The following is a 57,671-nucleotide window of genomic DNA, read 5'->3' on the forward strand; positions in this document are numbered from 1 at the left end:
CGCACCCCCGCGACGATGTCGTCGAGGACTGTCACCTCGGGCGGCTCCCTAGAACGACCGGGCGGCCCTGCTGGCCGGCTGGTGCGGGCAACGACGGCGGGCTCCTCGCGGCCTCGGCCGGGTCGGGCTTCCTCGCCTACGGCCAGGGTAGACCGGGGGGCTGACGCTGCCTCCCGGGGCCCCCCGGACGAGTGACGCGGACGGGTGACGCGGACGGGTGGCGCTGGTCCTGGCGGAGGACCGGCTCGGGCCGGCGCCTCACGGCCCGAGGGGCAGCCCCAGCGGCAGGTCGCGCACGACCGCGAAGAGCACGCCCGCCCCGAGCACGGCCCAGGCGACGGCGGCCGGCAGGGCCGGAGCCGGGGCGTACGGGTCGCGCCAGCGCCGCACCGCCCACGTCGCCCAGAGCAGGACCGCGAGCGGCAGCACGACGAGCACGACGTAGCCGTTGCTCGCGAGGGCGTCACCGGCGTGCCCGCGCGCCAGGTCGTCGACCGCACGCAGGCCGCCGCAGAAGGGGCAGGACAGGCCGGTCAGCCGGCGCAGCGGGCACCAGCCCCACGACCCGGGCACGTGCGGGTCGCGGAGGACGAGCGCGCCGACCGCAGCGCCCGCCGCCAGGGCCGCGGACGCAGGAGCGGCCAGCCCCCGCGCTCGGGGGGTCGGCCGCTGCTGGGTGGTGCTGGACGTGGTGCTCGTGGTCAGACCGGGATCACGACGGACTGGAGGATCTTGTCCGCGAACGTCTGGCGCTTCGGGTCCCAGAGCGGCCAGAGGTAGCCGACGTAGCAGGGGATGCTGTCGAGGAAGTGGGCGATCTGCCGCACGAAGCTCATGCCCGGGCCGAGCACCTGGCCGTCGACCTCGCGGACCAGCTTGATCTTGGCGACGCCCTTCCCGATCGACTGGCCGGTCGTGCCCTGCTTCCAGACCGTGTTCCAGATCGCGAGCGCCAGCACCGCCAGGAAGCCGAGGAAGAAGAGCAGGCCGCCGAGCACGCCGCTGACGTGGCCGATGATGCCGGCGACGACGAACACCACGATGTAGCCGCCGATGACCAGGCCGGCGTCGACCAGCGTGCCGAGGGCCCGCTGGCCCCAGCTCGCGTAGGCACCCGGGTAGCCGTAGGCGGGCTGGCCGTACTGCGGCTGGCCGTACTGCGGCTGGCCGTACTGCGGCTGGCCGTACTGCGGCTGGCCGTACTGCGGCTGCCCGTACTGCGGCTGCCCGTACTGCGGCTGCTCGGCGGGCGCGCCGTACGACGGGGCCTCCGCCGGCTTCTCGAACGACGGGCCGGACGGCGCTCCGTAGGACGGCGCAGCGGGCGGCTCCGAGCTGGGCTTCTCGAACGACGGGCCGCCGTACGACGGGGCCGAGGGGGGCTGCTCGCCCTCGCCGGGCGCGCTCGGCGGGGGGTACTCGCTGCTCATCGGGGATCGTCCTTCCATCGGGTCCCGGGTCCGGGCGTGCGCCGCACCCTAGCGCTCCGGACCACGCGGAGGGCCTCAACGACTCACAGGGTGGGATCGTCCCCGCGGGAGAGCGCCTGCCAGGCGTCCACGTCCTGCCCGGAAGGGCGCGCTGGGGAGTCGTAGCGCCGCCCCAGCGAGCTCCACCGGCCGGAGCGGGCGAGCGCCCAGGCGCCACCCGCGAGGGCCAGCGCGGCGCCGGCCAGCGCGACGGCGGGCCAGCCGCTGGTGGCGGCCGTGGCCCCGGTGGGCGAGCCGAGCCGGTCCCCCGCCGCCGAGACGGCCGTCGCGCGGCGGTGCGGCCCGTACGCCGCGGCGACGGTGAGCTCCGCGGCGAGGAGGGCGGCGAGGACCGCGACGGCACCCACCGCCCGCCGGGCCGGGCCCCGCACGGCGAGCACCCCGGCGGCGGCCGCGAGGAGGAGCAGCCCGAGGGCCGGCACCCCGGCGGAGAGCGCGCGGCCCGACAGGCGCACCGGCGGGAGCGCGACGGCCGCGGCCGGGCGGAGCCGCACCCACGTACGGCCGGCGGCGACGAGCACGACGAGGCCGCCGAGGGCGATCAGCAGGACGGCGGTGGCGCGCTCGCGGGCGGCGCTCACCGGGTCACGCGCCAGCCGGGCGCAGGGTGCCCGCGGCAGCCACGGCGCGGAGCACGGCCGCGGCCTTGTGGCGGCACTCCGCGTCCTCGGTCGCGGGGTCGGAGTCGGCGACGATGCCGGCGCCCGCGCTGACGTACGCCGTGCCGTCGCGCAGCACCGCCGTCCGGATCGCGATGGCCGTGTCGGCGTCGCCGGCGAAGTCGAGGTAGCCGACGATGCCGCCGTAGACGCCGCGGCGGGTGGGCTCGAGCGACTCGATGATCTCCATCGCGCGCGGCTTCGGCGCCCCGGACAGCGTCCCGGCGGGGAAGCACGCCGTCAGCGCGTCGAACGCGGTGCGCCCCGGCGCCAGCCGGCCGACGACGGTCGAGACGATGTGCATGACGTGGCTGTAGCGCTCCACCGACATGAAGTCGACGACCTCGACGGTGCCGGGCGCGCTGACCCGGCCCAGGTCGTTGCGCCCGAGGTCGACGAGCATGAGGTGCTCGGCGCGCTCCTTGGGGTCCGCGAGCAGCTCGACGCCGAGCGCGGCGTCCTCCTCCGGCGTGCTGCCGCGCGGCCGGGTCCCCGCGATCGGGTGGAGCATGGCGCGCCCGCCCGTCACCTTGACCAGCGCCTCCGGGCTCGAGCCGACGATGTCGAAGCCCTGCGGGAGGCGCAGGAGGTACATGTACGGGCTCGGGTTGGTGACGCGCAGGACCCGGTAGACGTCGAGGGCGCTCGCCGACGTCCGCGCCTCGAAGCGCTGCCCGACGACGATCTGGAACGCCTCGCCGGCGCGGATCGCCTCCTTCGCCTCCTCCACCGCGGCCTCGTACGCCGGCTGCGCGGTCCGCCGGTCGTAGTCCGGGTCGCGCCGGTCGAGCACCGCCACCGTCGGGGGCGCCGGCGTGGCGAGCTCCCCCGTCATCCGGTCGAGCCGGGAGACGGCGTCGGCGTACGCGTCGTCGACCCGCTCGTCGCTGTCGTCCCAGTTGACGGCATTGGCGATGAGCACGACGGTGCCGTCGGCGTGGTCGAGCACGGCGAGGTCCGTCGCGAGCAGGAGCGCGAGCTCCGGCAGCCGCAGGTCGTCCTCGGCGAGGCTGGGGAGGCGCTCGAGCCGCCGCACCGCGTCGTACCCGACGTAGCCGACGAGCCCCCCGGTCAGCGGCGGGAGCCCGCGGTCGGGGTCGGGCTCGGTGTGCAGCGCGGCGAGGGTGCCGCGCACCGCCTCGAGCGGGTCGCCCCCGGTGGGCAGGCCGACGGGCGGCGTCCCCAGCCAGACGGCCTCCCCGTCCTGCTCGGTGAGCGTCGCCGCGCTGGCCGCGCCCACGATCGAGTAGCGCGACCACACCCCGCCGTGCTCGGCGGACTCGAGCAGGAAGGTGCCCGGCCGCTCCTGCGCCAGCTTGCGGTAGACGCCCACCGGCGTCTCGCCGTCGGCGAGCAGCCGCCGGACGACGGGGATGACCCGACGGTCCTTCGCGAGCGTGCGGAACTCCTCGAGCGAGGGCTCCACCCCGCCGTACGCCGGGCTCACTCCCCCACCACCACGGGCAGCGCGACGGCGTCGAAGCACGTGCGGTCCCCGGTGTGGCAGGCCGCGCCGACCTGGTCGACCTCGAGCAGCAGCGCGTCGCCGTCGCAGTCGAGCCGGACGCCCTTGACGTGCTGGACGTGGCCCGAGGTGCCGCCCTTGACCCAGTACTCCTGCCGGCTGCGGCTCCAGTAGGTCGCCCGGCCCGAGGTCAGCGTGCGGTGCAGCGCCTCGTCGTCCATCCAGCCGACCATGAGCACCTCGCGGGTGTCCCACTGCTGCACGACGGCGGCGACGAGGCCGTCGGCGTCGCGCTTGAGGCGGGCGGCGACGTCGGGGGCGAGGGCGGAGTCGGTGACGCGGCTGGGCACCCGGTCATCTTGCCGCACGACTGGAGGCGGCGCGGGCGGGCAGGCTGGCCCCTCGTGACCACCTCGTACGCGCCGGCTGAGCGCGCCGCCCTCGCCGACACCCTCGCCGGGCTCGACCCCGCGGCCCCGACCCTCTGCCCGCCGTGGCGCGCCCGCGACCTCGCCGCGCACGTCGTCCTGCGCGAGCACCGCCCCGACGCCGCCCTCGGGATCGCCGTGCGGCCGCTCGCGGGCCACACCCAGCGGGTGCAGGACGGCATCGCCGCGGGCGACTACGCCGCCCTCGTGGACCGGGTGCGCCGTGGTCCTGCTCCCTGGTGGCCGACGCGCATCCCGCAGCTGCGCGAGGCGGCCGACCTCGTCGAGCTCGTCATCCATCACGAGGACCTGCGCCGCGCGCAGCCGGGGTGGGAGCCGCGCGAGCTGCCCGCGGGGGTGGAGGACGCGCTGTGGGCCCGGGTGCCGGGCCTGGCGAAGCGGCTCGGCCGCCGTGCCCCGGCGACCGTCGCGCTGCGCCGCAGCGGGAGCCCGGACGTCGTCGAGGTGGGGTCCGGCGAGCGCCGGGTCGTCGTCGAGGCCGCGCCCGTCGAGCTGCTGCTGCTGGCGTTCGGACGCGGCCGGGCCGCCCGGCTCGTCGTGGAGCCGGCCGACACGCCGGTCGCGGAGTGGTTCTCCGGCCCCTGACCCCTCCCCGTGATCATGCACATCCGGGCCCCCGACTGGCCGCGATCATGCACATCCTGGGCCCACCCCCCTGGCCGTGATCATGCACATCCTGGGCCCACCTCCCTGGCCGTGATCATGCCCATCCTGGAGGTGCCACCCGGCCAAGATCTGCATGATCACCGCGGGAGGGGCGGAGACCCCGCCAGGATCTGCATGATCACCGCGGAGGCGCGGGTCAGCGGACCGGCAGCCCCGCGTCGGCCAGGGAGCGCTTGACCTCGCCGATCCGCAGCTCGCCGAAGTGGAACACGGACGCCGCGAGCACGGCGTCGGCCCCGGCCTCGACCGCCGGGGCGAAGTCGCCGAGCGCGCCCGCGCCGCCCGAGGCGATGACGGGGACGCCGACGGCGGCCCGGACCGCGCGCACCATCTCCAGGTCGTAGCCGTCCTTGGTGCCGTCGCCGTCGATGCTGTTGAGCAGGATCTCCCCCGCCCCCAGCTCGGCAGCGCGCGCGGCCCAGGCGACCGCGTCGGTGCCCGTGCCGCGGCGCCCGCCGTGCGTGGTCACCTCGAAGCCGCTCTCGGTCTCCGTGCCCGCCGGGCAGCGGCGCGCGTCGATCGAGAGCACGAGCACCTGCGAGCCGAATCGCGTGCTGATCTCCGCGACGAGCTCCGGGCGCGCCACGGCGGCGGTGTTGACGCCCACCTTGTCCGCGCCGGCCCGGAGCAGGCGGTCGACGTCCTCGACGCTGCGCACCCCGCCCCCGACGGTGAGCGGGATGAAGACCTGCTCGGCGGTGCGGCGCACCACGTCGTACGTCGTGTCGCGCTCACCGCTGCTCGCCGTGATGTCGAGGAAGACGAGCTCGTCGGCCCCCTCGGCGTCGTAGGCCTTGGCCATCTCCACCGGGTCACCCGCGTCGCGGATCGCGGTGAAGTTGACGCCCTTGACCACCCGGCCGGCGTCGACGTCGAGGCAGGGGATGACGCGGACGGCGAGGGTCACGGGATCCGGCTGAACGTGGACTCGTAGGCCACGCTCGTCCCCTGCCACGTCGTGGCGGTGACCTCGCAGGTGAGGTAGTTCCCCGTGTCCGGCGCGCCGTTGGTCGTCGTGTAGCTCGGGCCCGTCTGCCCCGCGATGACCGCCGCCGTCGCCGGGAGCGGCCCGCTGCCGACGAGGAAGCCCGCCGAGCGCGCCCAGCGGTAGGACACGACCGCGGTCGCGTCCGAGGGGGTGGCCGCGCAGGTCAGGGGCGAGTTCCGCGCCACCGTGCCGTTGACCGCCAGCCCGGAGAGGTACGGCGCCCGCAGGCTCGGGATGTACGAGCCGGTCGTGGCCTGCGACGAGCCCATGCCGTTCGAGCCCGTGGCCCGGCAGACCAGCTCGCGGCCGGCCGCGGCCTTGAGCACGTCGGTCGTCAGCGTCAGCGACGCCGCCCCGGTCGCGAGCGGCGTGGCGCCGGTGAGGTCGACCGAGCTGCTGGACGCGAACCAGTCGTAGCCGACGCTCACGCCCGGCACGGTGAAGGTCGCCGCGCAGGTCGCGACCGTCCCGGGCACCGGCATCGAGCCGTCGCCCGCGAGGCCGCTGATCACCGGCGTGACGTAGGCGTCAGGCGCGGCCGGGAAGGTGAACGCCGCGCTCGTCACGGACGTGCTGCCGACGCTGGAGTGCAGCGTGACGACGCAGGCGAGCTGCGCGTCGGCGTCTGCGGCCTCGACCACGTGCACACCGCCCGCCGCGGCCGGGACCTGGGTGCTGCCGTTGCGCAGGAACGAGACACCGGCCACGGTGGCGTTCTCCGTCAGCTGCGCGCCGGTCGGCGCGTTGCAGGTGATCGGCTGGCCGAGCGCGGCGACCGGGGCTCCCCCGTTGGTGGACAGCGTCGGGGCGGTGAGGGCGTACGGCAGGGCGCGGTTGGCGGTCTTCGCCAGCGCGGGCAGCGACTTGCGCGCCTGCGCGGCCCAGGCGCTGAACGCCCCGACGCTCGTGAAGACGCTCGGTCCCATGTCGCAGCCGGCCTTGAGCCCGTAGCTCGTCACGCCGACGACGTAGGACGCGCGGCCGACCTTGACGACGAGCGGGCCGCCGCTGTCGCCCTGGCAGGTGCCGGCGTAGCGCCCGTTGCGCAGGCGCGAGCCGACGGCGATCTGCGTGTGCGGGTCGAAGCCGCTGCCGAACAGCTTCGTCGCGGTCGAGTCCAGCTGGTGCACCGCGACCGTGCGCAGGAAGCCGTCCGGGTCGGTGGTGTTGGCCGGCTTGCCCCACCCGTAGATCCGCAGCGCCGGCGGACGCGCCGAGGTGACCTTGCGGGCGAGCGAGGCGGTGCCGATCTTCGCGTACGACGGCAGGCCCAGCGGGACCAGCGTGCGCAGCACCGCGATGTCGTTGCGGATCCGGGTCGAGCTGTAGCGCGAGTTGTAGCGGACGACCTCGACGGGCACGGCGTGGCCGCTCGTCATCCGGCTCCCGCCGACCATGACGTAGTAGAGGCCCGGCTCGACGACGCAGTGCGCCGCGGTGATGATCTCCCGGTCGGAGATCGCCGAGGAGCTGCACGAGGCGTCGTACGCCTGCGGAACGGGGTCGGCCGCCAGGGACTTGTCGACGTGGAGGAGCGGCAGCACCCAGGGGGCGGCGGTCTGCGGGTTGCGGATGACGGTGCCGTGCGTGATGTCGCGGGTCACCGGCAGGGGGGCGGTACGCGGCGTCCGGGGCGTCGCCAGGTGGACCGTCGCCGCTCCTGCGGCGGGGGCGGCGAGTCCGGTGAGCGCCGCGGCGACCGCGACGACCCCCGGGACGATCCGCGCGGGGCGGAGGGCGGACGATCGCGGTCTGGGCACCATGGGGCTCCTCTTCTGCACCAGGAGACTGTAGGGGTCAGGACGGCCACGGCGGCGCGGCCGCGCGCGGGCGTGCTCCGTTCGGGCGTCGCCCGCTCGGCCGCTCACCGGCCGGCGACGTCGAGCGCGTCCTCGAGGGTGAAGGCCCCGGCGTACAGCGCCTTGCCGACGATGGCGCCCTCGACGCCCACGGGCACCAGGGTGCGCAGCGCCTCGAGGTCGGCCAGCGTGGAGACCCCGCCGCTCGCGACCACGGGCCGGTCTGTCGCGGCGCACACGCGCCGGAGCAGCTCGAGGTTCGGCCCGGTGAGGGTGCCGTCCTTCGCGACGTCGGTGACGACGTAGCGCGCGCAGCCGTCGGCGTCGAGGCGGGCGAGCACGTCGAACAGCTCGCCGCCCTCCTGGGTCCAGCCGCGAGCGGCGAGCGTGGTGCCGCGCACGTCGAGCCCGACGGCGATGCGGTCGCCGTGCCGGGCGATGGCCCCGCGCACCCAGTCCGGCGACTCGAGGGCGGCGGTGCCGAGGTTGACGCGCGCGCACCCCGTCGCGAGCGCGGCCTCGAGCGAGGCGTCGTCGCGGATGCCGCCGGAGAGCTCTACCTGCACGTCCACGCGCCCGGTCACCTCGGCGAGCAGCTCGCGGTTGCTGCCGCGCCCGAAGGCCGCGTCGAGGTCCACCAGGTGGATCCACTCGGCACCCGCCGACTGCCAGGCGAGGGCGGCGTCGAGGGGGTCGCCGTACGACGTCTCCGAGCCGGCCGCGCCCTGGACGAGGCGGACGGCCTGGCCGCCCGCGACGTCGACGGCGGGGAGCAGGACGAGGGGGGCGGGGGCGTCGGTCATGCGGGGGCGCTCCGGGGGTGGTGGGGGCGGTCGGTGCGGGCGGTCGTGCGGGTGGTCGGTGTGCGCGGTCAGGGGGTCACGAGGACGAGCAGGACGGGCAGCGCGACGAGGGCGACGACGACCGCTGCGACACGGCCGAGCGGCGTCTCGAGCGCCGGCCAGGCCAGCATGAGCACCACCACCTCGAGCGCGACGACCGCCGTGCGCCGGGCCCTGCGCCGCCGGCCCAGCACGCCGTCGGTGCGCCGCCGCCGCGGCAGCAGCGCGCGCACCCGCTGGAGGAGCAGCGCGCGGGACCGGCGCCGGTCGCGCCGCCCGGCCTCGCGCTCAGCGGCGGCGGCGCGCTCCCGCTCGAGCTCGGCGCGCCGTCGCGCCCGCTCGCCCTTCGCGCTCACTGCAGGGTCTTGAGCCAGTTGCGCAGCAGCTCGGCGCCCGGGTCGCCGGACTTCTCCGGGTGGAACTGCGTCGCCGAGAGGGCGCCGTTCTCGACCGCCGCGACGAAGGGCTGGCCGTGCGTGGCCCAGGTGACGAGCGGGGCGCGGTAGCGCTCGCCGCTCACGAGGTCGAAGCGGCGCACGCCGTAGGAGTGGACGAAGTAGAACCGCTCGTCGCGCACGCCGGCGAACAGCGCGCTGTCCTCGGGCGCGTCGACGGTGTTCCAGCCCATGTGCGGCAGGACCGGGGCCTCCAGCCGGTCGACCGTGCCCGGCCACTCGCCGCAGCCCTCGGCCTCGACGCCGTGCTCGACGCCCCGCTCGAACAGCACCTGCATGCCGACGCAGATGCCGAGCACGGGTCGGCCGCCCGCGAGGCGCCGGCCGATGATCTCCGGGCCGCGGACTGCGCGCAGCCCGACCATGCACGCGGCGTACGCGCCGACCCCCGGCACGACGAGGCCGTCGGCCTCCTCCGCGGTGGTGCGGTCGCTGGTGAGCACGACCTCGGCGCCGACGCGCTCCAGCGCGCGGACGGCCGAGCGCAGGTTGCCGGAGCCGTAGTCGAGGACGGTGACGGTGGGCGCCACCTAGAGCGACCCCTTCGTCGAGGGCACGCCGACGACGCGCGGGTCCCAGGCGACGGCGTCGCGCAGCGCACGGCCCAGCGCCTTGAACTGCGCCTCGACGATGTGGTGCGGGTCGCGGCCGGCGAGGACGCGCACGTGCAGGGCGATCGCCGCGTTGGAGGCGATGCTCTCGACGGCGTGCCGAGTGAGCGAGCCGACGTAGTCCCCGCCGATGACGACGTAGGCCTGGCCCTCGGGCTCGCCGGTGTGCACGCAGTACGGCCGGCCGGCCAGGTCGACCGCGACCTGGACGAGGGTCTCGTCGAGCGGGACGAGCGCGTCGCCGAAGCGGCGGATCCCCGCCTTGTCGCCGAGCGCCTGGCGCAGCGCCTCGCCGAGCGCGATGGCGGTGTCCTCGACGGTGTGGTGCGCGTCGATGTGGACGTCGCCCTCGGTCTTGACGGTGAGGTCGAGCAGCCCGTGCTTGCCGAGCTGGGCGAGCATGTGGTCGTAGAACCCGACGCCCGTGCTGATGTCGACGGTGCCGGTGCCGTCGAGGTCGACCTCGACGAGCACCGAGGACTCCTTCGTCACCCGCTCGACGCGGCCGGTGCGGGACGGGCGGGTCTGCTCGCTCACGCGGTCTCCCCCAGGAGGTCGAGCGCTGCGGCGAGCGCGTCGAGGAACGTCGTGGTCTCGTCAGTGGTGCCGGCGGTGACGCGCAGCCAGCCGGGCAGGCCGACGTCCCGGACGAGGACACCGCGGTCGAGCAGTGCCTGCCACACCTTGCCGGAGTCGGCGAAGCGGCCGAACAGCACGAAGTTGGAGTCCGAGTCGACCGCGTCGAGGCCGCGGGCGCGCAGCACCTCGACGATCCGCTCGCGCTGCTCGCGCACGGCCGCCACGGAGGCGAGGGTCTCGTCGGCGTGGCGCAGCGCCGCGCGCGCGGCCTCCTGGGCGACGACGGAGAGGTGGTAGGGCAGCCGCACGAGCTGCAGCGCGTCGACGACCTCCGGCGCTGCGGCGAGGTAGCCCAGCCGGCCGCCGGCGAACGCGAACGCCTTCGACATCGTGCGGCAGACGACGAGCCGCGGGCGCCCCTCGAGCAGGACGGCCGCGGAGGTCGCGCCGCCGAACTCGGCGTAGGCCTCGTCGACGACGAGGATCCCGCGGGTCGCGGCGTAGAGCCGCTCGACGGCGTCCGGCGGGACCGCGGTGCCGGTCGGGTTGTTGGGCGAGCAGAGGAAGACGACGTCGGGGTCCGCCTCCTGCACGGCGGCGACTGCACGGTCGACGTCGAGCCCGAACCGCTCGTCGCGGACGTCGGCGTCGACCCAGCCGGTGCCCGTCCCGACGCAGTAGAGGGGGTACATCGAGTACGTCGGGCCGAAGCCCAGCGCCGTGCGCCCCGGCCCGCCGAACGCCTGCAGCAGCTGCTGGATGACCTCGTTGGAGCCGTTGGCCGCCCACACCCGGCTGGCGTCGAGCGGGACGCCCGTCGCCGAGGAGAGGTACGCCGCGAGCTCCCCCCGCAGCGCGACCGCGTCGCGGTCGGGGTAGCGGTTGAGCTGCTCGGCCGCGGCCGCGACCGAGGCCGCGAGGTCCGCCACCAGCGCCGCGGAAGGCGGGTGGGGGTTCTCGTTGGTGTTGAGGCGGACCGGCACGTCGATCTGGGGTGCGCCGTACGCCGTGCGCCCGCGCAGGTCGGGCCGGAGCAGGTCCTGGAGCTCGCTCACGCGCCGGCCTCCTCGGCGGGCACGCGCACCCGCACGGCCGCCACGTGCGCCACCAGGTCCTCGGCGCCGCCGAGCGCGTCGATGTGGTGCGCGACCGCGGCGAGCGCGTCGCGCGAGTAGTCGACGACGTGGATGCCGCGCAGGAACGTCTGCACCGACAGGCCGGGGTTGAACTTCGCCGTGCCGCCGGTCGGGAGCACGTGGTTGGAGCCGGCGAGGTAGTCGCCGAGGCTGACCGGCGACCAGGGACCGACGAAGACGGCGCCGGCGTTGGTGACGCGGGCGGCGACCGCTGCGGCGTCGCGGGTGATGACCTCGAGGTGCTCCGCCGCCCACTCGTCGACCAGGGCGAGCCCGGCGTCGATGTCGTCGACGAGCACGGCGGCGCTCTGCGAGCGCAGCGCAGGGCCCACGCGGTCGACGTGCTTGGTGAGCGCGAACTGCCGCTCGACCTCGGCCGCGACCGCGTCGAGGAGCTCCTCGCTCGGGCTGACGAGCAGGCAGGAGGCGTTGGGGTCGTGCTCGGCCTGGCTCAGCAGGTCGGCGGCGACGAAGACCGGGTCGGCGGTCTCGTCGGCGAGGATGCCGATCTCGGTCGGGCCGGCCTCGCTGTCGATGCCGACCGCGCCGCGCACGAGCCGCTTGGCGGCCGCGACGTAGACGTTGCCCGGACCGGTGACCATGTCGACCTTGCGGCACTGCTCGGTGCCGTAGGCCAGCATCGCCACCGCCTGCGCACCGCCGACGGCGTGGACCTCCTCGACGCCGAGCAGCGCGCAGGCCGCGAGGACCACGGGGTGCGGCAGGCCGCCGTGCTCGCGCTGCGGCGGGCTGACGACGGCGAGCGAGCGCACCCCCGCGACCTGGGCGGGGACGACGTTCATGACGACGGAGGACGGCAGGGGGCAGAGCCCGCCGGGGACGTAGAGCCCGACGCGGCGCACCGGCACCCAGCGCTCGGTGACCGTCCCGCCGGGCGCGACCTCGACCACCTCGTCGGGCCGGCGCTGCGCCTCGTGCACCAGCCGCGCCCGCCGGATGCTCTCCTCGAGCGCCGCGCGCACGGCCGGGTCGAGGTCCGCGAGCGCCGCGGCCAGGGCCTCGGCGGGGACGCGGGTGGTCCCGGCGTCGATCCCGTCGATGCGCGCCGTCGCCTCGCGGACCGCCGCGGCACCGCGGGCGCGGACGTCCTCGACGATGGGGCGCACGAGCTCGACCGCTGCGCTGACGTCGAGCGCAGCGCGCGGCAGCACGCTGGCGACGAGCTCCTCGTCATGGGTCCGGCCCCGCAGGTCGACGCGCGGGAGCAGCTGCTCCTGCTCGCGGGGTGCCGGCGCAGCGGCGGTCGCGGAGGCGTCGAGGGCGGTCACCCGGCCAGTCTACGGAGGCCGCGTGCGGCACGGATGCGTACGCTCACAGGGTGGACCCCGCCGACGAGCACGACGAGCAGGCCGAGCACGTCGGGCACGACGAGCAGCTCGCGCTCTTCCCCCTCGGGGTCCCGCTGCTGCCCGGTGCCGAGCTGGGCCTGCGCGTCTTCGAGCCGCGCTACCGCCGGATGCTCGCCACGCTGCTCGCCCGGCCGCCCGAGCAGCGCCTGCTCGGCGTGGTCGCGCTGCGCGGGGCGCGCGAGGTCGGCGACGACGTGGCCGAGGACGCCAGCGCCCTGCACGGGGTCGGCACCGTGGCCCGCATCACGACCGTGAGCGCCGACGACGACGGCACCCTCGAGCTCACCGCGGTGGGCGAGCGCCGGTTCCGGCTGCTCGGCGTCGGGCCCGGCCCCGGTGAGCCCGACGGCGAGGGCCCGCGGTGGGCGCTCGGGCGCGTCCAGCCCCTCGACGAGCACACCGGCGGGCACGCCGACGAGCTCGCGGTGAGCGTGGCCGAGCTGCTCCTGCGCTACGTCACCTCGCTGCCGGACCCCGTCGCCGCCGACCTCGACCTGCCCGACGGCGGCGGGCAGCCGGACGCGCTGTCGGTGTCGTGGTCGGTCGCGCGTGCCATGGTCCTCTCGGCCGCCGACCGGCAGGCCCTGCTCGAGGCGCCCACCACCGAGGCCCGGCTGCAGCTGGGGCGCCGGCTGCTGCGCCGCGAGACGGTGCTCATGCAGGCGCTGCCCAGCCTGCCCATCGCCCGGGCCGATGCGCTGCGCGACACGGCGAGCGCGAACTAGCCGCTCGCTAGGCTGCGCCCGTGGCCAAGCGCTCCGCCCCTGCCGGACACGGCGGCACTCCCGCGACCGCGGCGCTGACGAGGGCGGGCATCGCGTTCACCGCCCACCCGTACGACCACGACCCGGCGGCGCCGTCCTACGGGCTGGAGGCCGCCGAGGTCCTCGGCGTCGAGCCGCAGCGCGTGCTCAAGACGCTCGTCGCCGACGTCGACGGGCGGCTCGTCGTCGGCGTGGTGCCGGTCGACCGCCAGCTCGACCTCAAGGCGCTGGCGGCGGCGGTCGGGGGCAAGCGCGCCGCGATGGCCGACCCCGCTGCCGCGGAGCGCTCCAGCGGCTACGTCGTGGGCGGCATCAGCCCCGTCGGCCAGCGCAAGCCGCTCCCCACCGTCGTCGACGCCTCGGCGCTCGCGCACGAGACGGTCTACGTCAGCGGGGGCCGGCGGGGGCTCGACCTCGAGCTCGCGCCGCAGGACCTGCTGCGCGCCACGGGCGCGAGCGCGGCGGCCGTCGCACGCTGAGCGGCCGGGGGGGGGTGCCTGGCTCGGGCGGCTAGGCCGCGGTCGGGCTGGACTCCTCGTCGGGGGCGGCCTCGAGCCGCGGCTCGCCCGCCCCGAAGCCCGCCGTCAGCGCGAAGTGGACGACGGTGGCGGCGAGCGGCCAGGCCACGAGCACGCCGTACGCGTGGCGCACCTGCTCGCGTCCGCCGGGACCGGCGACCCGGAACTGCTCCGGGGACAGCCAGCGCCCGACCTCCCAGGCCAGGCCGGCGGCGGCAGCGCCGCCGACGACCAGCCCCAGCAGCACCGCGAGGCTGCTGCCCGAGCGCGTCCCGAGCACGACGAAGGCGACCAGGGCGCAGAGGATGCCCGCGACGAGCGTCGTGCCCGCGAACCACGCGTCCCGCCCGAAGTACGCCGGCACCGCCCCGCCCGCGGCCGCGTCGGCGGCGGAGACGTGCGGCGCGAGCCGGTCCCACACGAGCCCGGCGCCCAGGCCGAGCACCGCGGACGCGGCGGCCACGGCCGCGCCGAGCCCGAGGTCGCCGCGGCGGACCTCGAGCGGGCGGCGCGCGAGCCGGGCGGAGGGGAGCACGGGCCGGGACGAGGGGTACGGCACGGGGGCGTCTGCCACGTCGTCCAGGTTACGACGAGATCACGGCCGCGCCAGCCACCCGACGGCGCGGCGGCGCCTGGGCCGGGGGACGTCCCCCGGCTAGCCCAGGCAGCTGGGGCCCAGCAGCGCCTTGAGGTCGCCGAACAGCGCCGGCGACGGGGTCACGCGCAGCCCGTCGTCGAGGCGCAGCACGGTCGTGCGGTTGCCGCCCTGCAGCGCGAGCTGGACCTCGGTGACCCCCGGGTGCGAGGTGAGCACCTCGCGCAGCCGCTCGACGACCGGCGGGGTGCAGCGCGGCGTCGGCAGCGAGATCTTCACCGGCCCGCGGCTCCCGCTGTCGCTGAGGTCGGGCACCTGGAGGTCCATGGCGATGAGCTTCGGGACGTCCTCGCGCTTGTCGAGCCGGCCCTTGACCACGACGATCGCGTCCTCGGCCAGCGAGGTGGCGACGAGCTGGTAGGTCGCGGGGAAGAAGAGCACCTCGACGGCGCCCTCGAGGTCCTCCACGGTCGCGATGGCCCACGGGTTGCCCTGCTTGGTGAGCTTGCGCGTCAGCCCGCTGACGAGCCCGCCCACCGTGACGACCTGGCCGTCGGGCCGGTCCTCGTCGGCCATGAGCGCGGCGATGCCGACGTCGGTCTGCGCGGCGAGGACGTGCTCCACGCCGAGCAGCGGGTGGTCCGAGACGTAGAGCCCGAGCATCTCGCGCTCGTAGGCCAGCAGGACGGCCTTGTCCCACTCCCCCACGGGCACGGGCGGCCCGCTCATCGCGCTCGGCTCGTCGGTGGACCCGCCGCCGAACAGCGAGTCCTGGCCCATCGCCTCGTTGCGCTTGACGTCGACGTGGAGGTCGACGTACTCCTCGTGGACCTCGAGCAGGCCGCGGCGCGTCACGCCGAGCGAGTCGAACGCCCCGGCCTTGACCAGCGACTCGATGGTCCGCTTGTTGCAGACGACGAGCGGCACCTTGGCGAAGAAGTCCTCGATGGAGCTGAACAGCCCGCTGCTCGTCCGCGCGCCGCAGACCGCCTCGACGACGTTGGAGCCGACGTTGCGGATCGCGGTCAGCCCGAAGCGGATGTCGGAGCCGCGCGGGGTGAAGTCGGCGTCGGACTCGTTGACGTCCGGCGGCAGCACCTTGATGCCCATGCGCCGGCACTCGTTGAGGTAGAGCGCGGACTTGTCCTTGTCGTCGCGCACGCTCGTGAGCAGCGCGGCCATGTACTCGGCCGGGAAGTTGGCCTTGAGGAACGCCGTCCAGTAGCTGACCAGGCCGTAGGCCGCCGAGTGCGCCTTGTTGAAGGCGTAGTCCGAGAACGGGACCAGGATGTCCCACAGCGTCTTGATCGCGGCCTCCGAGAAGCCGCGCTCGCGCATGCCGCCGGAGAAGCCGACGTACTCCTTGTCGAGGACCTCGCGCTTCTTCTTGCCCATCGCGCGGCGCAGCAGGTCCGCTCGGCCCAGCGAGTAGCCCGCGAGGTGCTGGGCGATCGCCATGACCTGCTCCTGGTAGACGATCAGCCCGTAGGTGTCGCCGAGGATCGGTGCCAGCGCCTCGGCGAGCTCCGGGTGGATCGGCTCGACCGGCTTGCGGCCGTTCTTGCGGTCGGCGTAGTCGTTGTGCGCGTTGGCGCCCATCGGGCCCGGGCGGTAGAGCGCGCCGACCGCGGAGATGTCCTCGAAGTTGTCGGGCCGCATCGAGCGCAGCAGCGCGCGCATCGGGCCGCCGTCGAACTGGAAGACCCCGAGCGTGTCGCCGCGCCCCAGCAGCTCGTAGGTCGGGCCGTCGTCGAGCGGGAGCGCCTCGAGGTCGACCGGCTCCTTGCCGTTGGCGACGATGTTGTTGAGGCAGTCGTCGATGATCGTGAGGTTGCGCAGCCCGAGGAAGTCCATCTTCAGCAGGCCGAGCGTCTCGCAGGTCGGGTAGTCGAACTGCGTGATGATCGCGCCGTCCTGCTCCCGGCGCATGATCGGGATGTGGTCGACCAGCGGCTCGCTGGACATGATGACCGCGCAGGCGTGGACGCCCCACTGCCGCTTCAGCCCCTCGAGCCCCATCGCCGTGTCGACGACCCGCTTGACCTCGGCGTCGGCCTCGTAGAGCGAGCGGAACTCCCCCGCCTCGCTGTAGCGCTTGTGGGAGGAGTCGAAGATGCCCTTGAGCGGGATGTCCTTGCCCATGACCGCCGGCGGCATCGCCTTGGTGATGCGGTCGCCCATGGCGAACGGGTGGCCCAGGACGCGCGCGGAGTCCTTGACGGCCTGCTTGGCCTTGATCGTGCCGTAGGTGACGACCTGCGAGACGCGGTCGTCGCCGTACTTCTCCGTGACGTAGGCGATGACCTCGCCGCGCCGGCGCTCGTCGAAGTCGATGTCGACGTCGGGCATGGAGACGCGCTCGGGGTTGAGGAACCGCTCGAACAGCAGGCCGTGCTGCAGCGGGTCGAGGTCGGTGATGCCCAGCGCGTAGGCCACGAGCGCGCCGGCGGCGGACCCGCGGCCCGGGCCCACGCGGATGCCCTGCCGCTTGGCCCACGAGATGAAGTCGGCGACCACGAGGAAGTAGCCGGGGAAGCCCATCTGCGTGACGACGCCGACCTCGTACTGCGCCTGCTGGCGGACGTGGTCCGGCACCCCGCCGGGGTAGCGGTGCTGGAGCCCGCGCTCGACCTCCTTGACGAACCAGGACTCCTCCGACTCCCCCTCGGGCACGGGGAAGCGCGGCATGAGGTTGGCGCCCTCCGTGAAGGTCACGTCGCAGCGCTCGGCGATGAGCAGCGTGTTGTCGCACGCGTCGGGGAAGTCCGCCCACTGCTCGCGCATCTCCGCGGGGGACTTGAGGTAGAAGTCCTGCGCGTCGAACTTGAAGCGGTTGGGGTCGGCGAGGGTGGACCCGGACTGCACGCAGAGCAGCACCTCGTGCGCGGTCGCGTCCTCCTTGCGCGTGTAGTGCAGGTCGTTGGTCGCGAGGAAGGGCAGCCCGAGGTCCTTGGCGAGCCGGATGAGGCCCTCGTGCGCCCGGCGCTCGATGCCGATCCCGTGGTCCATGAGCTCGCAGAAGAAGCTCTCGCGCCCGAAGATGTCGCGCAGCTCGCCGGCCGCCTCGCGGGCCAGGTCGTACTGGCCGAGGCGCAGCCGCGTCTGGATCTCGCCCGACGGGCAGCCCGTCGTGGCGATGAGCCCCTTGCCGTGCGTCTCGAGCAGCTCGCGGTCCATGCGCGGCTTGTAGTACTGCCCCTCGAGGCTCGCCCGCGAGGAGAGCCGGAACAGGTTGTGCATGCCCTCTGTCGTCTCGGCGAGGAGGGTCATGTGCGTGAAGGCGCCGCCGCCGGAGACGTCGTCCTCGCCGCCGTTCCCCCACCGGACCTTCGTCTTCTCGCGGCGCGACGTGCGACCCGGCGCGAGGTAGGCCTCGGTGCCGATGATCGGCTTGACGCCCGCCGCCTTGGCCTTCTTGTAGAAGTCGTAGGCGCCGAAGACGTTGCCGTGGTCGGTCATGGCCAGCGCGGGCATCCCCATGCGCGCGGCCTCCTCGAACAGGTCGTCGAGCCGCGCTGCGCCGTCGAGCATGGAGTACTCGGTGTGCACGTGCAGGTGGACGAAGCTCGAGTCCTGCTGCGACACGTCCGACGCCCCCTGCCCCTCGCTCCGCCACCAGCCCTCGAAGGGTACGACGGACCGCCGACAGACACGCCGGAGCCCGCGGGAGCGGCAGGTCGCTCGGCGCGTCGCGGGAGGACTACCTCCGGGTCTGCGCCGCGCGGCGCTCCTGCACCTTGCGCCACACCACAGGAGCGACCATGAGCGCGAGGCCGGGCAGGCCGAGGCGGCCGCGCTTGAGCAGACGGAGGACCTGGAACGCCGAGAGGGCGGAGCGGGCTGCGGGCATGACCGGCCCCTACCCCTGCAGCGGCTTGCGCATCCAGCGGTGCGGGATCCCCGCGTCGTCGAACTCCTCGCCGTACGCCGCGTAGCCGAGCCGCTCGTAGAACGGCACCGCCTGGACCTGCGCCCCGAGCACGCAGCTCGTCAGCCCGAGCGCGCGGCCCTCGTCCTCGACGGCCGCGACGAGCAGCCGCCCCACGCCGGTGCCGCGCGCCGGGGCGCGGACGGCGAGCCGGCCGAGGTGGGCGGTGTCGCCGTGCTCGGGCACCATCCGCACGGTGCCGACGACCTCGTCGCCGGCGACCGCGAGCCAGTGGGTGGCCGCCGCGTCGAGGTCGTCGCGCTCGAGCTCCTCGGGCACGGCCTGCTCCTGCACGAACACCTCGTAGCGCACGTCCCAGGCGCGGGAGAAGCCCGCGTCGTCCGTGACCCGCTCGACCCGTACGTCCTCGACCCGCATGCCGCGCATCCTGCCAGGGGCAGCGGCACCTCAGCGCGGGAGGTTGCCCCCCACGCCGGTGGCGCGCACGACCGGGTGGCGGGAGGCGGCGAGCCTGCGCAGCAGCACCCCCACCGCGACCACCAGCAGCCCCGAGACCGCGGCCCGCGCCCGTCCCACCTGCAGCAGCGCCCCGAGGGCACCCCAGCGTCCCATCCCGACCTCCCCGTCGACCGTCGTACGCAGACGGTGCCCGCGCACGGGGACCGTCAAGCGGTCGCGGGGAGGGCGGCCGGTCGTGAGGTCAGGCCGGGGGCCGCGGGGTAGGAGCGCGAGGGCAGGGGCACGCCCTGGGCCGGTCCTGGAGGAGGGCGCGTGGCGAGTGGACGGCACGAGCGGGCGGCCGGGCCCCCCCTCGGCGGCAGGTACGCCCTCGCGGTGGCGATCGTCGTCCTCGGGCTGTGCCCGGGCATCGTCCTCACCACGACGTCCACGACACTGGTGCCGCTTCTGCAGCACGACCTGCACGCGTCGCGCCAGGGGCTGCAGCTGACGGAGGGCATGGCCGACGCGGGCTACGCGCTCGGCGCGGTCTTCGCCGCGCACCTCGCGCAGGGTCGGCTGCAGCGCAGGATGTTCCTCTGCTACGAGGCGCTGTTCGTCGTCGGCGCGGTCCTCGCGGCGAGCGCGCCGGTGCTGGCCGTCTACGCCGCCGGCCGCGTGCTCGAGGGGGTGGCGTCCGGCCTGCTGCTCGTGGCGGCGCTCCCGCCGCTGGTCACGCGGCACGGCTCGGCACGGCTGCCGCTGACCTTCGGCATCGTCAACGTGGCGCTGTTCGGCGCGAGCGCGGTCGGCCCGCTCCTGGGGGGCCTCGCCGCCAGCGAGGGACACTGGCGCCCGCTGGTCGCCGCGCTCGCGGTGCTGGGGGCGGCGGGGGCGCTCGTCGCGCACCTCGGCTACGACCGGTTCGACCCGCCGCGCCCGGGTGCGCCGGTCGACCGTCCCGCGCTGGCGCTGGTCGTCCCGGCGGCGCTGCTGCCGTTCTTCGCCACCTCGGTGCTGCAGGGCAGGTCGCTGGCCGCACCGCTGGTCCTCGTCCCGTTCGCCGCCGGGATGCTCGCCCTGGTCGCGCTGGTCGTCGTCGAGGCCCGCTCGGACGACCCGCTCATGCCCGTGCGCGCGCTCGCGACGCAGCTGCCGGTCACCGGCACGGTCGTGGCGATGGTCGGCGGGGCCGTCTTCGTGACGGCCCTGCAGCTCGTCCAGCTGCTGCTCGTGCAGGGCCAGTCGCGCTCCCCGCTGGCCACGGCCCGGCTGCTGCTGCCGCTGCCGCTGGGCGCGGTCGCCGCGGCGGTGCTCTTCGCGCTGCTGTTCCGCACCCGCTGGGTCCCGCTGGTCGCCGACCTGGGGCTCGCCTGCCTCGCCGCCGGGTGCGGGCTGCTGCTCCTCGCCGACCGGCAGTCCTCGGACTGGGTCGTGCCGGTCGCGTCGGGCGTGCTCGGGCTCGGCGCCGGCGCCACCGTCAGCCCGGGCCTGCTCCTCGCCGGCCTCGGCGTGCCCTCACCGCAGCTGGGCCGCGCGTTCGCGCTCGTGCAGCTGCTCCGGCTGGAGGCGGCGTACGCCGTCTCCCCCGTCGTCGTCGCCCTGGCCGGCAGCTCCCGGGACATCGCCGGCGGCGTACGGGCCGGCCTCGTCGCGATGCTGGCCCTGGCCGTCGTCGGGCTGCTGGCCGCCCTGGTCCTGCCTGCGGTGTCGGGCGCCCGGCTGCGCCCGCCCGACCTCGACCGCTGGCTCGAGGGTGGCACCGCCCTGCCCTCCCCCCCGACGGCGGTCCACCTGCGCCCCGGCACCGACGACGAGGCCGCGGCCCCCCTGCTCGGTGGACCTGCCTGAGCTCAGGCCGAGTCGGCCCGCAGGACGTCGAGCGCGTGCGCCAGGTCGGGCGGCGGCGGGGAGCGGAAGACGACCCGCTCGCCGGTGGCGGGGTGCTCGAAGCCGAGCTGCTGGGCGTGCAGCCACTGCCGGGTCAGCCCGAGCCGCTCGGCCAGCCGCGGGTCGGCGCCGTAGGTCAGGTCGCCCGCGCAGGGGTGCTTCAGCGCGCTCATGTGCACGCGGATCTGGTGCGTGCGGCCGGTCTCGAGCTCGATGTCGAGCAGTGACGCGGCCCGGAACGCCTCGACGGTCTCGTAGTGCGTGACGCTCGCCCGCCCGCCGGCCTCCTCGGCGACGACGGCCCAGCGCCAGTCGTCGCGGGGGTGCCGGCCGATGGGGGCGTCGACGGTGCCGACGGAGGGGTCGGGGTGGCCCTGGACGACCGCGGCGTAGCGCTTCTCGACGGTGCGGTGGCGGAAGGCGTCCTTGAGCCGGGAGTACGCGACCTCCGACTTCGCGACCACCATGAGCCCGGTGGTCCCGACGTCGAGGCGGTGCACGACGCCCTGGCGCTCGGCCGCGCCCGAGGTGGAGATGCGGAAGCCGGCGGCCGCGAGCCCGCCGATGACGGTCGGGCCCGTCCAGCCGGGCGAGGGGTGCGCCGCGACGCCCACGGGCTTGTCCACGACGACGATGTCGTCGTCGCTGTGGACGATCGTCATGCCCTCGACGCGCAGCGGCACGACCTCGACCGGCCGCGGCGGGTCGGGCAGCTCGACCTCGAGCCAGGAGCCCGCCGAGAGCCGCTGGGACTTGTGGGCCTCGCCGCCGTCGACCCGCACGGCGCCCGCGGCGACGAGCTCGGCGGCGCGGGTGCGGGAGAAGCCGAACAGCCGCGCGAGCCCCGCGTCGAGCCGCTCGCCCTCGAGGCCGTCGGGCACGGGGAGCGAGCGCAGGTCAGGCACGCCGGACCCCGTCCGGGGCGATGCCGCGCAGCGTCTGCAGGCCGATGAGCACGGCCGCGCAGGTGATCCCCGAGTCCGCGACGTTGAACACCGGGAAGTGCGGGAACGCGATGAAGTCCACGACCCTGCCGCGCAGCACCCCGGGCTCGCGGAAGACGCGGTCGGTGAGGTTGCCGACGGCGCCCCCGAGCAGCAGCCCCAGCGCGAGCCCCCACACCGCGGAGCGCAGCCGCGGGGCGGTGCGCACGACGACGACCGCGACGACCACGGCGATGATGCTGAAGATGATCGTCGCGCCGCCCGCGATCCCCCATGCCGCGCCCGGGTTGTGCACGAGGCGCAGCTCGAGCAGCGACCCGACGACGTGGACGGGGTCGCCCTCGTCGAGCCGGCTCTGCGCGAGCGCCTTCGTCACCTGGTCCACGACGTAGACGAGCGCCGCGGCACCGGCGAGCAGGGCGACCGGCGCGCGACCGGCCGCCTGCTGCTCGGCGCCCTCGGGGACGGCCTCGCTCAGCGCCGCTCCTCGCGCTGCTTGCACGCGACGTCGAGCGTCGCGCGCGGGAACGCCTGCAGCCGGGCCTTGCCGATCGGCTGGCCGCAGCTCTCGCAGGCGCCGTACGTGCCGGCCTCGATGCGCGCCAGGGCGCGCTGGGTCTGCTCGAGCATGTCGCGGGCGTTGGCCGCGAGGGAGAGCTCGTGCTCGCGCTCGAAGGTCTTGGTCCCCGCGTCGGCCTGGTCGTCGCCGGCGCCCTCGCCGGAGTCGCGCAGCAGGTCCGCGATCTCGGTCTCGCTCTCGGCGACCTCGCGGCGCAGCCGCTCCGCGTCCGCCTCGAGCTCGGTGCGCACCTCGGCGAGCTCGGCCGCGGTCCACGGCTCCTCGCCGGGGCGCACGGGCAGGTCGAGGACCTCGGTCCCGCCGGCGGTCGCCGCGCCCTCGCCCCCGGCCGGGGCCTTCGCTCCCGCTGCCGTCCTGGCCACAGCTCCCCCTCGGTCCGTACGCGTCACGTAGGCGGGAAGGATACGCGCAGTCAGCGTCGGGCGCTCGGGCAGTCCCCGTACACTGGTCGCGGCGGACGACCAGGCGACGACGGGGCCATCACCCCCGAGCTGCCGGAAGAACGGCGCCCCGGCCTGCAGCGCAGGCCAGGCGCCCAGTAGAACCGGCCGACCCCGCCCCGAGAGAGGGGTCCCGCGCGCCCGCGGGGGGCCCAAGGAGGGTGGTACCGCGGGTCCGGCCGCACCTGCTGCCGGGGTCGTCCCTCCGTCGAGCCGCGCGAGAGCACCGACGGAGCAGGACGCATGACGACGTACGCAGCCCTCCCCCCGCAGGTCGACCTGCCCGCGCTCGAGCGGTCCGTGCTCGAGCTGTGGCGCAGCGAGGGGACGTTCGCGCGGAGCCTCGAGCAGAGCGGGGGCCGCGAGCCCTGGGTGTTCTACGAGGGCCCGCCCACGGCCAACGGCATGCCGGGCACCCACCACGTCGAGGCGCGGGTGTTCAAGGACGCCTTCCCGCGCTACCGCACGATGAAGGGCCGCTTCGTCCCGCGCAAGGCCGGCTGGGACTGCCACGGCCTGCCGGTCGAGCTGGCGGTGGAGAAGGAGCTCGGCTTCTCCGGCAAGAAGGACATCGAGGCCTACGGCATCGCGGAGTTCAACGCGCGCTGCCGGGCCAGCGTGGAGCGCCACGTCGACGCCTTCGAGCTCATGACCGAGCGCATGGGCTACTGGGTCGACATGTCGCAGGCCTACCGCACGATGGACCCGGAGTACGTCGACTCCGTGTGGTGGGCGCTCAAGCAGATCGCCGACAAGGGCCTGCTCGTCGAGGACTACCGCATCGCGCCGTGGTGCCCGCGCGACGAGACGACGCTGTCGGACCACGAGCTCGGCCAGCCCGGCGGCTACGAGACCGTCGTGGACCCCTCGGTCTTCGTCCGCTTCCCGCTCACCTCGGGCCCGCTGGCCGGCGAGGCGTCGCTGCTGGTCTGGACGACGACGCCGTGGACGCTCGTCTCCAACACCGCGGTGGCGGTCAACCCCGCCGTCACGTACGTCGTGGCGACGGACGGCAGCGAGCGCCTCGTCGTCGCCGAGCCGCTGCTCGCCTCCGCGCTCGGCGAGGGCTGGACGGTCGAGCGGACCTTCAGCGGCACCGAGCTCGAGCGCTGGCGCTACGCCCGCCCCTTCGAGCTGCTCGCGTGGCCCGAGGGCGAGGACGGCCACTTCGTGCTGCTCGCCGACTACGTGACGACCGAGGACGGCACCGGTCTCGTCCACCAGTCGCCCGCGTTCGGGGCCGACGACCTCGCGACCTGCCGGGCGTACGGCCTGCCGGTGGTCACGCCGGTGCGCCGCGACGGCACCTTCGACGCCGACCTCCCGCTCGTCGGCGGCATGTTCTTCAAGACGGCCGACCCGTCGCTCGTGGCCGATCTCGACGCTCGGGGCCGGCTCTTCCGCCACGTGCCCTACGAGCACAGCTACCCCCACTGCTGGCGCTGCCACACCGCCCTCATCTACTACGCGACGCCGTCCTGGTACATCCGCACGACGGCGCGCAAGGACGAGCTGCTCCGCGAGAACGAGCGCACGACGTGGTACCCCGAGACCGTCAAGTGGGGCCGCTACGGCGACTGGCTGCGGGGCAACGTCGACTGGGCGCTCTCCCGCTCGCGCTACTGGGGCACTCCGCTGCCGGTGTGGCGCTGCACCGACGGCCACGTCACCGTCGTCGGCTCCCGGGCCGAGCTCGGCGCGCTGGCGGGGCGCGACCTCTCATCGCTCGACCCGCACCGCCCGTACGTCGACGAGGTCGCCCTCGCCTGCCCCGAGTGCGGGGCCGAGGCGCGGCGCGTGCCCGAGGTCATCGACGGCTGGTTCGACTCCGGGGCGATGCCGTTCGCGCAGTGGGGCTACCCCTGGGTCGAGGGCAGCGAGGAGAAGCTCGCCGAGCAGTACCCCGCGCAGTTCATCTGCGAGGCGCAGGACCAGACCCGCGGCTGGTTCTACTCCCTCATGGCCGTCGGCACGCTCGTCTTCGACCGCAGCTCCTACGAGAACGTCCTCTGCCTGGGGCTGATCCTCGCCGAGGACGGCAAGAAGATGAGCAAGCACCTCGGCAACGTGCTGCAGCCGATCCCGCTCATGGACGAGCACGGCGCCGACGCCCTGCGCTGGTTCATGTTCGCCTCCGGCTCGCCGTGGGCCGCGCGCCGCGTCGGCCACCACGCGCTCCAGGAGGTCGTCCGCAAGGTCCTGCTGACCTACTGGAACACCGCGTCGTTCCTCTCGCTGTACGGCCGGACCGCCGGCTTCGAGCCCTTCGCCACGCCGGCGCCGCCGCTCACCGAGCGTCCCCTGCTCGACCGGTGGGCGCTGTCCGAGGCGCACCGGCTCGCCCGCGAGGTCGACGCCGCGATGGAGGTGTTCGACGCGCAGCGGGTCGGCGCGCTGCTCGCCCGCTACGTCGACGACCTCTCCAACTGGTACGTCCGCCGCTCCCGCCGCCGCTTCTGGGACGGCGACCCCGCCGCGCTCGCGACGCTGCACGAGTGCCTCTACGTGCTCACGCTGCTGCTCGCTCCGGTCGTGCCGTTCGTCACCGAGCGGGTGTGGCGCGACCTGTTCGCGTCGACCTCGGACCAGCTGCCGGCGTCGGTGCACCTCGCGACCTGGCCGCGGGTCGACGGCTCCCTCGTCGACGACGAGCTCGCGGGGCAGATGGCCCTCGTCCGCCGGGTCGTCGAGCTCGGGCGCTCGGCGCGTACGGAGCACAAGGTGCGCACTCGCCAGCCGCTCGCCGAGGTGGCCGTGCTCTCCCGCGACTGGGCGGCGCTCCCGGCCGACCTGCGGGCGATCGCGCGCGAGGAGCTCAACGTCGTCTCGGAGGGCGCGCTCTCCGGGGACGAGGCGCTGGTGACGCGGACGGCGAAGCCCAACTTCCGCGCGCTGGGCAAGCGCTTCGGCAAGCGGACGCCGGTCGTCGCCGCGGCCGTCGCCGCCGCCGACCCGGCGCAGCTCGCCACCACCTCGCGCGTGCTCGTCGAGGGCGAGGAGGTGGCACTGGAGGCCGACGACTTCACCGTCACCGAGACGCCGAAGGAGGGCTGGGCCGTCGCGTCCGAGCCGGGGCTGAGCGTCGCGCTCGACCTCACGCTGACCCCGGAGCTCGTCCGTGCGGGCCTCGCCCGCGAGGTCGTCCGGCTGGTGCAGGACGCGCGCAAGTCCAGCGGCTTCGAGGTGAGCGACCGGATCGCCCTGTGGTGGCAGCCGACGGGCGAGCAGCTGACGGCGGCGCTCGCCGAGCACGCCGACCTCGTCGCCCGCGAGGTGCTGGCGGTCTCGGCCGCGGCCGGGCCGGGCCCGGAGGGCTCCCGCGAGGTCCGTGACGACGAGCTCGGGCTGGTGGTCTGGCTGCAGCGGGCCTGACACCCCGGACGCGACGGAGCCCGCCCCCCTCGAGGGGGGCGGGCTCCGTCGTGCGCGGGGTGGTGGCGCGGGGTGGTGGAGCGGCGTCAGCCGACGGACGGCGCCACAGTGCCGGCGTCGAGCCCGCTGAGGTGGCCCTCCACGAAGGAGCGCAGCCGCGTGCGGTACTCCCGCTCGAAGGTCCGCAGCTCCTCGACGCGGCGCTCGAGCACCACCCGCTCGTTCTCCAGCGAGCCCAGCGTCTCGCGGTGCCGCTCGTCGGCCTCGCGGACGAGCTGCTCGGAGCGCTGCCGGGCCTCGGTCTGCACGCGGTCGGCCTCGGCGCGGGCCTCCGCCTGCACCCGCTCGGCCTCGGCGCGGGCCTCGCCGGTCAGCTGCTCGGCCTCGGTGCGGGCCTCGCCGAGGATGCGCTCGGCCTGGCTGCGGGCCTCCGCGACGTACTCGTCGGCGGTGCGCTGGGCGAGCGCGAGGATGCCGGCGGCCTGCTCGGCGCCGCCGGTGACGACCGGCGCAGGAGCCGGGGCAGGGGCGGGAGCCGGAGCGGGCTCGGCGACGGGCTGCGGCTGGGGCACGGGCGCCACCGGGTGCGAGCCGGTGGGGACCTGGTGGGCCCCGGTGCCGGCGCCGGCGACCGGGTGCGAGCCGGTGAAGGGGCCGGCCTCGCCGCGGGCGAGCCGCGCCTGCGCCTCGGACAGCGCGCGCTGGACCTGCGCGAGCTTGGAGCGCAGCTCCTCGTTCTCGCCGTGCAGCCGGCGCAGCTCCGCCTCGACCTCGTCGAGGAAGTCGTCCACCTCCGCCTCGTCGTACCCGCGCCCGAAGCGGTTGCTCGTGAACTGCTTGTTGGCGACGTCCTCAGGGCTGAGAGGCATGAACGCTCCTCGACGGCAGGGGTCGTCGACGACCCGCTGTACGACTAGACCGACAGTGACGAGAGGAGACTAACGCCTACGTAGAGGGCGGCGAGCAGCACCAGGAACGAGAGGTCCAGCGCGACCGTGCCGATCCGCAGCGGCGGGATGAGCCGCCGCAGGGCCTTCAGCGGCGGGTCGGTGACGGTGTAGACGATCTCCGCGAGCACGAGGACGGGCCCCTTCGGGGTCCACGAGCGGGCGAACATCTGCACGTAGTCCAGCACGAGCCGGACGAACAGCACGATGATGTAGAGACGGACGACGTCGATGAGGACGGTGATGGCCGCGGACACCGGTGCAGGCTAGCTCTGGTTGAAGAAGCCGTTCTCCGCCATGCGGGCCCGCTCCTCCGCCGTCACCGAGACGTTGGCCGGGGAGAGCAGGAACACCTTGCTCGTCACCCGCTCGATCGTGCCGCGCAGGCCGAAGATGAGGCCCGCCGCGAAGTCCACGAGGCGCTTGGCGTCGGCGTCGTCCATGTCCGTGAGGTTCATGATCACGGGCGTGCCGGAGCGGAAGCTCTCGCCGATCTGCTTGGCGTCGTTGTAGGACCGCGGGTGGATGGTCGTGATCCGGTCCAGGCCGTACGCCGCGGCGGGCTCGGGGGCCGCGCGGTGCACGGTGGCCAGCGAGCCCTCGGTCCCGAGCGCGGTGGAGCCCTTGCGCAGGTCGGCACCCAGGCGGGAGGGCTCGCGGCGGGGGGCCGGCGCGGGCTCGTCGACCTCGCGGACCGGACGGGCCGCGGCGCGCGCCGGGACCGGCGCGGGAGCGTCGTCGTAGTCCTCGGCGTAGTCCTGGTAGTCCTCGTAGTGCTCGGCGTCGTCCTCGACCAGCCCGAGGTAGACCGCCATCTTGCGCATCCCACCGGCCATGCGGCGCACCTCTCGATCTCTCGTTGCTGACGTGCAGGGCGTCCCACCCGGGGTGGTCCGGCCGCTGGACGTGCGCCCTGCCACCGGCGGTGGCAGGGGTGCCGGCTCGACGTTAGCGGAGCGCGGGACGGTTCCCGAGCAACGCGCTGCCGATCCGGACGTGTGTCGCGCCGGCGGCGACGGCCTGCTCGAGGTCGCCGCTCATGCCGGCCGAGAGCACCCGCGCGGACGGGTGCTCCCGCAGGAGCCGGGCGTGCACCCCGGCGAGCACCGCGAACGCCGGCGCGGGGTCGGCACCGCGCGGCGCGACCGCCATGAGGCCGCCGAGCACGAGCGCGGGCTCCCCCGCGACCGCCTCGGCGAGCGCCGGCACGTCCTCGGGCGCGGCGCCTCCCCGCCCGGGCGCGCCGGGCGGGTCGAGGGCGACCTGGAGCAGCACCTCGAGGGCGCGCCCCCGCCGCTCCGCCGCGCGCGCGAGCGCCGCCACGAGCCGCTGCCGGTCGACCGACTCGACGACGTCGGCGAAGCCGGCAACGGCCGCGGCCTTGTTGGTCTGCAGCTGGCCCACGAAGCGCCAGCGCAGCCCGAGGTCGGCGCACTCGGCGTGCTTGGGGCGCGCCTCCTGCTCGCGGTTCTCCGCCACCTCGCCGACGCCGAGCCCGGCGAGGACCCGGACGTCGGAGGCCGGGTGCGTCTTGGTCACCGCGACGAGCGTCACGGAGCCGGGCTCGCGCCCCGCGCCGGCGCAGGCGGCGGCGATGCGGGTGCGCACCTCCTCCAGCCGGGCGGCGAGCTCCTCGGGCCGCCCGGTCACGCGGGCGCCCCTGGGGGCTCGACCCAGGCGAGGCCGGCCGAGCGCCCGGTGGTCCGGGCGCGCCGGTAGGAGAACAGGTCCGCGTCCTCGTACGTGCACCCCGGGACCTCCTCGGCCGGCACGCCGAGCACGCGCAGCTGCTCGAGCACCCCGGCGGCCACGTCGAGCGCCGGGGTGCCCCAGCGCGTGACGGAGCGGGTCACGGGCTCGACGGCCGCGACCTCCTCGCGCAGCGCCAGGGGGACCTCGTAGCAGCGGCCGCAGACCGACGGCCCGACGCGCGCGACGAGCCGGCCCGCGCCCTGGGCGCGCAGCACCTCGACGAGCTCGGGGACGACGCCGCCGGCCATGCCGCGCCGCCCGGCGTGGGCGACGCCGACCAGCCCCTCGTCCGGTGCCGCGACGAGCACCGGCGTGCAGTCGGCGACAAGGACGCCGAGGACCAGGCCGGGCACGGCGGTGACCAGCCCGTCCGCCTCCGGCGGCGGGCCCCCGAGGGGACCGTGGACGACGACCACCCGGGTCCCGTGGACCTGGGAGGCGATGACGAGGGCCTGCTCGCGGAGCCCGAGGGCCGCGGTCACCCGCCGTCGGTTCTCCGCGACCGCGGCCGGCTCGTCACCGACGTGCGCGGCGAGGTTGAGCGAGTCCCAGGGCTCGCTGCTCACCCCGCCGGCGCGTCCGGTGACGGTCAGCCCGGTCCTCCCGTGGCGCTCCTGCCAGCGCAGCACCGCTTACTTCAGGAAGTCGGGCACGTCGAGGTCGTCCGCGTCGTCGAACACGATCGTCCGCGGACGGGCCTGGCGCGCCTCGCCGGTCCGGGGGTCGCGCTGCTCGCTGCGCGGCGCCGGGGTGCGGCTGGGCTCGAACCGGACCTCGCCGCGCCCGCTCGGCAGCGAGGAGGTGCGGCCGGCGGCGGCGCGGGCCGGCTCCGCCTCGCGGGGCAGCTCGACCTGCTCCTCACGGGGGCGCAGGCCCGCCGGCAGCGCGACCGCCGGCGGCTGGGGCGCGCCGACGGTGCCCGGCACCCGGCGCCCGGCCTCGTGGGTCCCGCGCCGGCGGGGCAGGCCCCCGTCGAAGCCGGCGGCGATGACGGTGACGCGCACCTCGTCGCCCAGGGCGTCGTCGATGACCGCGCCGAAGATGATGTTCGCCTCGGGGTGGGCGGCCTCCGCGACGAGCTGCGCGGCCTCGTTGATCTCGAACAGCCCGAGGTCCGAGCCGCCCGCGATGGACAGCAGCACGCCGTGCGCGCCGTCGATGCTCGCCTCGAGCAGCGGGCTCGCGATCGCCTGCTCGGCGGCCGTGACGGCGCGGTCGTCGCCGCGCGCGTTGCCGATGCCCATGAGCGCGGAGCCGGCGCCCGACATGACGCTCTTGACGTCGGCGAAGTCGAGGTTGATGAGGCCGGGGGTCGTGATGAGGTCGGTGATCCCGGACACGCCCTGCAGCAGCACCTGGTCGGCCTGCTTGAACGCGTCGAGCATGCTGATCTGCCGGTCGGAGATCGAGAGAAGCCGGTCGTTCGGGATGACGATGAGGGTGTCGACCTCGTTGCGGAGCTCCTCGATGCCGCTCTCCGCGCTCGTCGAGCGGCGGCGCCCCTCGAAGCCGAACGGCCGGGTGACGACGCCGATCGTCAGCGCGCCGAGGCTGCGGGCGATCCGCGCCACGACGGGCGCGCCGCCGGTGCCCGTGCCGCCGCCCTCCCCCGCGGTGACGAAGACCATGTCGGCGCCCTTGAGCACCTCCTCGATCTCGTCGGCGTGGTCCTCGGCCGCCTTGCGGCCGACCTGCGGGTCGGCGCCGGCGCCGAGGCCGCGGGTGAGCTCGCGGCCCACGTCGAGCTTGACGTCGGCGTCGCTCATGAGCAGCGCCTGCGCGTCGGTGTTGATCGCGATGAACTCGACGCCCTTGAGGCCGACCTCGATCATCCGGTTGACGGCATTGACGCCACCGCCGCCGATGCCCACGACCTTGATGACCGCCAGGTAGTTCTGCGGTGCTGCCACGTCGGTTGCCCTCCGGTCGGGGCCTGGCGCCATCGCGTCCCGGCCCGGGATCTCGTGCTGTCCTTGCGCTGGGCTGCGGGTCGCTGAACCCTCACCCTCAAGTGGAGCCTTATAGTTATGTCAACTGCTCCATGACGCAGGACGCTAGCCCCGAGGCGGTCGTCCGTGCCGGAGGCGCGCCGTACGGACCGGCGTGTCGCGCGCGTCGTGCCGCCACCGGTCCCCGGGAACGCCGGCGGGGGCTGCCGGACCGTGGTCCGGCAGCCCCCGCTGCTTCCTGCTCCTGCTACTGCTCGTGGTGCTCGGGGCTCAGACCTGCACTCCCCCGCAGCTCGACTCGCACCCCTGCTGGCCCCAGACCGCGGACGCGTCCAGCGCACCGACGACCGGGTCGTGCACGGCCCGCGGCGTGTGGCGCACGGCCGGCGCGCTGGCCGAGGTGGACGGCTGCGGCTGCGTACCCGGCGCCGTGGCCGACGCGGACGGCTGCGGCTGGGTGCCCGGGGCCGAGCTCGAGGGCTGCGGCTGGCTGCCCGGCGCCGTGGCCGAGACGGAGGGCTGCGGCTGCTCGCCCGGCGCGGAGGCCGACGAGCTGGGCTGCGGCTGCGTCCCCGGCGCGGTGGCCGAGCTCGAGGGCTGCGGCTGCTCGCCCGGCGCGGACGCCGAGGACGAGGGCTGCGGGGCGCCCGGGACCGACGAGGAGGCCGACGGGTCCGGAGCCGGGAAGCTCGGCGCCGGGGTCGAGGCGTCGGGGTCGACGACCGTGAAGGCGTGCGGCAGGAGCACCGTGCGCCCGGCCGAGACCACCGAGACGTCGTACGTGCCGGCGACGAACTGGGGCGCCTCGAACGTGATCCGCGAGCTGGTCACCGAGACCAGGCTGCCCACCGGCGAGGAGCCGAGCAGGACCGAGGCGTCGGAGCCGAAGCCCGAGCCGCTGACGGTGATGAGCGTCCCGACCTGGCTCGTCGTGATCCGCGAGGGCGACACCCCGGTGACCTCCATGCCCGAGGGCTGCGAGGGCTGCGGGTCCGCCGAGCGCGTGGGCTGCGGCTGCCCCGCCGGCGAGGACGGCTCCGGCTGCGCGGGCTGCGACGGGTCCGCCGGCTGCGACGGGTCGCTGGACGGGGCGGGCGCGGCCGAGTGCGAGGGCTCCGAGGAGGACGACGGCGCCGGGGCGCCAGGCTCCGAGGCCGGCGAGGACGGCTCCGGCTGCGCGGGCTGCGACGGGTCCGCCGGCTGCGACGGGTCGCTGGACGGGGCGGGCGCGGCCGGGTGCGAGGGCTCCGAGGACGACGACGGCGCCGGGGCGCCCGGCTGCGAGGCCGAGGAGGACGGCTGCGGGTCGGCGGACTGCGTACCCGTCGGGGCAGCGGTCGGCTCGGCGCTCGCGGAGCCGGACGGTGCCGGTGCCCCCGCGCTCGAGCTGGGCTGCGGCGCACCGGTGCCCGTGGAGCTCGACGGGTTCGGCGCCGAGACCGGCGCACCGATGACGAGCGGCGCCACCTGCGGCCGGGTCACGGGCTGGCCGCCCTTGGTCAGCTGCGCGAGGACCGCGTAGTCCCCGTCCGGCAGGTCGAGCGACATCGGCACCGCGTTGGACCCGGTGTACGCCAGCGGGATCGTGACGCTGCCGTCCTCCCCCGTCGTGTACTGCTTGCCCTGCACGGTGATGTCGGTGTCGGCCAGCGCGAGGACGTCCGGCGACTGGTGCACCGCGAGGGTGATGCGCAGACCGTCGGCGCCGTCGGCGGCGCCGTGGACGGCGACCGTCGGGTGCGCGGTGCCGCTGGGCTGGCCGCCCATGCCGGAGAAGGCGTACGTCACGGGACCGCCCACACCGGCGCCGAGGAAGCCGACGTCGAGGCGGCCACCGGTCACGGACCGGCCCTGGAACTGCGGCAGGGTCTTGACCCCGCCGAGGATCGCGGCGCGCACGTCGGCGACCGTGGCGGTCGGGTGCAGCGAGCGGTAGAGCGCGACCGCGCCGGCCACGTTGGGGGCCGAGGCGGAGGTGCCGTCCCAGGCGGAGTAGCCGCCGCCGTACAGCGTCCCGACGATGGCCTGGCCGGGCGCGAACAGGTCGACGGAGCCCGCGCCGTACGCCGAGAAGCCCGTCACCGCGTCGTTGGCGTCGCTCGCCCCGACGGTGATGAGGTTCGGCAGCTGGGCGCTGTCGTGGTAGCTCGCGGGGTACATCGGCGAGCTGTCGCGGTTGCCCGAGTCGTTGCCGGCGGAGGCGATGACCATGACGCCGTGCTGGCCGGCGTACGCGATGGCGTCGCGGAGCTGCTGCGCCGCCCAGTCGTTGCTCGGGCCGCCGAAGGAGCAGTTGACCACGGTCGCGCCGTGGTCCACGGCGTACCGGACGGCCTTGGCGGCGAGGACCACGTCGAGGCCGTTCGCCGTGCCGACCACGAGCGGCATGATCTGCGCGCCGGGCGCGACGCCGGCCGCGCCGACGCCGTTGCCCATGCGGGCGGCCGCGGTGCCCGCGACCCAGGTGCCGTGCCGGACGTCCGCGCCGGTGCCGGCGTTGGTGACGTCGGCGTTGCCCTGGAGGAAGTTCCAGCCGTGGCAGTCGCCGGCGAGCCCGTCGCCGTCGGTGTCCTGCGTGCCGCAGGCCTCGTTCGGGTTCGACCAGAGGGCGCCCTGCAGGTCCTCGTGCGAGGTGTCGAAGCCGGTGTCCACCACCGCGATGACCTGGCCCTGGCCGAGCGTCGCGTCCCACGCCTTCAGCGCGCCGATGTCGGCACCCGCGGTGGCGGTGCCGCTCGCGGCGCGGCCGGTGTTGTGGAGGTTCCAGGCGTAGCCGAAGAGCGCGTCGCTGGGCGCCGCCATGTGCGGCATCATCCGCGCCGCCTCCTGCACGGCGGCGACGCCGGGGAGCTTCGCGACCTCGTCCTTCGGCAGCGTCGTGGCGACGTAGATGCGGCTCTCGTCGACGCGCGAGGCCGTGATGACCCCGGGGGCCTCCTTGATGGCGTCGACGGCCGGGTCGGCCGCCGGCGCGGTCGGCGTGCTGGCGGCCGGGGCGCTCGCGACGGGCGCGGCGGTGCTGGGCTGAGGGGCTGCGACGGCCGGGGCCGGCTTGGCGCTCGCGGCCGGGGTGCTGGCGGCGGGGGCGTTGGCGGCCGGGGTGCTGTCGGCGGGAGCGGGGTCCGCCACGCGGTTGCCGCCGCCGACGACGACCGACTGGCCGTGGTTGGTGTAGACGAGCTGGCCCTTGGCGTTGCGCGACAGCGTGCCGCCCTCGCCGAGCCGCTTCACCGCCGCCTGGTACGCCGGGAGGTCCACCCCGTCGAGCACCGGCTTCGCCGCGGCCTCGAGCGCCGCGGCGACCGTGCGGCCGCGCGTGACGCTGACGGCCTGGCCGCGCGTGGCCGGCGCGGTGCGAGTGGCGGGCGCCGTGCGACCGCCGGTGCGGGCCTTGCCCGCCTTCGTCGGCGCCAGGGTGACGACGTACTGCTGGAAGGCGTCGGGGGCGCTGCTGGTCTTCCACGCCTGCACGCTGTGCAGGTGCGGGCCGCGCGACCCCGCCCAGACCGCTCCGCTGCCGCCGCCGGCGACGAGGACCGCCGCCAGGGCCGTCGCGGTCGCCCGCTTCGGCATGCCCGTCACTGGTACGCGCACCATCGAGGTACCTCCTGCTCCGTCGCTGATCTGCAGGAGGGATCGGCCCCCGCGGCGGCGGGTGCGCAGCGCCGGGCGGGTTGAGGCCTTGGTCCCGGGCCCCGCCGGTGGGGAGGCTCGCCGGGAGGGTCCTTCCTGCAACGCCCGTGATCATGCACGTCTTGGGAGTGGCAGCGGCAGGGGCAGCGGCGGCAGCCGCGGCACAGAGCGGCCGCCCCCTCCACCCCCGTGATCATGCACGTCCTGGGCAGCGGCAGCGGCAGAGGCAGCGGCGGCAGCCGCCGCCCGAAGCGGCCGCCCCCTCCACCCCCGTGATCATGCACGTCCTGGGCACTGGGGGGTTGTCCGCCGACCAGGCCGTGATCATGCACATCGTGGGGAGCGGCGAAGCTGTCAGTGGCACGTGTTGCCTCCGCTGCTGCCGGGTGAGTCTCACAGCGGTGACGGGCTACGGACGCGGCGAAGGAGGAGCCAGCCCCGCGAGATCGACGGAGCGCACTCGCTCCGCATGGGCGGTCGGCACCAGCAGAACTGCGCGGCGAGGTCGGGTCCAGCCCTTGCTCGACTCTCGCCGATCGCGTACTATTCGAACATGCGTTCGAATAAGGGCCCCGAGCGGGGTGACGGGTTGCCCGTCCGCCCCGTGCCCGGGGTCGTCGCGCTGCCCGGACCGGGGTTGCCGTTCGCAAGGGCCGTGGAGCAGGTGGCTGCTGGCCCGATGCTGCTGACATTGGTGCAGCAGCTGAGTCGCGACGAGGGCCTGCTGCGGTCCTGGGCGCTCGCGGGTGAGGGTGCTGCCTCGTTCCGGCCGGAGTCCGTGGTCCTCGCCGACGCGCGGCTGGCGCTGGTGCAGGCCTGCGCGCGGGTGGAGGCTGTGGCAGCCGCGGTGAAGGCCGAGCTCGTCGCCTCGGCTTACGGGCAGATCACGACGGCGACCGCGGAGACGGTGCCGGGCGCGGCTCGGGGTGGTGGCGCAGAGGCCTCCGCGCAGGCGGAGATGGCGCTGGCGCTGCGGATGACCGAGCGCGGGACCGCCGCGATGGTCGACGGCGCGGTGCTGCTCACGTCGCGCCACCCCGGTACGCGGTGGCTGCTCACCGAGGGCCACCTCTCACCCGCACACGCCCGGGTCGTGGTCGACGAGGCGTCCGTCCTCGCCGACGAGGACATCCCCGCACTCGAGGCGGCGGTGCTGCGCCGCGCCCCGGAGCGGACGGTCAGCGAGCTGCGCCGAGACGTGCGCCGCGCGGTCGCCAAGCTCGACCCCCGCGGGGCGGCGGAGCGGCACGCCGACGCCGTCCAGCAGCGCAGTGTGCGGGTCACCCCGCTCCCGGACGGGATGGCGGAGATCCGCGCGCTGCTCACCGCCGACGAGGCACAGGTCGTCTGCGGGGCGCTCGACCGCATCGCCCGAGACCTGCGTCCTGCACCGAGCGAGGAGGGCGGAGCTGGCGCTGCGTCCAGGGCGAGCGGCAGAGGCGGGTTCGCGCACCGCCCTGGCTCACGCGCGGACGCGCTCGTCGCGGTCTGCTCGGTCCTGCTCGACCCGACTGCAGACGGCGACTTCCTCCCCGCCTTGACCAGGACGGCCGCGCCGGTCGCAGTGCAGGTGCAGATCTCCGCCGCCACCCTCCTCGGCCTCGCCGAGGACCCCGCGCACCTCGTGGGCCACGGGCCGATCCCCGCCGACCTCGGCCGCCTCCTCGCCAGCGACGGGACCTGGCAGCTCGCCATCACCGACCCCGACGGCCGGCTCCTCGACCTCCACCGCCTCCGCTACCAGCCCACCGCCGCCCAACGCGCACGGGTGACCGCGCTGTGGCTGCACTGCGGACACCCCACCTGCTCCGTACCCGCGGCCCGCTGCGACGTCGACCACACGGTGCCGTACAACCACGACGAGCCCGACGACCCCGGCGGCGGGCACACCACCTGCCGCAACCTCTGCCCCAGATGCAGGCTCCACCACAACCTCAAGACCTGGTGGGGCTGGACCACCACACCACTCCCCGACGGCACCATCGCCCACCGCACCCCACTCGGCCGCATCTACGAAGCACGACCAGAACCCCAACCCTGCGCCGCCTGACTCAGCCGTCGGCAGTGGAGAGAACCCCGAGCAGCAGCAGTACCAGCACGACCGCCCAGCCCCGCCGGCACCAGCCGGACGGGGCCAGCGGCATGCAGTGCGGCGGGCGGTAGGCCGCGACGCGGAGCCGCCCGCCCTGAGCCCGCCCTAAGCCCCGAGCCCTACGCCCGACCAGCGCCCAGCGGCGCGCCGACGACCGTCGCGCGGCCGGCGAGCTTCGCGGCGTACAGCGCGTCATCAGCGGCACGGACGAGCTCGCCCACCTCGCCGCGCGGCACCGGGTGCACGACCGCCCACCCCGCGCTGATGCTGAGCAGCCCCGCGTCGACGCCGTCCGCGTGCTCGATCCCCAGCCGGCGCACCCCGTCGAGCAGCCGCGCCGCGACGGTGGCAGCCCCGTCGTCGCCGGTCGCGGGGAGCACGAGCGCGAACTCCTCCCCGCCGTACCGCGCGGGCAGGTCCTCGCCGCGCACGGCGACGGCGCGCAGCACGCCGGCGACCGCGCGCAGGGAGGCGTCGCCGGCGGGGTGGCCGTAGCGGTCGTTGAACTGCTTGAACCGGTCGACGTCGCACAGCACGAGCGCGAGCGGGGCGGCGTGCCGGGCGCAGCGGTCCCAGGCGCGCTGCAGCGCGGCGTTGAAGGCACGCCGGTTGGCGACGCCGGTCAGCTCGTCGACGAGGCTGAGCCGCTCGAGCTCGGCGTTGGCGCGCAGCAGCTCGGCCTCGGCAGCGCGTCGGGTCGCGACCTCCGCCTCGAGCTGGCGGGTGCGCAGCGACACGAGCCGCTCGAGCCCGTGGGCGTACCCCTGCAGCTCGCGCTCGCGCGCGAGCGCGTCGAGGGCGCGGGAGAGGTCCACCTGGAGCACGTCGGACAGGCGGGCGCGGGCGCTCTCCCCGTCGAAGTCGTAGACGAGGTAGCCGTGCCGCCCGCGGTGGCCGAAGAGCACCTGGACCACCCGCGCCGGCAGCAGCCGCTCCTCCAGACCGGCCGGCAGCAGCCGCTCGGCAGGGACCACTGGCCGCGACGCGGGCGCGGGCACGGACGTCGCGCCGTCGACGTACGCCAGGGCGAGCCGTCGCTCCCCCGCCTCGTCGAGCACGAGGAAGCACTGGCGCAGGCCGAGCCGCGTCAGCCGCAGCGCCAGCTCCTCGACCACCTCCTCCACGGTCGTGCACGCGCTGACCGCCCGGCTCAGCTCCAGCGCCGAGTCGAGCGAGGACCGGTCGAGCAGCGCGCCGCGCCCGTCCTCCAGCTCGCGGCGGCGCTCGACCACCGCAGCGCCGGAGGAGGCGCGGCGCACCAGCCGGCTCGGCAGCCGCACTCCCACCCGGGCGTGCGCCGCGGCAGCCCGGCCGGCCGCGAGGTCGAGCACGAGGCGGGCGGCGGCGCGCCCCTGGGCCTCCAGCTCCTGCGCCACGCTCGTGATGCCGACGACGTCCGCCTCCCAGCCGTCGTCGAAGCCCGTCACGCGGACGTCGCGCGGGACCCGCCGGCCCGCGGCGGCGAGGGCGTCGACCGCGGCGAGGGCCATGACGTCGTTGGCGGCCACGACGGCGTCCGGCTGCGTGCCGCTCGCGAGCAGGGCGCTGACGGCGCGGAACGCCGGCTCGTGGTGGAAGCGCCCCTCGACGAGCAGCGCCTCGTCGACCGGGATGCCGCGGGCCGCGAGCTCGGCGCGGAAGACCGCCTCCCGCTGCTCGGAGTCCGGGTTGCCCGGGTCCCCGCGCAGGAAGGCCGGACGGCGCACGCCCTGCTCGTCGAGCAGGTGCGCCATCAGCGCGCGCATGCCCGGCCGGTTGTCGCACTCCACCGTCGGCACCCCGGGCAGCCGGCGGGCGATGCCGACGACGGGGACGCCCGCCTCGCGGGCGGCCGCGGCGAGCACCCCCTCGGTGGCAGGGACGCGCAGGGCCGTGACGACGAGGCCGCGCACCCGCCGGGTCTGCAGGAGCCGGACGAGCAGCTGCCCGTCCTGGACGTCGCGGGGGTGGCTGACGACGACGAGGAGCGGGACGCCCGTCCCGGCCAGCTCGTCCTGCATGCCGCGCACGACCCGGCGCTGGTAGTCGGTCATCTCGTCGACCACCACCGCCACGACCGCGTCTGCGGAGTCCTGCATCTCGTCCTCCTGCCCTGCTCATCGGCAGGGCGGAGCCCGACCTGCGCCGCCGGACGGGCTCCGCGGACGACGCGGTCAGGAGGGCAGGACGACCTCGCCGCGGCGCAGGGCGGCGTACGCGTCCGGGTCCCGCTCCGCCAGCTCGCGGCGCGAGGTCCGGCGCAGCCGCAGCACCTGCCAGGCGCCGAGCGCCCAGACGGGGTACTGCAGCGCCATCGCCCAGCGCAGCGCGTGCGCGGCGTAGTGGCCCGGCGGGGAGAGCTCCTGCACGACCAGCCCCACGAGCAGGACGGTGGTGAGCGAGGCGGCGAAGCCGCCGACGTTGACGATGCCGCTGGCGCTGCCGGCCCGCCGGGCGGGGTTGAAGGTCCGCGCGTAGTCGAAGCCGATCATCGAGCCCACGCCGTTGCAGCCGAGGACGACGACGAGCCCGACCAGCAGCGGCGTCGGCGCGTGCCCGGGCCAGAGCAGCACGAGCGCCCAGGCCGCGGCGCTGATCGCCACGATGGTGAGCACGAGCCACGACCGGTGGAAGGGGTAGCGCCCGACGAGCCCGCCGACGACCGGCCCGGCGGCCATGCCCGTCAGCGTGAGCAGCGTGAGCAGGGCGGCGGCCTGCCCCGAGCTGCGCCCCTCGGCCACGACGAGGAAGGGGAAGCCCCAGAGCAGGGTGAAGACGTTGCCGCTGAACTGCGTGGACAGGTGCGTCCAGAACCCCAGCCGGGTGCCGGGCTCGCGCCACGCGTCGGCCACGTGCTGGCGCAGCTCGCCGGTCGTCGCGGCGGGCGGCGTACCGCCGGGCAGCGGGGTGTCGCGCACGACGAGCCCGAGCACGACCGCGAGGACGAGGGAGACGGCCGCGGCCGCGGTGAACGTCGCGCTCCAACCCGGGCCGTGGAGCGCCGCGGTCAGCGGGTACGACGACACGATCGCGCCCAGCGCACCGATCTGGCCGGTGAGCTGCACGAACAGCGGGTTGCGCCGGGCCGGGAACCACGCGCCGACCAGCCGCAGCACGCTGATGAAGGTGAGCGCGTCGCCGCATCCGAGCACCCCGCGGGCGAGGGCTGCGAGCGGGACGCCGTGCGCCTGGGCGAGCAGCTCCTGGCCGAGCGCCATGAGCAGCGCGCCCGTGACGAGCAGGCGGCGCGGGCCGAGGCGGTCGAGCAGCGCCCCGACGGGGATCTGCATCGCGGCGTAGACGCTGAGCTGCACGAGCGAGAGCACGCCGAGCAGGCCGGCGCTGATGCCGAGCCGGTCGGTCGCGAGGAGCCCGGCGACGCCGAGCGACGAGCGGTGGAAGACCGCCGCGCAGTAGCCGACGACCGCCACGCCCCACACGAGGTACGCCCGGGCGGAGCTGGGCGCGCTGGTGGTCCGCGGCGTGGTCGTGGAGGGGGCGCTCATGCCCCTCCAGGGTACGCCGGGCTCAGCCCGTGGGCGTCGGCGCCGGGGCGCCGCGGACGGTCGGCGCCTCGGGTGCGCTGACGTCGTAGACCGTCCCGCCGGAGACCGAGCGCATGAGCACGGCCAGCACCTGGGCCTTGCGGGCCGAGCCCTCGGGGCTCCCCCACACGACCGACGACCCGCCGTGCAGGCGCAGCGTGACGCTGTCCACGCTGTCGGCGTCGACGCTGGTGAGCTGTGCGAGCACGGCTCCCGGGAGCACGGCCACGACCGCGGCGGCCGAGCGCAGGGCGCCGGTGTCGCCCCGCCGCGTACGGATCACGGGGACGTCCGCGGAGCGGCCGGCTGTGGCCGGGGCGGCAGCGAAGGCGGTGCCGGCGGCGTCGACGTAGGACCAGCCCGAGCCCTTCTGGACGACGGCGACGGGCTGCCGCTCGACCACCTGCACGCGCAGGGTGTGCGGCCAGACGCGCGTCACGGTCGCCGAGGCCACCGCCGGCAGGGCCCGGACGCGGCGGGCGGCCGCGGCCGGGTCGACGCGCGGGAGCGGGAACCCGGCGCGGACGCCCACGGCGGCGCGCACCGCCGCGGCGGGCACCCGGTCGGTGCCGCGCACCTCGACCGTGTGCACGCCGAGCGCGCTGGTGCCGAGCGCCACCCAGCCGGCCAGCACGAGCACGGTCACGACGCCGAGCAGCGCGACCAGCGCGCGGCGCGAGAGCCAGGGACGGCGTACGGGCTGAGGAGCCGGCCGCGACGACTCGCGCGCCACGCGGACGGTCGCCCCGCCGGGCCGGCGCCCAGCGCGGCCGGGGCGCACCGCGGTCCGGCGGGCCGTCATCCCCGCGCCCCGAGCAGCTCGAGCGCCTCGGGGCCGATCATCGTGACGTCGCCGGCCCCGAGGGTGAGGACGAGGTCGCCGGGGCGGGCGAGCTCCGCGAGGCGCCCGGCAACGGCCGACCAGGAGGGCTCGTAGACGACCTCGCCGGCCGGCAGCGGCACGGCGGCGGCCACGGCCTCGCCGGTCGCTCCCGGCACCGGGTCCTCGCCCGCGGCGTACACGTCCATGACGACGACGGCGTCGGCCAGGCCGAGGGCGGCGCCGAACTCGTCGCGGAAGGCGGCGGTGCGGCTGTAGCGGTGCGGCTGGAAGGCGACGACGAGCCGGCCGCCGTGCGCGACCGAGCGCGCGGCGGACAGCGTCGCGCGGATCTCGGTCGGGTGGTGGGCGTAGTCGTCGAAGACGCGGACGCCGCCGGCGGTGCCCTTCGCCTCGAAGCGGCGCCGGGTGCCGCTGAAGCGCTCGAGCCCCTCACGCACCTCCGCGGCGGAGAAGCCCAGGCCGAGCGCGGTCGTCAGCGCGGCCGCGGCGTTGAGCGCGTTGTGCCGCCCGGGCACCTGCAGCGCCACCTCGCCCACGCGCCGGCCCTGCACGACCGCGGTGAAGCGGGAGCCCGACCCCGCGACGTAGAGGTCCTCGATGCGCACGCCCGCCGCGGCGCTCTCGCCGTAGCTGCGCACGTCGATGCCCTCCGCGGATGCGGTACGCGCCAGGGCCACCGCGCCCGGGTCGTCGGCGCACGTCACGAGGAAGCCGCCCGGCTGGATGCGGCGCGCGAAGGCCTCGAAGGCCGCTGCGACGGCCTCCCCCGTGCCGTAGTGGTCGAGGTGGTCGGCCTCGACGTTGGTGACGATCGCGGCGGAGGGCGAGTAGAGCAGGAACGAGCCGTCGCTCTCGTCGGCCTCCGCGACGAACAGGTCGCCCGAGCCGTTGTGGGCGTTGGCCCCGGACTCGTTGAGGCTGCCGCCGATCGCGAACGACGGGTCGGCCCCGCAGTGCTGCAGCGCGACGGTGAGCATCGACGTCGTCGTCGTCTTGCCGTGGGTCCCGGCCACGGCGAGGGCGCGGCGCCCGGCCATGACGGCGGCGAGCGCGGCCGCGCGCGGGAGCACGAGCAGGCCCCGGGCGCGGGCCTCGACGAGCTCGGGGTTGTCCGGGCGGATCGCGCTCGACACGACGACGGTGTCGGCGCCGCTGACGTTGTCCGCCGCGTGCCCGACGTGCACGGTCGCGCCGAGCGCGCGCAGCGCGGTCAGGGCGCGGGAGTCGCGTGCGTCGCTGCCGGAGACCGACGCCCCGCGGGCGAGCAGGATCCGCGCGATGCCGGACATCCCGGCACCCCCGATGCCGACGAAGTGGACGCGGCCCAGCTGGTCGGCCGGCGGCACGGGGTCGGGGGCGGGCACGGCGCTCACGAGGGGTCCTCCCGGGACGAGCGCCCGGCGCCGGCGGCGAGCACGAGGTCGGCGAGACGGTCGTCGCCGTCCCGGCGGCCGAACGCGGCGGCCGCGGCCGACATCCTCCCAAGCCGCTCGGGGTCGCGGAGCAGCGGGAGCAGGGTCCGCTCGACCTCCTCCGGCGTGCAGGCCGCGTCCTCGACGAGCAGCCCCCCGCCGGCCGCGACCACCGGTGCGGCGTTGAGCCGCTGCTCGCCGTTGCCGTGCGGGAACGGCACGTACGCCGCGGGCAGGCCGACCGCCGCCAGCTCGCTGCACGTCATCGCCCCGGACCGGCACAGCACGAGGTCGGCCGCGGCATACGCGAGGTCCATCCGGTCGAGGTACTCGCGCACCGCGTAGCGCGGGTCGTCGGGCACGTCGACCGCTCCCCCGCGCCCGACCGCGTGCAGCACCTGCACGCCGGCGTCGAGCAGGGCCCGCGCCGCTCCGGAGGCCGCCCGGTTGAGCGTGCGCGCGCCCTGCGAGCCGCCGAAGACGAGCAGGCACGGCGCGTCCGGGTCCAGCCCGAGCTCCGCGCGGGCCGGCTGTCGGGCCGCGGCGCGGTCGAGCGTGCTGATCGAGCGGCGCAGCGGCATCCCGACGTACTCCGCGTGCGGCAGCGTGCTGTCCGGCCAGGCGCTCCCGACGGCGTCGGCCATCCGTGCGCCGAGCCGGTTGGCGAGGCCCGGACGGACGTTGGCCTCGTGGACGACGACGCGCGCACCGGTCCGCCGCGCCGCGAGGTACGCGGGGGCCGCGACGTAGCCGCCGAAGCCGACGACGACGTCGGCGTCCACGTCGCGCAGCACCGCAGCGGTCTCGGCGACGGCGGACCGGACGCGCAGCGGGAGCGCGAGCAGCTGCGGCGTGGGCCTGCGCGGGACGGGCACGGGCGGGATCATCCGCAGCTCGTAGCCGCGGTCGGGGACGAGCCGCGCCTCCAGCCCGCGCGGGGTGCCGAGCGCGGTGATGCCGATCGAGGGGTCGCGCCGGCGCAGGGCGTCGGCGAGGGCGAGCGCGGGCTCGACGTGCCCCGCGGTGCCGCCGCCGGCGAGCACGACGTGCATCAGCGGCCGACCTGCTCGGGCACCCGGACGGCCACGGGCTCCGGCAGCGGGAGCACCGCCCGGGCGGCGCGCTCCTCCTTGGCCTGGGCCCGCGCCAGGCTGAGCAGCAGGCCGATGGCCGCCAGCGTCGTCAGCAGCGCCGACCCGCCCGCGGAGACGAGCGGCAGGGGGATGCCGATGACCGGCATGAGGCCGACGACGGCGCCGATGTTGACGAGGGTCTGGAAGCCGAGCCACGTGGTGACGCCCGCGGCGGCGAGCTGCTCGAACCGGCCGGTGGAGCGCAGGGCCACGCGGTAGCCGCCGTAGCAGAGGGCGGTGTAGAGCAGGAGCACGCTGATGGTGCCGAGCAGTCCCAGCTCCTCGCCGATGATCGCGAAGATGAAGTCGTTCTGGGCCTCGGGCAGGTTGCCCCACTTCTCGCGCGAGGCCCCGAGCCCGACGCCGAACCAGCCGCCCGTCCCGAGGGCGTACCGCCCGTGCAGCGGCTGGTAGTTGACCTGCGCGACGTCGCTGCTCGGGTCCAGCCAGGCCGAGATGCGGCCGACGCGGTTGGCGTTGGTCGCGGCGAGCAGGCCGGCGAGGCCGCCGCCGACGCCGAGGACGAGCCCGAACAGCCGGAACGGCGCCCCCGCGAAGAAGAGCAGGGCGAGCAGGATGACGATGAGGACGAGCGCGGTGCCGAGGTCGTTGCCCCACAGGACGAGCAGCAGGACGACGCCCGTCACCGGGACCAGCGGCACGAGCAGGTGCTTCCACTGGGTGAGCAGCTTGTGCTTGCGGGTCAGCAGGTCCGCGCCCCACAGGATCAGCGCGAGCTTCGCCGCCTCGCTGGGCTGGACCTGCACGCCGCCGACGACGATCCAGTTCGTGTTGCCGTTGACCGAGTGCGACCCCGCGACCTGGACGAGGGCCAGCAGGGTGCCGGCGACGAGCAGCGAGGGGTACGCGAGGGCGCGCCACGCCCGCACGGGCAGCCGGGCGCAGACGAAGAGCACGGGGAGGCCGAGCGCGAAGAACCGCACCTGCTTGCGCCAGAACCAGAACGACGAGCCGTGGTCGCGGTAGGACTCGACGCTCGAGGCGGAGAGCACCATGACGAGCCCGAGCAGGACGAGCAGGCCCGCGCTGCCGAGGATGATGACGAACGCGGCGTTCGGCCGCTCGAGCAGCCCCTTGACGCTGGCGACCGCGCCCGCGCCGGGCGTGGGCAGCTGCCGCCGCGTGCGGACGCGTGCCGCGGTCCCGCTCATCCGCTGCCCCCTGCCGCTCGCTCGTGCCCCCTGCGCGCGACGATCGTACGGAGCGGGACGGGCGGCTCCGGGCAGGCGCGCCGAGCCGGGACGAGAGCATTGCGTGACCGGAGGAGGACGCACGGTGTTCGACGGGTTCACGGACGAGCGGGTCGACGTCGGGGAGGCGGTGCTGCGCGTCCGGCACGGCGGCGACGGGCCGCCGGTGGTGCTGCTGCACGGCCACCCGCGCACCGGCGCGACCTGGCACCGGGTCGCCCCGCTGCTGGTCGCCGCGGGCTTCACCGTGGTCTGCCCCGACCTGCGCGGGTACGGCGCCTCGACCGCGCCGCCGCCCCGCCCGGACCACGGGCAGGCGAGCAAGCGGGCCATGGCCGGCGACGTCGCCCGCGTCATGGAGCACCTCGGCCACGACACGTACGCCGTGGCGGGCCACGACCGCGGCAGCTACGTCGCCCTCCGGCTGGCGCTGGACCGTCCGGACCGGGTGCGGGCGCTCGCCGTCCTGGACTCCGTGCCCATCAGCGAGCACCTGGCGCGGGCGGATGCGCGCTTCGCCCGGGCGTACTGGCACTGGTTCTTCTTCGCCCAGCCGGACCGGCCCGAGCGGGCGATCCTCGCGGACCCGCTGGCGTGGTACTCCGGCCTCGACCCCGCGCGCTTGGGCGCGGAGAACCACGCCGAGGTCGCGGCAGCCGTGCAGCGGCCCTCCGTCGTGCGCGCGATGCTCGAGGACTACCGCGCCGGCCTGGAGGTGGACCGCGCCGACGAGGAGGCCGACCGCGCCGCGGGCCGCCGGGTCGCCTGCCCCACGCTCGCGCTGTGGTCGGTCCACGACGACCTCGAGGAGCTGCACGGGGACATCCCCGCCATCTGGCGACCGTGGACCACTGTGCTGGAGTGGGGCCGCATCGACTCCGGGCACCACATGGCCGAGGACGCCCCGGAGCAGCTGGCGGCCCGACTGGAGGACTCGTGGAGATCGCGCTGACGGGGACGGCGGGCACGCCCTCCCCCACGCTGCCGGACACCTCGGCGTACCTCGTCTTCTCGAAGGTCGACGCGGTCGAGGAGACGGAGCGGGGGGTGCTCGCGCACCTGCACGGCGAGCAGCTGCGCATCGAGCTCGTCCGCGACGACGTGGTGCGGCTGAAGATGAGCCGGGCCGGGCGCTTCGACGAGTCCCCGACGTACGCCGTCTGCACCGACCCCCTGTCGGCGCCGGTGGACTTCACCGTCGAGCGCGAGCCCGGCGTCGTGCGGCTGCGGACGTCCGGGCTCGTGCTCACCCTGGGGCTCGAGCCCTTCCGCGTCGACGTCCACCGCCCGGACGGCTCGCCGGTCATCGAGACCGCGGAGGACGAGTCGGGCCGACCCGTCGCCTACGCGACGCTCAACGACGCGTTCACCGTGCGCCGGCGCTGCCGCCAGGAGGACGCGTTCTACGGGCTGGGCGAGAAGTCCGGCGGGCTCGACCGCAAGGGCCGGGACTTCACCCTGTGGAACACCGACGTCCTCAACCCCACCGCGGCGGGCGAGTTCACCGCCGGGCGCGGCGCGGCGGACCCGAGGGCCGACCGGACGAGCACGGAGTTCGACCCGTACTACGTCTCGATCCCGTTCTTCTACCACCACCACTACCCCGCGCGGCTCATGGCCGGGTCGTTCGTCGACAACGGCTACCGCGCGCACTACGACTTCACCCCGTCCGAGGCGTACTCCTTCACCTTCCTCGGCGGCCAGTGGACCGAGTACGTCTTCGCCGGCCCCTCGATGCGCGAGATCCTCTCGGCCTACACCGGGCTCACCGGCCGCACCCAGCCGCCGCCGCTGTGGTCGCTGGGCTACCACCAGTGCCGCTGGTACGACTACGACCAGGCCGCCGTCGAGGCGCTCGCCGAGCGGCACCGGCACGACGGCGTCCCCTGCGACGCGCTCTGGCTCGACATCGACTACATGGACGGCTACCGGGTCTTCACCTGGGACCGGCAGAAGTTCCCCGACGCGCCCGGCATGCTGCAGCGTCTGCGCAGCAAGGGATTCCGCGTCATCACCATCATCGACCCGGGCGTGAAGCACGACCCGGGCTATCCGGTGTTCGAGGAAGGGCTGCGGGAGGGGCACTTCTGCCGCACCGAGGGCGGTGACGTCTACATCGGGCAGGTCTGGCCGGGCAACACCGCCTTCCCCGACTTCACCCAGGAGGAGACCCGCGCCTGGTGGGGCCGGCTCAACGCCGCCCACGTCCAGTCCGGGCTCGCCGGCATCTGGAACGACATGAACGAGCCGGCGACGGGCGACATCTCGCCCCTGCCCATGCGGTTCGAGGGCGGGCGCTCGTCGCACGAGCGCTTCCACAACCAGTACGCCCTGCTGATGGCGATGGGCACGACGGCCGGGCTGCTCGAGGCGATGCCGGACAGGCGGACGTTCGTGCTGTCCCGCGCCGGCTTCGCCGGCATCCAGCGCTACGCCGCGAACTGGATGGGCGACAACATGTCGCGCTGGGACCACCTGTGGCTCTCGATCCCGATGGCCGCGGGCTTCGGGATCTCCGGGCAGGCCTTCGTCGGCGCCGACGTCGGGGGCTTCGCCGGCGGCTCCAACGCCGAGCTCTTCCTGCGCTGGATGCAGTACGGCGCGCTGACCCCGTTCTTCCGCAACCACTCGGCGACGGGCAACGTCGACCAGTACGTGTGGGCGTTCGGGGACGTCGTCCAGGAGCTGGCGACCGAGGCGGTGCGGCTGCGCTACCGGCTGCTGCCGTACATCTACGCGGCCTTCCTCACCGCCGCCGAGACCGGGCTCCCGGTGCAGCGCCCGCTGGTGCTGGACTTCCAGGACGACGACACCGTGCGCGGGATCGACGACGCGTACCTCTTCGGCCCGGACCTGCTCGTGGCCCCGGTGCTCGCGGCCGGGCAGACCTCCCGGCAGGTCTACCTGCCGGAGGGCAGCTGGCACGACTTCGCCACGGGAGAGGTGCTGCAGGGCAGGCGCTTCGTCCTCGCGGCGACCCCGATGGAGCGGATCCCGCTCTACGTCCGCGGTGGCGCCGTCGTGCCGATGTGGACCGAGGCCCCGGCGTCGACGGACGGCTTCTTCCCCCGGGCGCTCGAGCTGCACGTCTTCGTCCCGCTCGAGGACGGCAGCTGGACGTCCTTCGTCCAGGAGGACGACGGGGTCACCTTCGCCGCCCGGGACGGCGCGCGGCTACGGACGACCTTGACGCTCACCCGCAGCGGCCGGAGCGTCGAGCTGGCGGCGACCGTCGTCGGCGAGGGCTACCCCGAGCACCGGCGCGAGGAGCTGCACGTCGTGCTCCACGGCGCCGCCGCCGGGCGGGTGGCGGTCGACGGCACTGCGGTCGAGCCGAGCGACGAGCGCTGGGTGCTTCCCAACAGCGGCACGGGCTTCCTGCTCGAGGCCGAGCTGCTCGGCTGAGGGGGTGCGCCGGTCCCCGAGCGCGAGCAGCCCGAAGCAGGCCCAACCCACGGCGGCGAGCAGCACCACGGTGACGCCGCGGAAGAGCAGCACGGCCGCGAGCGCCTGCCCCGCCGGGACGCCGCGGCTCGTCAGCACCAGGGCGAGCGTGCCGTCCACGGTGCCGATACCGGCGGGGAGCAAGGGGATGCTGGACGCGGCCATGCCCGCGGCGTACGCGAGCATCACGGTCGCGAGCGAGAGGTGCCCGGTCACCACGGCCGAGCAGGCGAAGACCAGCGAGGCGAGGTCGAGCAGCCAGTTGGCGACGGCGGCGCCCGACGCCTCCGCCCACATGCGCGCCGGCGGGCGGACGGAGAGGAAGTCCTCCAGCCCGCGGAGCACGCGGAAGGACGTGCCGGCACGGACCCACCGCACCCGGCGCTCGGCCGTGCGGAGGACGGCGCCCGCGCCGCGCTCGAGCAGGTGCGGGCGGCGCACGAGAGCGCGCCCGGCGAGGACGAGCAGGACGGCGACGACCAGCTCGACCGCGGCCTGCTCCACCCCGTCGCCGTGCCGCTGGCCCGCCAGCGTGGCCCCCACCGCGGCGATGAGGGTGAGCGCGAGGCTGGAGACGGCGCCGGACGCGACCATCCCCCACGCCACCGCGTGCGGCTCCGCGCCCCAGCGCCGCATCCGGCGGTAGGTGTAGGCCGAGCCGGCGAGGCTGCCGCCGGGCAGCGTGATGTTGACCGCGTTGCACGCGTACGCCATGAGCACGGCGCGGCGCAGGCCGAGCCGCGCGCCGGCCGCCCGCAGCGTGACCCGCTGGAGGACGGCGAAGGCGGTCATCGACCCGGTGTTGGCGACGACCGCGAGCAGGAGCCAGGCGGGGTCCAGCCGGGCGAGCGTGCCCGCGGTCGAGCGCGCCTGGCGCGCGAACAGCAGCGCCTCGACGAGGAGGAGGACCGCGACGAGGGCGAGCAGCAGCGGCCGCAGCCGCCTGGTCCTCCCGCTCGCTCCCACCCGTCCAGTCTGCCTCGCGCCCGGTGCGGTCACCCGCCGGAGGCGGGAGGCGTCAGCCGGAGGAGGAGCGGGCGCGGACGGCGTCGGCGAAGGCGTCGCCGCGGGCGCCGTAGTCGCGGAACTGGTCCATCGAGGCGCAGGCCGGCGCCAGCAGCACGGTGTCGCCGGGCTGGGCGAGCCGCGCGGCGGCGTCGACCGCCTCGGCCATCGCGCGTGCGCCCTCCCCCTCCCCTGCGGCGACCTCCACCACCGGGACGTCCGGCGCGTGCCGCTGCAGGGCGGCGGCGACGAGCTCGCGCTCGCGGCCCAGGAGCACCACACCGCGGAGCCGGTCGCGCGCGCCCGCGACGAGCTCGTCGAACGACGCGCCCTTCGCGAGGCCGCCGGCGACCCACACCACCGAGGGGTACGCCGCGAGCGAGGCCGCGGCGGCGTGCGGGTTGGTCGCCTTGGAGTCGTCGACCCAGTCGACCCCGTCCAGCGTCGCGACGAGGGCGATCCGGTGCGCGTCCGGCCGCCAGGCGCGCAGGCCGGCGCGGACGGCCGCGTCGTCGACGCGGTACGCCGGGTGCAGGGCCAGCGCGAGGCCCGCAGCGGCGAGCGCGTTGGCGAGGTTGTGCGGTGCGGCCGGCGCGACGTCGTCGACGGACGCGAGCTCCTCGTCGCCGTGCTCGGTGCGGTCGACGAGCGCGCCGTCGACGACGCCGAGCTGCCCGGGTGCCGGCACGCCGAGGGTGAAGCCGCGCGGGGCGTGGGCTGTCCGGACGAGCCCTGCGACCAGCGGGTCGTCGGCGTTGTAGACCGCCTCCTCGACGCCCTGCCAGACCTTCGCCTTCGCCGCGGCGTAGGCCTCCATCGACCCGTGCCAGTCGAGGTGGTCGGGCGCGAGGTTGAGCACGGCCCCGGCGACGGGGCGCACGCTCGAGGACCAGTGCAGCTGGTAGCTCGAGAGCTCCACGGCGATGACGTCGTACGGCTCGGCCGCGAGCACCGCGTCGAGCACCGGGACGCCGACGTTGCCGGCCGCGATCGCCCGCCGGCCTGCTGCGCCGAGGATCGAGGCGAGCATCCGCACGGTCGTCGTCTTGCCGTTGGTGCCGGTCACCGCCAGCCAGGGAGCGGCGTGCGGGCCGCGCAGCCGCCACGCGAGCTCCACGTCCCCCCACACCGGTACGCCCGCGGCGCCCGCGGCGGCGAGCAGGGGCTGGGTGGGGCGCCATCCCGGGGAGGTGACGACGAGGTCGGTCGGCGGGAGCTGCTCCACCGCGGCCGGGCCCAGCCGCACCTCGGCGCCGAGCGCCTCGAGCTCCGCGGCAGCCGCCGCGTCCTCGCGCGCGTCAACCGCGGTGACCGCGACGCCGCGCTCGAGCAGCGCGCGCACGGCCGAGGGGCCGGAGACGCCGAGCCCGGCGACGACGGCCCGGGCGGGCAGGCCGGCGCTCACGTGGAGCGCACCCACTCGGCGTAGAACACGCCCAGCCCGATCGCCACGAACAACCCGGCGATGATCCAGAACCTGATGACGATGGTCACCTCGCCCCACCCTGCGAGCTCGAAGTGGTGCTGCAGCGGCGCCATGCGGAAGACCCGCTTGCCGCCGGAGAGCTTGAACCAGCCGACCTGGATGACCACGGAGAGCGTGATGACGACGAACAGCCCGCCGAGCAGCACGAGCAGGAGCTCCGTCCGCGTCAGCACCGCCAGCCCGGCCAGCGCCCCGCCCAGGGCCAGCGACCCGGTGTCGCCCATGAAGATCTTGGCCGGGGAGGCGTTCCACCACAAGAACCCGAAGCAGGCCCCGACGAGCGCCGAGGCGATGATCGCGAGGTCGAGCGGGTCCCGGACGAGGTAGCACTTCTCCACCTGGCCCCCCGTGCACCGGTTGCCGAACTGCCAGACCCCGATGAGCACGTAGGACCCGAAGGTCATGACGCTCGCGCCGGTGGCGAGGCCGTCGAGGCCGTCGGTGAGGTTCACCCCGTTCGAGGAGGCCGCGACCATGAGGTAGATCCAGACGACCGTGACGACGGGGCCGAGCACGAGCGCGGTGTCGCGGATGAAGGAGATGTGCTCGCTGGCCGGGGTGAGCCCGTGCGTGTCCTCGAAGTGCAGCGCCAGCACCCCGAAGGCCAGCGCGGTGAGGCTCTGGCCGGCGAACTTCGTCCGCGCCCGCAGCCCGAGGCTGCGCTGCTTGAAGATCTTGATGTAGTCGTCGAGGAACCCCACGAAGCCGAGCCCCGTCATGAGCCCGAGCACCAGCGCGCCGGACAGCGTCGGGTGCGAGCGGTGCGAGTGGAGCACGAGCTCCGCGACCAGGTGCGCCACGACGTAGCCGAGCAGCACGGCGCAGATGATGACGGCGCCGCCCATCGAGGGGGTGCCGCGCTTGGAGTCGTGGTCGGGGTAGCCCTCGTTCACGTCGCGGATGGCCTGGGCGTAGCCGTGCCGGCGCAGGACGCCGATGAGGACCGGCGTCCCGAACAGACCGACGAGCAGGGCGACGGCGCCGGCGACGAGGATGGAGATCACGCGGGAGCTTCCGGGGAGGGGACGGCGGACGGGTCTGCGCTCGGCGGCTCCGCGAGCAGGGCGTCGGCGACCCGCTCGAGGCCGGCGGCACGGGAGGCCTTGACGAGCACGACGTCGCCGGGCCGCACCTCGTCGTGGAGGAGGGCGACGGCGGTGTCGACGTCGGGGACCCAGGCGGACTCGCCGTTCCACGAGCCCTCGAGCTCGGCCCCGAGCGCGATCGCCCGGGCGGGAGCGCCGACGGCGACGAGGCGGCTGATGTCGAGGCGCACCGCGAGCCGCCCGACGCGGTCGTGCTCCTCGCGCGTCGTGTCGCCCAGCTCGCGCATCTCGCCGAGCACGGCCCAGGTGCGGCGCGGCCGGGCGGGCTCGGCCCGGCCCATCGCGGCGAGGCCCTTGAGCGCGGCGCGGACCGACTCGGGGTTGGCGTTGTACGCGTCGTTGACCACCGTCACGCCGTCGGCGCGCTCGACGACCTCCATCCGCCAGCGGCTGCGGGCGTCGGCGCTGGACAGCGCCTCGGCGACGTCCTCCGGGGACAGCCCGGCCTCCAGGCCGACGGCCGCGGCGGCGAGCGCGTTGAGCACCTGGTGCTCGCCGCTCACCCGGAGCAGCACCTCGGCCGGGCCGCTGGGCGTGCGCAGCCGGAAGCGGGGCCGCGCCAGGGCGTCGAGGGTGATGTCCTCGGCGCTGACGTCGGCGCCCGCTCCGAGCCCGAAGCGCACGACGCGGGCGGAGGTCCGCGCCGCCATCGCGCTCACGGCGAGGTCGTCGGCGTTGAGGACCGCGAGCCCGTCGGGTGCGAGCGCCTCGACCAGCTCGCCCTTGGCCTGGGCGATGGCCGCGGGCCCGCCGAACTCCCCCACGTGCGCCGAGCCGACGTTGAGCACGACCCCGACCTGGGGCGGTGCGACCGAGCAGAGGTGGGCGATGTGCCCGATCCCCCGCGCGCCCATCTCGAGGACGAGCCAGCGGGTCGAGGCGTCCGCGCGCAGGACGGTGAGCGGCAGGCCGAGCTCGTTGTTGAAGGACCCCTGCGTGGCCACGGTCTCGCCCGCGCGCTCGAGCACGGCGGCGAGCAGGTCCTTGGTCGACGTCTTGCCCGACGACCCGGTGACGCCCACCACCCGCAGGCCCGGCAGGCGCTGCAGGGAGGCGCTGGCCAGGCGCGCGAGGGCGGCGGCGCTGTCGTCGACGACGACGGCGGGGACGCCCACGGGCCGCTCTGCCAGCACGGCGCTCGCTCCGCCCGCTGCGGCGGCGGCCGCGAACTCGTGCCCGTCGACGTGCTCACCGCGTACGGCGACGAAGAGCGCTCCGGGCTCCGCGGCCCGCGAGTCCAGCACGACCGGCCCGGGCACGGGGACGGCGGCGGGGTCACCGGGAGCGTCGCGCACGTCCCCGCCGACGGCGAGGGCGACGTCGGCGAGGGACCAGTCGCCGCGGCCGATGCTCATGCGCGTGCTCCCGCGGCGGCGAGCGCGCCGCGGAGCGCCTCGCGGTCGTCGAACGGCGTGAGCACGCCGCCCGCCAGCTGGCCGCGCTCGTGGCCCTTGCCCAGCACGGCCACGACGTCGCCGGGCCGCGCCCGGGAGACGGCCTCGGCGATGGCGGCCGCCCGGTCGCCGACCTCGAGGACCTCGGCCTGCCCGTCCGCGGTGCCGGCGAGCACGGCGGCCCGGATCTCCGCCGGGTCCTCGGAGCGGGGGTTGTCGTCCGTGACGACGACCACGTCGGCCAGCCTCGCCGCGGCGCCGCCCATGAGCGGGCGCTTGGCGCGGTCGCGGTCACCGCCGGCGCCGAGCACGACGAGCACCCGGCCGGAGCTGCCCTCCCGCGCGGCGCGGACGGCGGCCTCCACCGCCTCGGGCTTGTGCGCGTAGTCGACGATCCCCACGATGCCCGATCCCCCGTCGTCGACCCGCTCCATGCGCCCCGGCACCTGGACCGCCGCGAGGGCGCGCGCCGCCGCGGCCAGCTCGAGCCCGGCGGCGTCGAGGACCGCCAGCGCGACCAGCGCGTTGGCGGCGTTGTACGCGCCGGGCAGCCCCAGCGCGAGCGGCACGCGCCGCCCGTCGCGCGCGACGACCGTCGAGGTGCTGCCCGTCGCGGTGGTGACGAGCCCCTCCAGCGTCCAGTCCCCCGGCCCGGCCGTGGCGACGGTGGTCACGGGGACGCCCGCGCCCGCAGCGACCTGCCGGCCACCGTCGGTGTCGGTGCAGACCACGGCCCGCTCGCTCAGCGCCGGCGTGAACAGCCGCGCCTTCGCCGCCAGGTAGTCCGCCATGTCGCGGTGGAAGTCGAGGTGGTCGCGCCCGAGGTTGGTGAACCCGGCCACGTCGTAGACCGTGCCGTCGACGCGGCCGAGCGCGAGCGCGTGGCTCGAGACCTCCATCGCCAGCGCCGTGCACCCCCGCTGCACCATGACGGCCAGCAGCGCCTGCAGCTGCGGCGCCTCGGGGGTCGTCAGCGAGCTCGGCAGGACCTCCCCGGCGATGCGCGTCTCGACCGTGCCGACCAGCCCCGTCGTGGCTCCGGCCGCGCGGAGCGCGCCGTCCAGCAGGTACGTCGTGGTGGTCTTCCCGCTCGTCCCCGTGACGCCCAGCGCCAGCAGCCGCTCGGCGGGGTGGCCGTAGACGCTCGCGGCGAGCGGCCCGAGCACGGTGCGCGGCGCGTCGACGACCAGCGCGGGCAGGCCCGGAGGCAGCAGGGCGGCGCCGGCGGGGTCGGTGAGCGCCGCCACCGCCCCGGCCCGCAGCGCCTGCTCGCCGAACTCCGCGCCGTGGTGGACCGCGCCGGGCAGCGCGGCGTACAGGTCGCCGGGGCGGACGTCGCGCGAGTCGTGCGTGACCCCGGAGACGAGCACGCCGTCCGCGGGAGCCGCAGCGCCGGCGCCCGCCGCCAGCTCCGCCAGGGCGACGGGCGGGAGACCCGTCGGCCGGGGCGGGACGGGCGGGGAGGCGGGCACGGCTGGACAGACTATCCGCGGACGTCGCCGAAGTCGGGCTTCGGGGACGTGGTGCCGCTCGGCGGGATGTCGAGCGTCTGGAGCGCGAACGACGCGACCTGGTTGAAGACCGGCGCGGCGATGGTCCCGCCGAAGTGGCTGCCCTTCTTGGGCACCGAGATGGTGACGGCCACGACGAGGCGCGGGTTGTCCGCGGGGACGACGCCGACGAACGACGACTGGTACTTGCCCTGGCAGTAGCCGCCGCAGCCGGGCACCTGCGCGGTGCCGGTCTTGCCGGCGACGCGGTAGCCGGGGATCGTCGCGTACTTGCCGGTGCCGCCCTCGTAGGTGACGGCCTCCATCATGCTCATCATCTGCTTGGCGACCTGCGGGTCGACCACGCGGACCGGCGTCCTGGGCGCCAGCGGCACCGGCGTGCCGTCGGCCTTCGTGACGCTCTGCACGACGGTCGGCGGGATCCGCACCCCGCCGTTGGCGAGCGTCTGGTAGACGTCCGCGACCTGGAGCAGCGAGGTGGCGAGGCCCTGGCCGAAGGCGACGGTGTAGCGCTGCGAGCCGCTCCACTCGGTGTACTTCGCGAGGATGCCCGCCGCCTCGCCCTGCAGCCCGGTCTGCGGCTTGGTGCCGATGCCGAACTTCTGCAGGTAGGAGTAGAGCGTCGCCGGGCTCATCAGGTTGGCGATCTGGATGGTGCCGACGTTGCTCGACTTGGCCAGGATGCCGGTGACGGTCGGGTGCCAGACGCGGTGGGGCTCGTCGTCGTGGAAGAGCTTGTCCGACATCTTCTTCGTGTAGGGCACCGTGAAGACCTTCGACGGCGTCACCACGCCCTCCTGGAGCGCGGACGCGACCGTCATGACCTTGCTCGTCGAGCCGGGCTCGAACGAGCTCGCCACGGCCTGGTCGGTGAAGGCCGCGCTCGCGGCGTGGCGGTAGTCGTTGGGGTCGTAGGTCGGCGAGTTGGCCATGGCGTAGACCTGGCCCGTCTTGACGTCCAGCGCGATGACGCTGCCCCAGTCCGCGTCGCTCGCCTTGACCTGCGCGGCGATGGCCTCCTGGGCGCGCCACTGGATGTCGCGGTCCAGGGTGAGCTTCACCGCGGCGCCGTCCACGGGCTCCTTCACCGTCTCCGTGCCGGTCGGCATCACCGCGGTCGACTGCGGGGCCCGCTCGTAGCGAGCGGTGCCGTCGACGCCCTTGAGCACGCCGTCGAGCATGTACTCGAGCCCCGCGGCGGCCGTGCCGTCGGTGCGCACGTGGCCGACGACGTTCGCGCCGATGCTGCCCGAGGGGTACGTCCGCTTCGAGGTCGTGCGCAGCTGCACGCCGGAGCGGTCCTGCGCCGGCAGGGCCGCGATCTGCGCGCGCACGGCCGGCGGCTGGCGCTGCGCGAGCGGCGCGTAGCGCGACTGCTCCTTGAGCGGCTTGCCGGCGTTGCGCTGCTGGACCCGGGTGATCTGGCCGGTGATGTCGGCGGCGGGCTCGTGGAGGATCGGCGCGAGCGCCGCCCCCACCCGCGCGGGGTCCTTGACGATGGTCGGGTCGGCGATGACGTCGTAGGCCAGCACGTTGGTGGCGAGCGCGACGCCGTGGCGGTCGGTGATGTCGCCCCGCACCGCGGGCAGCGGCTGCTTCACCAGCCGGTCGTGGAACGCGTCCTGCGCGTACGCCGGGCCCTCGACCCCCTGCACCTCGAACAGCCGGCCCGCGACGAGCGAGACGAGGAAGAGGAAGGCGAGCAGCACCGCGCGGGTGCGCCGGGAGGAGTCGCCGAGGCGGAGCGCCGGGCGCGGCGGCGGCGCGGGACGTCGGGGCGGGGGCGCAGGGCGCCGCGGCGCAGCCGCCGCGGGCCGCCGCGGTGCGGTCGTCTGGTTCACCGGCCCCCCGTCGTGCTGGTCTTCGCGCCGCCCTTGGCGGTGCTGGCCCTCGTGCTGCTCTTCGTCGTGCTGGCCTTCGTCGTGCTGCTCTTCGTCGTGCTGGCCTTCGTGCTGCTCCCCGCCGGAGACGATGCCGCAGGGGTCGCGGCAGCCGCGGCAGGCGCGCCGCGGCGCGCGTCGCAGGGCTTGCCGTAGACCGTGCCGTTGCGCTCGTCGAGGAAGGTCGGCGAGCAGGCCAGCGTCATGCCCTGCTTGCGCGCCTTCTGCGCCAGCAGCACGCTCGACTCCTGCTGGGCCAGCAGCGCGGCGTAGCGCTGCTGCTGGTCCTGCAGGGTGGCGGACTCCTTCTCCAGCGAGGCCTGGGTGAAGGCGCCCTGCGCCAGCGCGGTGTTGAGCAGCAGCATGGCCACCAGCCCCCCGGCGAGCAGGGAGAGCACGAGCAGCACGAACGGCGCGCGCCGGGGGCGGCGCGCGGGGCGGGCCGCGGGGGCCGGCCGCGGCGTACGCGCTGCGGGGACCGCGGGCGCCCTGCACGGCGCGGCCGTCGTCGCGGCGCCCGTCGGCGTCATCGTGCTCGTGGCGCTCATCGCGTCTCCCGGATCCTCTCGGCGGCACGCAGCCGCACCGATGCCGCCCGCGGGTTCGCGGCGACCTCGTCGTCGGTGGCGAGCTCGGCGCCGCGCGTGAGCAGGCGCAGCTCCGGCTCCATCCCGGCCGGCACCACCGGCAGGCCGGGCGGGAGGTCGACCGTCGCGCGGCGCACGAGCGCCTGCTTGACGATCCGGTCCTCCAGGGACTGGTACGCGAGGACGACGACCCGGCCGCCGAGGGCCAGGGCGTCGACGGCGGCGGGCAGCGCGCGCTCGAGCACCTCGAGCTCGGCGTTGACCTCGATGCGCAGCGCCTGGAAGGTGCGCTTCGCGGGGTGGCCGCCCGTGCGCCGCGTCGCCGCGGGGACGGCGTCGCGGACGAGCTCGGCGAGCCGCGCGGTGGAGGAGAGGGGAGCGACCGCCCGCTCGCGGACGACCGCGTCGGCGATCCGCTTGGCGAAGCGCTCCTCGCCGTAGACGCGCAGCACGCGCGCGAGCTCGCCGGCCGAGTACGTGTTGAGGACCTCGGCCGCCGTGGTGCCGCGGGTCGGGTCCATGCGCATGTCGAGCGGGGCGTCCTGCGCGTACGCGAAGCCGCGGCGGGCGGCGTCGAGCTGCAGCGAGCTGACCCCGAGGTCGAACAGCACGCCGGCCACGCGCTCGACGCCCAGCCGCTCGAGCACCTCCCCGACCTCGTCGTAGACCGCGTGCACCGCGGTCAGCCGGTCGCCGTACGCCGCGAGCCGCTCCCCGGAGCGCTCCAGCGCCTCGGGGTCGCGGTCGAGGCCGACGACGCGCACGGCGGGGAAGCGGTCGAGCAGCGCCTCGGTGTGGCCGCCCAGGCCGAGGGTCGCGTCG

At 75.7% G+C, this 57,671-nt stretch carries 50 protein-coding genes and 1 pseudogene (2 of these 51 cut by a window edge); 8 read left to right on the forward strand and 43 right to left on the reverse strand.

Features of this window, described 5'->3' with window-relative positions; genetic code table 11:
• The 6 genes from trpC to hisI all read right to left on the reverse strand — a co-directional run.
• On the reverse strand, positions 1–35 hold the 5' end (the start) of the coding sequence (gene trpC / locus EV189_RS16130) for an indole-3-glycerol phosphate synthase TrpC (protein ID WP_130494000.1). Its footprint begins 775 nt before the window's first position; 35 of the gene's 810 nt are visible here — the first part of the coding sequence; it begins with the start codon at positions 33–35; the stop codon falls past the left edge of the window.
• A gap of 223 nt (positions 36–258) precedes the next feature.
• Complete coding sequence (locus EV189_RS20305; RefSeq protein WP_165400339.1) at positions 259–573, reverse strand: DUF2752 domain-containing protein; 315 nt, start codon at positions 571–573, stop codon at positions 259–261.
• A gap of 128 nt (positions 574–701) precedes the next feature.
• The gene (locus tag EV189_RS16140; protein ID WP_130494001.1) at positions 702–1,430 is read right to left on the reverse strand and encodes an RDD family protein; all 729 of its coding nucleotides are present in this window, start codon (positions 1,428–1,430) and stop codon (positions 702–704) included.
• 83 nt (positions 1,431–1,513) lie between these two features.
• On the reverse strand, positions 1,514–2,071 hold the full coding sequence (locus tag EV189_RS16145; RefSeq protein ID WP_165400340.1) for a Trp biosynthesis-associated membrane protein: 558 nt from the start codon (positions 2,069–2,071) through the stop codon (positions 1,514–1,516).
• A 4-nt stretch (positions 2,072–2,075) separates the two neighbouring features.
• Positions 2,076–3,596, reverse strand: coding sequence for an anthranilate synthase component I (locus tag EV189_RS16150; RefSeq protein ID WP_231116480.1), 1,521 nt, complete (start codon positions 3,594–3,596; stop codon positions 2,076–2,078).
• A complete protein-coding gene (gene hisI / locus EV189_RS20485; RefSeq protein ID WP_196788584.1) occupies positions 3,593–3,964 on the reverse strand; it encodes a phosphoribosyl-AMP cyclohydrolase in 372 nt (123 codons plus the stop codon). Before hisI ends, EV189_RS16150 begins: the two co-directional genes overlap by 4 nt.
• A gap of 54 nt (positions 3,965–4,018) precedes the next feature.
• Here hisI and EV189_RS16155 point away from each other — a divergent pair, with 54 nt between their 5' ends.
• On the forward strand, positions 4,019–4,648 hold the full coding sequence (locus EV189_RS16155; protein WP_130494004.1) for a TIGR03085 family metal-binding protein: 630 nt from the start codon (positions 4,019–4,021) through the stop codon (positions 4,646–4,648).
• A 217-nt stretch (positions 4,649–4,865) separates the two neighbouring features.
• On the opposite strand, the gene hisF is transcribed toward EV189_RS16155, so the two are convergent.
• From hisF to hisD, 8 genes are all read right to left on the reverse strand, one after another.
• Complete coding sequence (hisF, locus tag EV189_RS16160) at positions 4,866–5,636, reverse strand: imidazole glycerol phosphate synthase subunit HisF (RefSeq protein WP_130494005.1); 771 nt, start codon at positions 5,634–5,636, stop codon at positions 4,866–4,868.
• Positions 5,633–7,477: a trypsin-like serine protease gene (locus tag EV189_RS16165; RefSeq protein WP_165400341.1), complete on the reverse strand. Its 1,845-nt coding sequence runs from the start codon at positions 7,475–7,477 to the stop codon at positions 5,633–5,635. Before EV189_RS16165 ends, hisF begins: the two co-directional genes overlap by 4 nt.
• Positions 7,478–7,581: 104 nt before the next feature.
• Positions 7,582–8,319: a bifunctional 1-(5-phosphoribosyl)-5-((5-phosphoribosylamino)methylideneamino)imidazole-4-carboxamide isomerase/phosphoribosylanthranilate isomerase PriA gene (priA, locus tag EV189_RS16170; RefSeq protein ID WP_130494007.1), complete on the reverse strand. Its 738-nt coding sequence runs from the start codon at positions 8,317–8,319 to the stop codon at positions 7,582–7,584.
• A gap of 68 nt (positions 8,320–8,387) precedes the next feature.
• Entirely contained in the window at positions 8,388–8,714 is a 327-nt protein-coding gene (locus EV189_RS16175) for a hypothetical protein (RefSeq protein ID WP_130494008.1), read from the reverse strand.
• Positions 8,711–9,343 (reverse strand): imidazole glycerol phosphate synthase subunit HisH, encoded by a 633-nt coding sequence (gene hisH, locus EV189_RS16180; protein ID WP_130494009.1) that lies wholly within the window; start codon positions 9,341–9,343, stop codon positions 8,711–8,713. The genes EV189_RS16175 and hisH overlap by 4 nt, the downstream gene beginning before the upstream one ends.
• Positions 9,344–9,961: an imidazoleglycerol-phosphate dehydratase HisB gene (gene hisB / locus EV189_RS16185; protein WP_130494010.1), complete on the reverse strand. Its 618-nt coding sequence runs from the start codon at positions 9,959–9,961 to the stop codon at positions 9,344–9,346.
• Positions 9,958–11,058: a histidinol-phosphate transaminase gene (locus tag EV189_RS16190; RefSeq protein ID WP_130494011.1), complete on the reverse strand. Its 1,101-nt coding sequence runs from the start codon at positions 11,056–11,058 to the stop codon at positions 9,958–9,960. Before EV189_RS16190 ends, hisB begins: the two co-directional genes overlap by 4 nt.
• On the reverse strand, positions 11,055–12,368 hold the full coding sequence (gene hisD / locus EV189_RS16195; protein ID WP_130494139.1) for a histidinol dehydrogenase: 1,314 nt from the start codon (positions 12,366–12,368) through the stop codon (positions 11,055–11,057). The genes EV189_RS16190 and hisD overlap by 4 nt, the downstream gene beginning before the upstream one ends.
• Before the next feature lie 110 nt (positions 12,369–12,478).
• Here hisD and EV189_RS16200 point away from each other — a divergent pair, with 110 nt between their 5' ends.
• Positions 12,479–13,234 (forward strand): LON peptidase substrate-binding domain-containing protein, encoded by a 756-nt coding sequence (locus tag EV189_RS16200; RefSeq protein ID WP_165400342.1) that lies wholly within the window; start codon positions 12,479–12,481, stop codon positions 13,232–13,234.
• Between the two features lie 20 nt (positions 13,235–13,254).
• A complete protein-coding gene (ybaK, locus tag EV189_RS16205; RefSeq protein ID WP_130494013.1) occupies positions 13,255–13,752 on the forward strand; it encodes a Cys-tRNA(Pro) deacylase in 498 nt (165 codons plus the stop codon).
• 31 nt (positions 13,753–13,783) lie between these two features.
• Here the strand turns inward: ybaK and EV189_RS16210 are convergent, their stop codons facing one another.
• The 5 genes from EV189_RS16210 to EV189_RS20315 form a co-directional block, all read right to left on the reverse strand.
• Positions 13,784–14,365: a hypothetical protein gene (locus tag EV189_RS16210; RefSeq protein WP_130494014.1), complete on the reverse strand. Its 582-nt coding sequence runs from the start codon at positions 14,363–14,365 to the stop codon at positions 13,784–13,786.
• An 81-nt stretch (positions 14,366–14,446) separates the two neighbouring features.
• Entirely contained in the window at positions 14,447–17,971 is a 3,525-nt protein-coding gene (gene dnaE, locus EV189_RS16215; protein ID WP_231116482.1) for a DNA polymerase III subunit alpha, read from the reverse strand.
• A 115-nt stretch (positions 17,972–18,086) separates the two neighbouring features.
• Positions 18,087–18,236, reverse strand: coding sequence for a hypothetical protein (locus tag EV189_RS20310; RefSeq protein ID WP_165400343.1), 150 nt, complete (start codon positions 18,234–18,236; stop codon positions 18,087–18,089).
• 9 nt (positions 18,237–18,245) lie between these two features.
• On the reverse strand, positions 18,246–18,692 hold the full coding sequence (locus EV189_RS16220) for a GNAT family N-acetyltransferase (RefSeq protein ID WP_130494015.1): 447 nt from the start codon (positions 18,690–18,692) through the stop codon (positions 18,246–18,248).
• 30 nt (positions 18,693–18,722) lie between these two features.
• Positions 18,723–18,887, reverse strand: coding sequence for a hypothetical protein (locus tag EV189_RS20315; protein ID WP_165400344.1), 165 nt, complete (start codon positions 18,885–18,887; stop codon positions 18,723–18,725).
• Positions 18,888–19,046: 159 nt separating this feature from the next.
• On the opposite strand from EV189_RS20315, the gene EV189_RS16225 reads away from it, so the two are divergent.
• Positions 19,047–20,564, forward strand: a complete 1,518-nt coding sequence (locus tag EV189_RS16225; RefSeq protein ID WP_130494016.1) for an MFS transporter — start codon at positions 19,047–19,049, stop codon at positions 20,562–20,564.
• A 2-nt stretch (positions 20,565–20,566) separates the two neighbouring features.
• On the opposite strand, the gene EV189_RS16230 is transcribed toward EV189_RS16225, so the two are convergent.
• The 3 genes from EV189_RS16230 to EV189_RS20795 are packed head-to-tail and all read right to left on the reverse strand — an operon-like array spanning position 20,567 to position 22,489.
• Complete coding sequence (locus EV189_RS16230) at positions 20,567–21,508, reverse strand: RluA family pseudouridine synthase (protein ID WP_130494017.1); 942 nt, start codon at positions 21,506–21,508, stop codon at positions 20,567–20,569.
• A complete protein-coding gene (locus tag EV189_RS20320; protein ID WP_165400345.1) occupies positions 21,501–22,049 on the reverse strand; it encodes a signal peptidase II in 549 nt (182 codons plus the stop codon). Before EV189_RS20320 ends, EV189_RS16230 begins: the two co-directional genes overlap by 8 nt.
• Positions 22,022–22,489 (reverse strand): TraR/DksA family transcriptional regulator, encoded by a 468-nt coding sequence (locus EV189_RS20795; protein ID WP_231116483.1) that lies wholly within the window; start codon positions 22,487–22,489, stop codon positions 22,022–22,024. The genes EV189_RS20320 and EV189_RS20795 overlap by 28 nt, the downstream gene beginning before the upstream one ends.
• 321 nt (positions 22,490–22,810) lie before the next feature.
• On the opposite strand from EV189_RS20795, the gene ileS reads away from it, so the two are divergent.
• On the forward strand, positions 22,811–25,939 hold the full coding sequence (ileS, locus tag EV189_RS16245) for an isoleucine--tRNA ligase (RefSeq protein ID WP_130494019.1): 3,129 nt from the start codon (positions 22,811–22,813) through the stop codon (positions 25,937–25,939).
• An 86-nt stretch (positions 25,940–26,025) separates the two neighbouring features.
• Here ileS and EV189_RS16250 read toward each other — a convergent pair whose 3' ends face one another.
• The 7 genes from EV189_RS16250 to EV189_RS16280 all read right to left on the reverse strand — a co-directional run bounded on the left by EV189_RS16250 (position 26,026) and on the right by EV189_RS16280 (position 34,184).
• Entirely contained in the window at positions 26,026–26,808 is a 783-nt protein-coding gene (locus tag EV189_RS16250) for a DivIVA domain-containing protein (RefSeq protein ID WP_130494020.1), read from the reverse strand.
• A 44-nt stretch (positions 26,809–26,852) separates the two neighbouring features.
• Positions 26,853–27,143 carry a YggT family protein gene (locus EV189_RS16255; protein WP_130494021.1) on the reverse strand — a complete coding sequence of 97 codons (291 nt, stop codon included), beginning with the start codon at positions 27,141–27,143 and terminating at the stop codon, positions 26,853–26,855.
• 9 nt (positions 27,144–27,152) lie between these two features.
• Positions 27,153–27,722 carry a cell division protein SepF gene (locus EV189_RS16260; RefSeq protein WP_130494022.1) on the reverse strand — a complete coding sequence of 190 codons (570 nt, stop codon included), beginning with the start codon at positions 27,720–27,722 and terminating at the stop codon, positions 27,153–27,155.
• A 112-nt stretch (positions 27,723–27,834) separates the two neighbouring features.
• Positions 27,835–28,536 (reverse strand): YggS family pyridoxal phosphate-dependent enzyme, encoded by a 702-nt coding sequence (locus tag EV189_RS16265; RefSeq protein ID WP_130494023.1) that lies wholly within the window; start codon positions 28,534–28,536, stop codon positions 27,835–27,837.
• Positions 28,533–29,267 carry a peptidoglycan editing factor PgeF gene (gene pgeF, locus EV189_RS16270; protein WP_231116484.1) on the reverse strand — a complete coding sequence of 245 codons (735 nt, stop codon included), beginning with the start codon at positions 29,265–29,267 and terminating at the stop codon, positions 28,533–28,535. Before pgeF ends, EV189_RS16265 begins: the two co-directional genes overlap by 4 nt.
• A gap of 3 nt (positions 29,268–29,270) precedes the next feature.
• Positions 29,271–30,548: a cell division protein FtsZ gene (ftsZ, locus tag EV189_RS16275; RefSeq protein ID WP_130494024.1), complete on the reverse strand. Its 1,278-nt coding sequence runs from the start codon at positions 30,546–30,548 to the stop codon at positions 29,271–29,273.
• A 309-nt stretch (positions 30,549–30,857) separates the two neighbouring features.
• The gene (locus EV189_RS16280) at positions 30,858–34,184 is read right to left on the reverse strand and encodes a S8 family serine peptidase (protein ID WP_130494025.1); all 3,327 of its coding nucleotides are present in this window, start codon (positions 34,182–34,184) and stop codon (positions 30,858–30,860) included.
• A gap of 589 nt (positions 34,185–34,773) precedes the next feature.
• On the opposite strand from EV189_RS16280, the gene EV189_RS16285 reads away from it, so the two are divergent.
• The gene (locus tag EV189_RS16285) at positions 34,774–36,270 is read left to right on the forward strand and encodes an HNH endonuclease signature motif containing protein (RefSeq protein WP_165400346.1); all 1,497 of its coding nucleotides are present in this window, start codon (positions 34,774–34,776) and stop codon (positions 36,268–36,270) included.
• A gap of 161 nt (positions 36,271–36,431) precedes the next feature.
• Here the strand turns inward: EV189_RS16285 and EV189_RS16290 are convergent, their stop codons facing one another.
• The 6 genes from EV189_RS16290 to ftsW form a co-directional block, all read right to left on the reverse strand.
• Complete coding sequence (locus EV189_RS16290; protein WP_130494027.1) at positions 36,432–38,390, reverse strand: diguanylate cyclase domain-containing protein; 1,959 nt, start codon at positions 38,388–38,390, stop codon at positions 36,432–36,434.
• Positions 38,391–38,465: 75 nt separating this feature from the next.
• The gene (locus EV189_RS16295; RefSeq protein ID WP_130494028.1) at positions 38,466–39,797 is read right to left on the reverse strand and encodes an MFS transporter; all 1,332 of its coding nucleotides are present in this window, start codon (positions 39,795–39,797) and stop codon (positions 38,466–38,468) included.
• A gap of 22 nt (positions 39,798–39,819) precedes the next feature.
• Positions 39,820–40,638, reverse strand: a complete 819-nt coding sequence (locus EV189_RS16300) for a cell division protein FtsQ/DivIB (protein WP_130494029.1) — start codon at positions 40,636–40,638, stop codon at positions 39,820–39,822.
• Complete coding sequence (murC, locus tag EV189_RS16305; protein ID WP_231116485.1) at positions 40,635–42,053, reverse strand: UDP-N-acetylmuramate--L-alanine ligase; 1,419 nt, start codon at positions 42,051–42,053, stop codon at positions 40,635–40,637. The genes EV189_RS16300 and murC overlap by 4 nt, the downstream gene beginning before the upstream one ends.
• Positions 42,050–43,144, reverse strand: coding sequence for an undecaprenyldiphospho-muramoylpentapeptide beta-N-acetylglucosaminyltransferase (murG, locus tag EV189_RS16310; RefSeq protein WP_130494030.1), 1,095 nt, complete (start codon positions 43,142–43,144; stop codon positions 42,050–42,052). The genes murC and murG overlap by 4 nt, the downstream gene beginning before the upstream one ends.
• Positions 43,144–44,397 carry a putative lipid II flippase FtsW gene (gene ftsW / locus EV189_RS16315; RefSeq protein WP_130494031.1) on the reverse strand — a complete coding sequence of 418 codons (1,254 nt, stop codon included), beginning with the start codon at positions 44,395–44,397 and terminating at the stop codon, positions 43,144–43,146. Before ftsW ends, murG begins: the two co-directional genes overlap by 1 nt.
• A gap of 124 nt (positions 44,398–44,521) precedes the next feature.
• Here ftsW and EV189_RS16320 point away from each other — a divergent pair, with 124 nt between their 5' ends.
• Positions 44,522–45,388 (forward strand): alpha/beta fold hydrolase, encoded by an 867-nt coding sequence (locus EV189_RS16320; protein WP_130494144.1) that lies wholly within the window; start codon positions 44,522–44,524, stop codon positions 45,386–45,388.
• On the forward strand, positions 45,373–47,841 hold the full coding sequence (locus EV189_RS16325; protein WP_231116487.1) for a glycoside hydrolase family 31 protein: 2,469 nt from the start codon (positions 45,373–45,375) through the stop codon (positions 47,839–47,841). Before EV189_RS16320 ends, EV189_RS16325 begins: the two co-directional genes overlap by 16 nt.
• Positions 47,842–47,898: 57 nt before the next feature.
• Here the strand turns inward: EV189_RS16325 and EV189_RS20800 are convergent.
• From EV189_RS20800 to rsmH, 8 genes and pseudogenes are all read right to left on the reverse strand, one after another.
• Positions 47,899–48,879 (reverse strand): annotated as a pseudogene (locus EV189_RS20800) (lysylphosphatidylglycerol synthase transmembrane domain-containing protein); the annotation flags it as partial.
• A gap of 19 nt (positions 48,880–48,898) precedes the next feature.
• On the reverse strand, positions 48,899–50,290 hold the full coding sequence (murD, locus tag EV189_RS16335; protein ID WP_130494033.1) for a UDP-N-acetylmuramoyl-L-alanine--D-glutamate ligase: 1,392 nt from the start codon (positions 50,288–50,290) through the stop codon (positions 48,899–48,901).
• The gene (gene mraY / locus EV189_RS16340) at positions 50,287–51,375 is read right to left on the reverse strand and encodes a phospho-N-acetylmuramoyl-pentapeptide-transferase (protein WP_130494034.1); all 1,089 of its coding nucleotides are present in this window, start codon (positions 51,373–51,375) and stop codon (positions 50,287–50,289) included. The genes murD and mraY overlap by 4 nt, the downstream gene beginning before the upstream one ends.
• Positions 51,372–52,832 (reverse strand): UDP-N-acetylmuramoyl-tripeptide--D-alanyl-D-alanine ligase, encoded by a 1,461-nt coding sequence (locus EV189_RS16345; protein WP_130494035.1) that lies wholly within the window; start codon positions 52,830–52,832, stop codon positions 51,372–51,374. Before EV189_RS16345 ends, mraY begins: the two co-directional genes overlap by 4 nt.
• Complete coding sequence (locus EV189_RS16350) at positions 52,829–54,343, reverse strand: UDP-N-acetylmuramoyl-L-alanyl-D-glutamate--2,6-diaminopimelate ligase (RefSeq protein WP_231116488.1); 1,515 nt, start codon at positions 54,341–54,343, stop codon at positions 52,829–52,831. Before EV189_RS16350 ends, EV189_RS16345 begins: the two co-directional genes overlap by 4 nt.
• 11 nt (positions 54,344–54,354) lie before the next feature.
• Entirely contained in the window at positions 54,355–56,223 is a 1,869-nt protein-coding gene (locus tag EV189_RS16355; RefSeq protein ID WP_165400348.1) for a peptidoglycan D,D-transpeptidase FtsI family protein, read from the reverse strand.
• Positions 56,220–56,810, reverse strand: coding sequence for a cell division protein FtsL (locus tag EV189_RS20325; protein ID WP_165400349.1), 591 nt, complete (start codon positions 56,808–56,810; stop codon positions 56,220–56,222). Before EV189_RS20325 ends, EV189_RS16355 begins: the two co-directional genes overlap by 4 nt.
• Positions 56,807–57,671, reverse strand: partial view of a 16S rRNA (cytosine(1402)-N(4))-methyltransferase RsmH gene (gene rsmH / locus EV189_RS16360; protein ID WP_130494037.1) — the 3' portion only. It continues 113 nt past the right edge of the window; 865 of the gene's 978 nt are visible here — the last part of the coding sequence; its start codon lies beyond the right edge, outside the window; the stop codon is at positions 56,807–56,809. Before rsmH ends, EV189_RS20325 begins: the two co-directional genes overlap by 4 nt.

This window comes from Motilibacter rhizosphaerae (assembly GCF_004216915.1).
GTDB classification, from domain to species: Bacteria; Actinomycetota; Actinomycetes; order Motilibacterales; family Motilibacteraceae; genus Motilibacter; species Motilibacter rhizosphaerae.

Bases quoted from the DNA above. Each gene is read 5' to 3' on its own strand.
- EV189_RS16140 (WP_130494001.1), bottom strand. From the start codon at position 1,430: ATGAGCAGCGAGTACCCCCCGCCGAGCGCGCCCGGCGAGGGCGAGCAG.
- priA (WP_130494007.1), bottom strand. From the start codon at position 8,319: ATGACCGACGCCCCCGCCCCCCTCGTCCTGCTCCCCGCCGTCGACGTC.
- EV189_RS20310 (WP_165400343.1), bottom strand. From the start codon at position 18,236: ATGCCCGCAGCCCGCTCCGCCCTCTCGGCGTTCCAGGTCCTCCGTCTG.
- EV189_RS16220 (WP_130494015.1), bottom strand. From the start codon at position 18,692: ATGCGGGTCGAGGACGTACGGGTCGAGCGGGTCACGGACGACGCGGGC.
- EV189_RS20315 (WP_165400344.1), bottom strand. From the start codon at position 18,887: ATGGGACGCTGGGGTGCCCTCGGGGCGCTGCTGCAGGTGGGACGGGCG.
- ileS (WP_130494019.1), top strand. From the start codon at position 22,811: ATGACGACGTACGCAGCCCTCCCCCCGCAGGTCGACCTGCCCGCGCTC.
- EV189_RS16250 (WP_130494020.1), bottom strand. From the start codon at position 26,808: ATGCCTCTCAGCCCTGAGGACGTCGCCAACAAGCAGTTCACGAGCAAC.
- EV189_RS16260 (WP_130494022.1), bottom strand. From the start codon at position 27,722: ATGGCCGGTGGGATGCGCAAGATGGCGGTCTACCTCGGGCTGGTCGAG.
- EV189_RS16280 (WP_130494025.1), bottom strand. From the start codon at position 34,184: ATGGTGCGCGTACCAGTGACGGGCATGCCGAAGCGGGCGACCGCGACG.
- EV189_RS16285 (WP_165400346.1), top strand. From the start codon at position 34,774: ATGCGTTCGAATAAGGGCCCCGAGCGGGGTGACGGGTTGCCCGTCCGC.
- EV189_RS16290 (WP_130494027.1), bottom strand. From the start codon at position 38,390: ATGCAGGACTCCGCAGACGCGGTCGTGGCGGTGGTGGTCGACGAGATG.
- EV189_RS16295 (WP_130494028.1), bottom strand. From the start codon at position 39,797: ATGAGCGCCCCCTCCACGACCACGCCGCGGACCACCAGCGCGCCCAGC.
- EV189_RS16300 (WP_130494029.1), bottom strand. From the start codon at position 40,638: ATGACGGCCCGCCGGACCGCGGTGCGCCCCGGCCGCGCTGGGCGCCGG.
- murG (WP_130494030.1), bottom strand. From the start codon at position 43,144: ATGCACGTCGTGCTCGCCGGCGGCGGCACCGCGGGGCACGTCGAGCCC.
- ftsW (WP_130494031.1), bottom strand. From the start codon at position 44,397: ATGAGCGGGACCGCGGCACGCGTCCGCACGCGGCGGCAGCTGCCCACG.
- EV189_RS16345 (WP_130494035.1), bottom strand. From the start codon at position 52,832: ATGAGCATCGGCCGCGGCGACTGGTCCCTCGCCGACGTCGCCCTCGCC.
- EV189_RS20325 (WP_165400349.1), bottom strand. From the start codon at position 56,810: ATGAGCGCCACGAGCACGATGACGCCGACGGGCGCCGCGACGACGGCC.